Origin of the sequence: Mycobacterium asiaticum (assembly GCF_001673315.1) — a bacterium.
In the GTDB taxonomy this organism is placed as follows: Bacteria; Actinomycetota; Actinomycetes; order Mycobacteriales; family Mycobacteriaceae; genus Mycobacterium; species Mycobacterium asiaticum_B.
In genome coordinates, this window is the sequence record NZ_LZLQ01000010.1 from 1 (window position 1) to 57,671 (window position 57,671).

At 65.6% G+C, this 57,671-nt stretch carries 47 protein-coding genes and 3 pseudogenes; 19 read left to right on the forward strand and 31 right to left on the reverse strand.

Features of this window, described 5'->3' with window-relative positions:
* The 7 genes from A5636_RS00490 to A5636_RS00520 form a co-directional block, all read right to left on the reverse strand.
* Positions 1 to 918, reverse strand: a 918-nt coding sequence (locus A5636_RS00490) for a PE family protein (protein WP_155763476.1), incomplete at its 3' end; no start/stop codon positions are given.
* Positions 919 to 1,240: 322 nt separating this feature from the next.
* A complete protein-coding gene (locus A5636_RS00495; RefSeq protein WP_065156747.1) occupies positions 1,241 to 1,789 on the reverse strand; it encodes a pentapeptide repeat-containing protein in 549 nt (182 codons plus the stop codon).
* 4 nt (positions 1,790 to 1,793) lie between these two features.
* Positions 1,794 to 2,381: a GTP-binding protein gene (locus tag A5636_RS00500; RefSeq protein ID WP_065156748.1), complete on the reverse strand. Its 588-nt coding sequence runs from the start codon at positions 2,379 to 2,381 to the stop codon at positions 1,794 to 1,796.
* A complete protein-coding gene (locus A5636_RS00505) occupies positions 2,362 to 2,742 on the reverse strand; it encodes a DUF742 domain-containing protein (protein ID WP_065156749.1) in 381 nt (126 codons plus the stop codon). Before A5636_RS00505 ends, A5636_RS00500 begins: the two co-directional genes overlap by 20 nt.
* Entirely contained in the window at positions 2,718 to 3,149 is a 432-nt protein-coding gene (locus A5636_RS00510) for a roadblock/LC7 domain-containing protein (protein ID WP_065156750.1), read from the reverse strand. The genes A5636_RS00505 and A5636_RS00510 overlap by 25 nt, the downstream gene beginning before the upstream one ends.
* A complete protein-coding gene (locus tag A5636_RS00515; protein ID WP_065156799.1) occupies positions 3,146 to 5,839 on the reverse strand; it encodes a HAMP domain-containing sensor histidine kinase in 2,694 nt (897 codons plus the stop codon). Before A5636_RS00515 ends, A5636_RS00510 begins: the two co-directional genes overlap by 4 nt.
* Positions 5,840 to 6,070: 231 nt before the next feature.
* Entirely contained in the window at positions 6,071 to 6,676 is a 606-nt protein-coding gene (locus A5636_RS00520) for a class I SAM-dependent methyltransferase (protein ID WP_065156751.1), read from the reverse strand.
* A gap of 65 nt (positions 6,677 to 6,741) precedes the next feature.
* Between A5636_RS00520 and A5636_RS00525 the strand changes: the two genes are divergently transcribed.
* A complete protein-coding gene (locus A5636_RS00525) occupies positions 6,742 to 7,206 on the forward strand; it encodes a tRNA (cytidine(34)-2'-O)-methyltransferase (RefSeq protein ID WP_065156752.1) in 465 nt (154 codons plus the stop codon).
* A gap of 394 nt (positions 7,207 to 7,600) precedes the next feature.
* On the forward strand, positions 7,601 to 9,385 hold the full coding sequence (locus A5636_RS00530; protein WP_065156753.1) for a PE family protein: 1,785 nt from the start codon (positions 7,601 to 7,603) through the stop codon (positions 9,383 to 9,385).
* Here A5636_RS00530 and A5636_RS00535 read toward each other — a convergent pair whose 3' ends face one another.
* The gene (locus A5636_RS00535; protein ID WP_065156754.1) at positions 9,386 to 10,030 is read right to left on the reverse strand and encodes a nitroreductase family protein; all 645 of its coding nucleotides are present in this window, start codon (positions 10,028 to 10,030) and stop codon (positions 9,386 to 9,388) included.
* Positions 10,031 to 10,052: 22 nt separating this feature from the next.
* Here A5636_RS00535 and A5636_RS00540 point away from each other — a divergent pair, with 22 nt between their 5' ends.
* Positions 10,053 to 10,463 carry a TIGR03667 family PPOX class F420-dependent oxidoreductase gene (locus A5636_RS00540; RefSeq protein WP_065156755.1) on the forward strand — a complete coding sequence of 137 codons (411 nt, stop codon included), beginning with the start codon at positions 10,053 to 10,055 and terminating at the stop codon, positions 10,461 to 10,463.
* Here the strand turns inward: A5636_RS00540 and A5636_RS00545 are convergent.
* Positions 10,460 to 11,296 (reverse strand): oxidoreductase, encoded by an 837-nt coding sequence (locus A5636_RS00545; protein ID WP_065156756.1) that lies wholly within the window; start codon positions 11,294 to 11,296, stop codon positions 10,460 to 10,462. The two genes, A5636_RS00540 and A5636_RS00545, sit on opposite strands and share 4 nt — an antisense overlap.
* A 71-nt stretch (positions 11,297 to 11,367) precedes the next feature.
* Positions 11,368 to 14,661: an error-prone DNA polymerase gene (locus tag A5636_RS00550; RefSeq protein WP_065156757.1), complete on the reverse strand. Its 3,294-nt coding sequence runs from the start codon at positions 14,659 to 14,661 to the stop codon at positions 11,368 to 11,370.
* A gap of 250 nt (positions 14,662 to 14,911) precedes the next feature.
* On the opposite strand from A5636_RS00550, the gene A5636_RS00555 reads away from it, so the two are divergent.
* From A5636_RS00555 to A5636_RS00570, 4 genes are all read left to right on the forward strand, one after another.
* On the forward strand, positions 14,912 to 16,171 hold the full coding sequence (locus tag A5636_RS00555) for a wax ester/triacylglycerol synthase domain-containing protein (RefSeq protein WP_155763478.1): 1,260 nt from the start codon (positions 14,912 to 14,914) through the stop codon (positions 16,169 to 16,171).
* Between the two features lie 109 nt (positions 16,172 to 16,280).
* Entirely contained in the window at positions 16,281 to 17,168 is an 888-nt protein-coding gene (locus tag A5636_RS00560) for a hypothetical protein (RefSeq protein ID WP_065156759.1), read from the forward strand.
* A 14-nt stretch (positions 17,169 to 17,182) separates the two neighbouring features.
* Positions 17,183 to 18,292, forward strand: coding sequence for a trehalose-phosphatase (otsB, locus tag A5636_RS00565; RefSeq protein WP_065156760.1), 1,110 nt, complete (start codon positions 17,183 to 17,185; stop codon positions 18,290 to 18,292).
* A 233-nt stretch (positions 18,293 to 18,525) separates the two neighbouring features.
* Positions 18,526 to 19,950: an APC family permease gene (locus tag A5636_RS00570; protein WP_081287515.1), complete on the forward strand. Its 1,425-nt coding sequence runs from the start codon at positions 18,526 to 18,528 to the stop codon at positions 19,948 to 19,950.
* A gap of 66 nt (positions 19,951 to 20,016) precedes the next feature.
* Here A5636_RS00570 and A5636_RS00575 read toward each other — a convergent pair whose 3' ends face one another.
* Positions 20,017 to 20,886 (reverse strand): MaoC/PaaZ C-terminal domain-containing protein, encoded by an 870-nt coding sequence (locus A5636_RS00575; protein WP_065156761.1) that lies wholly within the window; start codon positions 20,884 to 20,886, stop codon positions 20,017 to 20,019.
* 93 nt (positions 20,887 to 20,979) lie between these two features.
* Here A5636_RS00575 and A5636_RS00580 point away from each other — a divergent pair, with 93 nt between their 5' ends.
* Positions 20,980 to 21,687 (forward strand): histidine phosphatase family protein, encoded by a 708-nt coding sequence (locus tag A5636_RS00580; RefSeq protein WP_065156762.1) that lies wholly within the window; start codon positions 20,980 to 20,982, stop codon positions 21,685 to 21,687.
* A 129-nt stretch (positions 21,688 to 21,816) separates the two neighbouring features.
* Positions 21,817 to 23,817: an SDR family oxidoreductase gene (locus tag A5636_RS00585; protein ID WP_065156801.1), complete on the forward strand. Its 2,001-nt coding sequence runs from the start codon at positions 21,817 to 21,819 to the stop codon at positions 23,815 to 23,817.
* Positions 23,818 to 23,850: 33 nt separating this feature from the next.
* On the opposite strand, the gene cmaA1 is transcribed toward A5636_RS00585, so the two are convergent.
* Positions 23,851 to 24,714 (reverse strand): cyclopropane mycolic acid synthase CmaA1, encoded by an 864-nt coding sequence (gene cmaA1 / locus A5636_RS00590; RefSeq protein WP_065156763.1) that lies wholly within the window; start codon positions 24,712 to 24,714, stop codon positions 23,851 to 23,853.
* Between the two features lie 33 nt (positions 24,715 to 24,747).
* Here cmaA1 and A5636_RS00595 point away from each other — a divergent pair, with 33 nt between their 5' ends.
* A complete protein-coding gene (locus tag A5636_RS00595; RefSeq protein WP_065156764.1) occupies positions 24,748 to 25,683 on the forward strand; it encodes a nucleoside hydrolase in 936 nt (311 codons plus the stop codon).
* 236 nt (positions 25,684 to 25,919) lie between these two features.
* Positions 25,920 to 26,267, forward strand: a complete 348-nt coding sequence (locus tag A5636_RS00600) for a WhiB family transcriptional regulator (protein ID WP_065156765.1) — start codon at positions 25,920 to 25,922, stop codon at positions 26,265 to 26,267.
* 103 nt (positions 26,268 to 26,370) lie between these two features.
* On the opposite strand, the gene A5636_RS00605 is transcribed toward A5636_RS00600, so the two are convergent.
* The 4 genes from A5636_RS00605 to guaA all read right to left on the reverse strand — a co-directional run bounded on the left by A5636_RS00605 (position 26,371) and on the right by guaA (position 31,483).
* Positions 26,371 to 27,966 (reverse strand): DNA polymerase Y family protein, encoded by a 1,596-nt coding sequence (locus A5636_RS00605; protein WP_172827124.1) that lies wholly within the window; start codon positions 27,964 to 27,966, stop codon positions 26,371 to 26,373.
* Between the two features lie 5 nt (positions 27,967 to 27,971).
* A complete protein-coding gene (locus A5636_RS00610) occupies positions 27,972 to 28,577 on the reverse strand; it encodes a hypothetical protein (protein ID WP_065156767.1) in 606 nt (201 codons plus the stop codon).
* Between the two features lie 375 nt (positions 28,578 to 28,952).
* Positions 28,953 to 29,864, reverse strand: coding sequence for a phytanoyl-CoA dioxygenase family protein (locus A5636_RS00615; RefSeq protein WP_065156802.1), 912 nt, complete (start codon positions 29,862 to 29,864; stop codon positions 28,953 to 28,955).
* A gap of 53 nt (positions 29,865 to 29,917) precedes the next feature.
* A complete protein-coding gene (gene guaA, locus A5636_RS00620; protein ID WP_172827125.1) occupies positions 29,918 to 31,483 on the reverse strand; it encodes a glutamine-hydrolyzing GMP synthase in 1,566 nt (521 codons plus the stop codon).
* Between the two features lie 209 nt (positions 31,484 to 31,692).
* On the opposite strand from guaA, the gene A5636_RS00625 reads away from it, so the two are divergent.
* From A5636_RS00625 to A5636_RS00645, 5 genes are all read left to right on the forward strand, one after another.
* Positions 31,693 to 32,070, forward strand: coding sequence for a cold-shock protein (locus A5636_RS00625; protein ID WP_253900432.1), 378 nt, complete (start codon positions 31,693 to 31,695; stop codon positions 32,068 to 32,070).
* A 65-nt stretch (positions 32,071 to 32,135) separates the two neighbouring features.
* Complete coding sequence (locus tag A5636_RS00630; protein WP_065156768.1) at positions 32,136 to 32,903, forward strand: beta-phosphoglucomutase family hydrolase; 768 nt, start codon at positions 32,136 to 32,138, stop codon at positions 32,901 to 32,903.
* Positions 32,900 to 35,272 (forward strand): glycoside hydrolase family 65 protein, encoded by a 2,373-nt coding sequence (locus A5636_RS00635; RefSeq protein ID WP_065156769.1) that lies wholly within the window; start codon positions 32,900 to 32,902, stop codon positions 35,270 to 35,272. The genes A5636_RS00630 and A5636_RS00635 overlap by 4 nt, the downstream gene beginning before the upstream one ends.
* A 223-nt stretch (positions 35,273 to 35,495) precedes the next feature.
* Positions 35,496 to 36,686 carry a DegT/DnrJ/EryC1/StrS family aminotransferase gene (locus A5636_RS00640; protein ID WP_065156805.1) on the forward strand — a complete coding sequence of 397 codons (1,191 nt, stop codon included), beginning with the start codon at positions 35,496 to 35,498 and terminating at the stop codon, positions 36,684 to 36,686.
* Positions 36,683 to 37,762 carry a glycosyltransferase gene (locus A5636_RS00645; RefSeq protein ID WP_065156770.1) on the forward strand — a complete coding sequence of 360 codons (1,080 nt, stop codon included), beginning with the start codon at positions 36,683 to 36,685 and terminating at the stop codon, positions 37,760 to 37,762. Before A5636_RS00640 ends, A5636_RS00645 begins: the two co-directional genes overlap by 4 nt.
* Here the strand turns inward: A5636_RS00645 and A5636_RS25145 are convergent.
* From A5636_RS25145 to guaB, 6 genes and pseudogenes are all read right to left on the reverse strand, one after another.
* Entirely contained in the window at positions 37,680 to 38,291 is a 612-nt protein-coding gene (locus A5636_RS25145; protein WP_172827126.1) for a class I SAM-dependent methyltransferase, read from the reverse strand. The genes A5636_RS00645 and A5636_RS25145 overlap by 83 nt on opposite strands.
* A gap of 311 nt (positions 38,292 to 38,602) precedes the next feature.
* Positions 38,603 to 40,159, reverse strand: a pseudogene (locus tag A5636_RS00655) (FAD/NAD(P)-binding protein); the annotation flags it as partial.
* Positions 40,160 to 40,238: 79 nt separating this feature from the next.
* Complete coding sequence (locus tag A5636_RS00660; protein ID WP_065156772.1) at positions 40,239 to 40,934, reverse strand: dTDP-4-amino-4,6-dideoxyglucose formyltransferase; 696 nt, start codon at positions 40,932 to 40,934, stop codon at positions 40,239 to 40,241.
* Positions 40,935 to 41,031: 97 nt separating this feature from the next.
* Positions 41,032 to 42,777, reverse strand: coding sequence for a GMC oxidoreductase (locus tag A5636_RS00665; protein WP_065156773.1), 1,746 nt, complete (start codon positions 42,775 to 42,777; stop codon positions 41,032 to 41,034).
* A gap of 44 nt (positions 42,778 to 42,821) precedes the next feature.
* Positions 42,822 to 43,949 (reverse strand): GuaB3 family IMP dehydrogenase-related protein, encoded by a 1,128-nt coding sequence (locus A5636_RS00670; protein WP_065156774.1) that lies wholly within the window; start codon positions 43,947 to 43,949, stop codon positions 42,822 to 42,824.
* A 17-nt stretch (positions 43,950 to 43,966) separates the two neighbouring features.
* Positions 43,967 to 45,565 carry an IMP dehydrogenase gene (guaB, locus tag A5636_RS00675; protein WP_065156775.1) on the reverse strand — a complete coding sequence of 533 codons (1,599 nt, stop codon included), beginning with the start codon at positions 45,563 to 45,565 and terminating at the stop codon, positions 43,967 to 43,969.
* Between the two features lie 173 nt (positions 45,566 to 45,738).
* Here guaB and A5636_RS00680 point away from each other — a divergent pair, with 173 nt between their 5' ends.
* Complete coding sequence (locus A5636_RS00680) at positions 45,739 to 46,152, forward strand: DUF5319 domain-containing protein (protein ID WP_065156806.1); 414 nt, start codon at positions 45,739 to 45,741, stop codon at positions 46,150 to 46,152.
* Positions 46,153 to 46,696: 544 nt separating this feature from the next.
* Here A5636_RS00680 and A5636_RS27790 read toward each other — a convergent pair.
* The 3 genes and pseudogenes from A5636_RS27790 to A5636_RS00700 form a co-directional block, all read right to left on the reverse strand.
* Positions 46,697 to 47,362: pseudogene (locus A5636_RS27790) on the reverse strand (anti-sigma-D factor RsdA); the annotation flags it as partial.
* Entirely contained in the window at positions 47,355 to 47,930 is a 576-nt protein-coding gene (gene sigD, locus A5636_RS00695) for an ECF RNA polymerase sigma factor SigD (RefSeq protein ID WP_065156807.1), read from the reverse strand. The gene sigD and the pseudogene A5636_RS27790, both read right to left, overlap by 8 nt.
* Positions 47,931 to 48,010: 80 nt before the next feature.
* Complete coding sequence (locus A5636_RS00700) at positions 48,011 to 48,814, reverse strand: hypothetical protein (protein ID WP_155763482.1); 804 nt, start codon at positions 48,812 to 48,814, stop codon at positions 48,011 to 48,013.
* 415 nt (positions 48,815 to 49,229) lie between these two features.
* Here A5636_RS00700 and A5636_RS00705 point away from each other — a divergent pair, with 415 nt between their 5' ends.
* Entirely contained in the window at positions 49,230 to 49,538 is a 309-nt protein-coding gene (locus tag A5636_RS00705; protein ID WP_065156808.1) for a WhiB family transcriptional regulator, read from the forward strand.
* Between the two features lie 54 nt (positions 49,539 to 49,592).
* Here A5636_RS00705 and A5636_RS00710 read toward each other — a convergent pair whose 3' ends face one another.
* Positions 49,593 to 50,648: a DUF4185 domain-containing protein gene (locus A5636_RS00710; protein ID WP_065156779.1), complete on the reverse strand. Its 1,056-nt coding sequence runs from the start codon at positions 50,646 to 50,648 to the stop codon at positions 49,593 to 49,595.
* 21 nt (positions 50,649 to 50,669) lie between these two features.
* Positions 50,670 to 51,593, reverse strand: coding sequence for an LLM class F420-dependent oxidoreductase (locus tag A5636_RS00715; protein ID WP_065156809.1), 924 nt, complete (start codon positions 51,591 to 51,593; stop codon positions 50,670 to 50,672).
* Between the two features lie 129 nt (positions 51,594 to 51,722).
* Here A5636_RS00715 and A5636_RS00720 point away from each other — a divergent pair, with 129 nt between their 5' ends.
* Positions 51,723 to 52,502 carry a superoxide dismutase family protein gene (locus A5636_RS00720; RefSeq protein ID WP_065156780.1) on the forward strand — a complete coding sequence of 260 codons (780 nt, stop codon included), beginning with the start codon at positions 51,723 to 51,725 and terminating at the stop codon, positions 52,500 to 52,502.
* Between the two features lie 20 nt (positions 52,503 to 52,522).
* Here A5636_RS00720 and A5636_RS00725 read toward each other — a convergent pair whose 3' ends face one another.
* The 4 genes and pseudogenes from A5636_RS00725 to groL form a co-directional block, all read right to left on the reverse strand.
* Positions 52,523 to 53,386: an alpha/beta fold hydrolase gene (locus A5636_RS00725; protein WP_065156781.1), complete on the reverse strand. Its 864-nt coding sequence runs from the start codon at positions 53,384 to 53,386 to the stop codon at positions 52,523 to 52,525.
* Positions 53,387 to 53,615: 229 nt separating this feature from the next.
* Positions 53,616 to 55,120 (reverse strand): annotated as a pseudogene (locus A5636_RS00730) (adenylate/guanylate cyclase domain-containing protein).
* Positions 55,121 to 55,268: 148 nt separating this feature from the next.
* Entirely contained in the window at positions 55,269 to 55,910 is a 642-nt protein-coding gene (locus A5636_RS00735) for a class I SAM-dependent methyltransferase (protein ID WP_065156782.1), read from the reverse strand.
* Between the two features lie 114 nt (positions 55,911 to 56,024).
* Positions 56,025 to 57,644 (reverse strand): chaperonin GroEL, encoded by a 1,620-nt coding sequence (gene groL, locus A5636_RS00740; protein WP_065156783.1) that lies wholly within the window; start codon positions 57,642 to 57,644, stop codon positions 56,025 to 56,027.
* Positions 57,645 to 57,671 lie beyond the last annotated feature (27 nt).

The following is a 57,671-nucleotide window of genomic DNA, read 5'->3' on the forward strand; positions in this document are numbered from 1 at the left end:
CCCGCGACCGATCAACAACCCACCGGCTCCGCCGGCAGCACCGGACCCTGCCGCACCATCCACGCCCGGACCTACCAATAACCCGCCGCGACCGCCGTTGCCGCCGGTTCCGCCATCACCGCCGTCACCCCCGTCACCACCGTTGACGCCGGCCGCACCCTGCAGACCGGCCGCACCAGCTCCACCGACACCGCCGTTGCCGAACAGCGTGCCGGCGTTGCCGCCGTTGCCGCCGGTCCCCCCAGCGCCGCCGACCCCGCCGGCGCCGCCGTTCCCGAAGAGCCACCCGCCGGTCCCACCGGTACCACCGTTAGCGCCGACCCCGCCGGGGCCGCCCGCTCCGCCGTTGCCGTTCAACCACCCGCCGGACCCACCGGCACCTCCGTTAGCTCCGGTGCCGCCGGCGCCACCGATCCCGCCATTGCCGAACAACCCGGCCGCACCGCCGGGCCCGCCGGTTTGCCCGGGCGCCCCCGAACCGCCGTTGCCGCCATTACCCCACAGCAGCCCTCCGGCCCCACCGGCCTGCCCCGCCGCGCCATTGACACCATCACCGATCAGCGGACGCCCCAACAACAACTGGGTCGGCGCATTGATCGCGTCCAACACCGCTTGCTCGAAAGTCTGGAACGGCGATGCATTCACCGCCTCTGCGCTCGCGTACGTGCTCGCGCCAGCGGTCAGAGCTCGCACGAACTGCTCATGAAACACCGATGCCTGCGCACTCAACGACCGGTACTCCTGCGCGTGCGTACCGAACAAAGCCGCAATCGCGGCGGACACCTCGTCACTGGCAGCCGCCAACACCCGCGTCGTGGGGCCCGCCGCCGCCGCATTGGCGGCACCGATCGCCGATCCGATGCCAGCTAGGTCCGTTGCCGCAGCAGCCATGATTTCCGGGGCCACCATCAGTGACATGACGTTTTCTCGCCCCGTCCTTTTCCTGAGCAGATCCCGCGATCACGGGCTGTCACGCAGTCGATGCTGCGGCGGCCGTGGGTGGCGCCCTGATCGATAGGTGTCAACCGCGACCCTGACGATTCTGCGTGTCATCTATATGGAATGAGCAGGGCATTATCGCCAACGTTTTCAAATTCTTTCGTGCACGTTGCACAATGCATACGCTGCGGGCACGGAGGACGTGGGCCTCCTCGGAAGCCGAGGACGCAGGGGCGCTATCGAACGACACCTCAGCTGCGACAGGCTGCGCCCTGAGTAACGATCCCGCCGTGCGGCCAAGCTAGGCATCCAACCGCAGCCCGTGCGCCATCGCGAAGGCCATGGCTTGGGGCACGTCGACGCGCGCACCGGTCACCGACGCGCTAGTCCACAGCGTGGCGTCGGCGAGGGCGCCGCGCAGGTCGGCCCCCTCCAGACGGGCACCCGTGGCCCGTGCGCCGCGCAGGTCGGCGTTGCGCAGCACGCTCTTGCGCAGGTCCGCCCCCACCAGGCTGGTCTCGCGCAGCCGACACCCGCTCAGGTCGACTGAACGTAGGTCGTTTCCGCCGAGCACCGCGAGCGTGAAATCCACCTCGTCCAGCGTCACCGGCCGCAGCCGGCAGTCCACGAACACCGATCCGAGCAGGCTGCATTGCGCGAAAGTGCTGTGCCACAAGGTGGTTCGGGTGAACGAGCAATTGCGGAACGCCGATCCGCGGTGCTGGGATTCGGCCAGATTGACCCCGCTGAAGTCGCACTCGGTGAACACGACGCGCTCGGTCCGCAGCCCGCTGAAGTCCTCGTCGCGAAAGTCTTCACCGGTGAATTCGCGGTCCGCCCAGTCCTGCAACGAATCAGGTACTCGCCAGGCCGGCCAGCGCGTACTCGCTCACTGCAATCAGCGCATCGGTGGCAGAGCGGCGGTCGCGCGCGTCGACGCTGATGACGGGGATGTGCTCGGGCAGCGTCAGAGCTTTGCGCACCTCACCCACCGGGTACCGGGGGGCGCCGTCGAACTCGTTCACCGCGACCAGGAACGGCAATCGGCGGTGTTCGAAGAAGTCGACCGCGGCGAAGCTGTCCTGCAGTCGCCGCAGGTCCACCAGGACGATCGCGCCGATCGCGCCGCGCACCAAGTCGTCCCACATGAACCAGAAGCGGCGCTGCCCGGGTGTGCCGAACAGGTAGAGCACCAGATCCTGCGCCAGGGTGATCCGGCCGAAGTCCATCGCGACCGTGGTGGTGCGCTTGTCGGGGGTGGCTTCAAGCATGTCGACGCCCGCCGACGCGTCGGTGACCATCGCCTCGGTACGCAGCGGCATGATCTCCGAGACCGCGCCGACGAACGTGGTCTTGCCGGCGCCGAAGCCGCCTGCGATGACGATCTTCGTCGAGGCGGTGTCGTGCGCTTCAGAGCCATGCTCAGAGGGCGCGTAGGCCACGCAGGGTCCTTCCTATGAGCTCCTGCCGCTCATCGCGGGTCGAACGGTCGGTCAAGGTCCTGTGCACCCGAAGGTAACCGGAGGTGACCAGATCACCGACCAAGACGCGCGCAACACCCACCGGCAAATCCAGCCGGGCCGAGACTTCCGCGACCGACGGGCTGCTCACGCACAATCGGATGATCCGGCCCCGGGCGTCGTCGGCCGGCCACTGGTGAGCCAGCCCCGCCTGCAGCGTTTGCACCGGCGTTTCCAACGGAAGGTCGACGTCGGTGCCGGTCCGCCCGGCCGTCAAAGTGTACGGGCGGACCAGGTTCGGCGCGCGTTCGGCCGGTGTCAGTGCTGGGTCGCGTTGGTCCATCGCGGCTCGGACTCGGCACGGCGGGCGGACTGCACCACATTGCCCACCTGTTCGACAAGAATGGCCATCTCATAACCGATTTGACCGATGTCGCACGACGGCTGGGCCAGGGTGGCCAGATGCGAGCCGTCACCGACCCGCATCAGTAACAGGAAGCCGTTCTGCATCTCGACGACCGACTGCAGCACCTGTCCGCCCTCGAACAGTTGGGCCGCGCCGGTCGCGAGGCTGGCCAGCCCGGATGCCACCGCGGCCAACTGATCCGCCCGTTCCCGCGGCAGGTGCTCACTGGCCGCGACCGGCAGCCCGTCGACCGACACCAACAACGCATGGGCCACGCCGGGGACCTCGCGGACAAACTTCGACACCAGCCAGTCCAGCGGGCTGTACGACGACTGGACCGTCATTGCTGCTCGGCTTCCTGACTGGACCGAGCGTGGGACCGCCCGGATCGCACGCCGTTCAAATGGTTCCCGATCGAGGCGCGCACGGCGTCGGGGTCGCGCCGCTGCTCATGGTGCTCGGCAGGATCGGCCGCGCCCGGCACCAGCCGCGCGCCGGGGGTCCGCATCGGCAGTCCGTGTTCGGTGCGTGCTTCGACGGGTTTCTCCGCGGCCTCGGCGGCCGCCGACCAGCCGCGGTCCCACACCGTCTGCCAGTCCAGGTCCGGACTTTGAGCGAGGTCTCGCGGGTCACCCATCATCTCTGCCAGCATCCGCTGATAGATGACGTCGTCGTCGGCCGGTCCGGACGGTGTGAGATCCGGCGCCTGCGGCTTGACGACGGGTTGCGCGGCGGGTTGGGCGGCGGATTGGGCGCCGGTCGGCCGCCGCGCGAAGAACGCCGAGGTGTCCGACGCGACCTTGCTGGCAGTAGGGCTGGCAGTAGGGGTCGCTGCGGGTTGCTGCGGCGCGGCGGGGGCCTCGTCCGGTGAACGCTTCTCCCACCACGGCGTCGGCAGCGGGCGCTTCTGCTTGGGCGGCTCTTCCGCTGCCGGGCCGGGGAGGCCGGTGATGCCGCTCGATCCGGGGCTGCGTTGCGGCAAGGACGTCACCGGTGTCCCGGCCTGCCGGCCACCGTCGTGCAGGGTCGCTCCCACGACGGCAGGGTCGGGTTCGGGTGGCCGGACGGCGAAGAACTGGCGCTGCGACGCCGCAGCTTGCGCGGCCGCCGCTTGTTCCTGACCCTCGACGAGCAGGCTCAACGGCAGGTAGACCTCTGCCGTCGTACCGGTGCCCGCTTCTCCGGCCGCCGGACCCCGCAGCCCCACCCGCATCCCGTGCCGGGCGGCGAGCCGGCCGACCACGAACAACCCCATGTGCCGGGCATTCTCGGGAGTCGGGTCGGGGGTGCCGTCCCGTTCCGACTGCAGCCGCATGTTCGCCATGCGGCGGTCGGAGTCGGTCATGCCGAGGCCGGCGTCGGTGATGCGCAGCAGCACTCCTCCCTCACTGCCGCGGACAGCCGAAACCTTTACCGGTGTCGTCGGCGGCGAGTACCGCAAGGCGTTGTCGATCAGCTCGGCGAGCAGGTGGATGACGCCGCCGGCAGCCCCGCCGAGCACCGTGCAATCGGCCACGGTCCCGATCTCAACGCGCCGGTAGTCCTCGACTTCGGACACCGCGGCGTTGATCACCGTCGGCAGCGCGACCGGCTCGCGCTGGTCCCGCGAGATCTGGGCACCGGCCAGCACCAATAGGTTGGCGCTGTTGCGGCGCAACCGCGCGGCCAAGTGATCCAAGCGGAACAAGTTGTCCAACCGCTCGGGGTCCTCCTCGTTGCGCTCCAGCCGGTCGATCAGCGACAGCTGCTGGTCCACCAGGGAACGGCTGCGCCGCGACATGGTTTCGAACATGTCGTTGACCAACAGCCGCAGGCGCGCCTCGTCACCGGCCAGTAGCAGCGCCTGGGTGTGCAGTTCGTCGACGGCGTGGGCCACCTGACCGATTTCCTCGGTGGTGTACACCGGCAGCGGCTCGGGGATCGGCTCGGCGCCGGCCCGCACTCGGTCGATCTCATCCGCAAGATCGGTGTGGGCGACCTTGAGCGCGCCGTCGCGGAGCACCCGCAGCGGCTTGACCAGCGCACGCGCTACCAGCAGCACGGTCAGCAGCGCCAATGCGATGGCAGCCAGCGTCAAAACAGCGTCGCGGATGGCCGCGTCGCGCCGCGCAGCGGCCTGGTCGTGCACCGCCTGGGTCACCGATGCGGTGGTGTCGTCGACGATCCGGTCGGCGATGCCCTGGGTGGTGTGTATCGAGCGCAACAGGTCGGGGTTGTCGACGAGCACGCTGTCCGGGTTCGACATGATCGCCATCCGGGTCACCAGCTCTTGTTGCAACGTCTTTGCCTCCGCCGAGCCGGCTCCGAGCACCTCGCTCATGCCGAAGAGGGTGGACGGTTCGGTGCCGGCCAGCGTGATCATCGCGGTGCGCAACTGCGGGTCGGGAAGCTCGGCCCCGCGAGTAACCAGGATCTCTTGCAACGTCATTTGCCCACGGGCACCAACGGCCCGGCTCAGACCCGCTACCTGCGACCGGACCTGCTCGTTGTCGACGTGCACCGAGGCGTTGATCGCGTTCTCGGCGGTCAGCAGCAGCGGGGCATAGGTGGTGGCCCGGTCTCGCAACGGCAGGCCGTTGTCTGCCGACTTGTCCAGGAGTGCCTGGCCGCCATTGAGCAGGGTGTTGACGCCCGACCGGACGTCGGGGATGACGTCAGTGTCCGCAAGCCGCGTCTGCAACTCGTCCTTGCGGGCCGCGAAATTCTTCTTCGCTCCTTCCACGTCGCGCCCCGTCGAATTCGCCAGCAGCGCAACGTCCAGCGCGGACATGTATTTGGTGATCGCTGGGATCACGTCGGCCCGGGACGCGGCCAGTCGCAGGCCGCCAGAATTGGAGAATTCCTGCTCGACGCGCATGGCCCCGAATACCGTCGCCAGCACCAGCGGCACCAAAGCGATCGCGAACACCTTCCAGCGCACCGGCCAATTACGCAGCGACCAGGTGGGCGGACGCGTTGAACGCGGTGCCACCGATGGGGCGCCGGGGTCGTCGGGCGGGACCGCCGCGACCGGATTGGTCGGGCGGGCGAACATGGTCACGTATGCACGGCCGTACCGCCGGCCGCGTGAAACGAGAGGCTCATCAAACTTCCTGCTGCTTTATTTCGCCCGCCCCGGCAGATGGCCGCGAACGTAACTGCCTGGCAATCCGACGAGTATGACACCACGTAGCCGAGGTCTCCATAATTGTTACTGAGTAGATAAGGTCCGCTCTCGCGAGCGGGCCGACCGGCACGGCCTTCGGCAAACTTTCCAGCGGTGCGCCTAGGACGGTCGAAGAATTGCGACGAGGAAGTCGGAGTCGTCAGAGAACGGCCGCACGTCCCAGGTGGACAGCAGCAGATCCGGCGCGAATCGAGCTTGGGCGGCGTGGTCGAGGAACTCGTCGAATCGGTATCCCCGATTGGCGCCGAACCCGATAACCGCCCGGCCGTCGTCGGCCAGGTGGGCACGCAGCCGCCCCAACACCTGAACCCGGGTACTGGGCGCGAGGAACGTCATCACGTTCCCGGCCGAGACGATGACGTCGAATGGTTCGGCGACGCCCCGCGCAGGCAGGTCGAGTTCGGCGAGGTCGCCGACCAGCCAGTGCGCACCGGGATAGTCCTGTTCAGCCGCCTCGATCAGCGCCGGGTCGACGTCCACCCCCACGACGTGATGCCCTGCCGCAACCAGATGCCCGCCCAACCGGCCGGGGCCGCAGCCGGCATCCAGGATCCGGGAGTGGCGCCGTGCCAGCGCGTCGACGAGTCGAGCCTCACCGGCCAGGTCGTCGCCGGCGCGGGCCATCGAACGGAAGCGTTCGATGTACCAGTGCGAATGTCCCGGATCGGCTGCGACCTTTTGCATCCAGAGGCTCTGTTCGACCATAGGGACATTCTCACAAGCGCAGTCGCAAGCGCGAAAGGCCCAGCGACACCGGGAGAATGTCACTTGTGTTCAGGCTGCTGTTTCATTCACCTCGCATCGCGCCCAACACGGGCAATGCCATTCGCACGGCGGCGGCCACCGGATGCGAGTTGCACCTGGTCGAACCGCTGGGCTTCGACCTGTCCGAGCCCAAGCTGCGGCGCGCCGGTCTGGACTATCACGACCTTGCCTCCGTGACCGTGCATGCGTCGCTCGACGACGCGTGGGCGGCATTGGCGCCGGCGCGGGTGTTCGCGTTCACCGCCCAAGCCACCGCACAGTTCGCCGACGTCGAATACCGACCCAGCGACGTGCTGATGTTCGGTCCGGAACCCACCGGACTGGACCCTGTCACCCTCGCCGACCCGCACATCACCCGCCAGGTGCGCATTCCGATGCTGGCGGGCCGGCGCTCGTTGAATCTGTCCAACGCCGCGGCGGTCGCGGTTTACGAAGCTTGGCGGCAGCAAGGTTATTCGGGCTCGGTGTGAATCACGGGTAAATCGCGGTGCAAATGCAGAAGCAGGCTCGCGAGAATCGCGAGCCTGCTTTCTACGGGGCATGTTCGGGGGGCAGGGGGAAAAACATGCCGCAGTCTGTTGTCACGCGCGGGTCAATGAGTCTCCTTCGTAGTGACTTCTTCTCGATCAACCTTGTGTCTCTAGACTGCCCGACGTCACGCCCGAGCGCTGTCCCCCCACGGGGGATACCTCGGATGAATTCTGTGTCCTCCGATCGGGGGACATCCGCGCGGCGACCGCGCGCTAAGAACTTTGCATCAAGATCGTGGCCTATTCCCATTTCTATGGACCGGATTCTCATTACACTGCGAAATTTAAAGCTCCGATATTTACGACGATGTCAATGGTTGCGGGAAGGACGACGATGTCTTTTTTGGTGGCAGTGCCGGGGACCGTGGCGGCGGCAGCGGCAGATATGGCCGGGATCGGTTCGGCGCTGAACGCAGCGACTTCGGCCGCGTCAGCACAAACAACCGGATTGCTTGCTGCCGGCACCGACGAGGTGTCGTCGGCCATCGCGTCGCTCTTTTCTGGTCACGCTCTTGCCTATCAACAGGTCGCCGCGCAGATGTCCACGTTCCATGAACAGTTCGAGCGGACGTTGAATGCCGGCGCTGGCGCCTATGCGAGCGCCGAGGCCGCCAATGCTGCTGTGCTCGACGCGATCAATGCGCCCACCCGGGCATTGCTGGGGCGACCGCTGATTGGCGACGGGGCGGCCGGCACCGCTGCCAACCCGCAGGGGCAGGCCGGCGGCTTGTTATACGGCAACGGCGGTGCCGGTTACACCAGCACGACAGCCGGCATCGCAGGCGGACGCGGCGGAAACGCAGGCTTGTTCGGCAACGGTGGAATCGGTGGCGGCGGCGGAGCAGGCGCGGCTGGTGGAGCCGGCGGTAGCGGTGGGTGGCTTTACGGCAACGGTGGCGGCGGCGGCACCGGTGGCAATGCGGTGGTGGCCGGTGGCAACGGTGGAAACGGGGGCATTGGTGGCGGCGCCGGGCTTTGGGGATCCGGAGGCGCCGGGGGGATCGGCGGCAACGGTCTGGCGGGGGCACACGGAGTCAATCCCACCCCGATCACCGACCCTGCCCTCGACGGGGCTGCCGGCGCGAGCAACGTGCCGGTTTTCCCTGAAAACCCACACGTCGCCGTTATAGGCGAGCCCGGTCACAACGGGTTATCCGGAGCCCCCGGCGTCAATGGCGGAAATGGCGGCGCAGGCGGGAACGCCAATGCTTTCGTAAATGAAACCTCGGGCGGCATTGGTGCCCGCGGCGGAGATGGCGGTGTTGGCGGTTACGGTGGCGCGAATGGCGGCGCAGGTGGGTCGGGCGGCGAGGCCGTGGTTAATTACGGTGGTGCCGGTGGCGGCCACGGCGGCAATGGTGGTGAGGGGGGGATGGGCACCGGCGGCCAAGCCGGCGGTGCCGGTGGCAGCGGCGGCGCAGGGGGACGTGGCGGCTGGCTGATCGGAGACGGCGGCAGCGGCGGTGCAGGCGGCAACGGGAGCTCCGGCGGCAATGGCGACATCGGCGGCAGCGGCGGGGCCGGTGGATTCAACGGTGGCACCGACGGTTACGGCGCCGCCTCCATCTCCTCCAGCGCCATAGCAGGAGCCGGTGGTGACGGCGGCAACGGAGGCCGCGGCGGTACAGGTGGGCACGGCGGCGCCGCCGGGGCCGGTGGTGACGGGGGCGCTAGCGGGTGGCTGATGGGTAATGGCGGCAACGGAGGCCACGGCGGCAGCGGAGGCTCGGGCGGAATCGGCGGTACGGGCGGACTTGGCGCCGACGGTGCCGCGGGCGGAAATGCAACCAGCCAGGCGACCCTGGGCCCCGGGGCCCAGGCTGGTCACGGCGGCGATGGCGGCGACGCCGGTTATGGCGGCACTGGCGGGGACGCTGCTGACGGTGGTCGCGGGGGCGCCGGCGGTCGCGGTGGGTTGCTGAGCGGTCAGCAGGGGACTTCTGGCGCCGGTGGCGGAGGCGGCAGTGGCGGCGACGGCGGCACCCATGGCGTCTTCGGCAGCGGCGGCGCGGGCGGCAAAGCTGTGGGCTCGACGCCGGTGAACGGCACCCAAGGCGACCCCGGCCAAGGGGGCGATGCATTCAATGGCGCTCGCGGTAACGACGGCGCCCCGGGCTAGTTACCAGCTGTTCCAGTGCGTCAGCCTGTCGGCAGGCAGCCGCTTGGCCGGCCGGAAGTCGGTGCCCTTGGTGTAGGCGATCGGAAACAGACCACCCTGGCTGTACTCGTCGTAAGGGATGCCGAGCACGTCGGCCACCTTGCGTTCGCCGTCGCCCAGCAGATGCAGCGTGGTCCAGCAGGAACCCAGCCCGCGAGAACGCAGCGCCAGACAGAAGCTCCACACCGCCGGGAACAACGACGCCCAGAAGGACACCCCGCCCATCGGCGAGTTCTCCGCCCGGCCCAGGAGGCACGGGATCAGTAGCACCGGCGCCTCGTGCATGCGTTCGGCAAGATAGGTCGCCGAGTCGCGGACCTTGCCCATCCGCTCGCCGCGGGCGTCGCCTTCGCGGTAGTCGGGTGTGGGTGAGCTGAGGTAGCCACGGGCATTGGCCAGATAGATATCCCCGATCGCCTTCTTCTTCTCCGCGTCTTCGACGAAAACCCATTGCCAGCCTTGCGCATTGGAACCGGTAGGCGCCTGCAGCGCCAATTCCAGGCATTCCATCAGCACTTCCCGCGGCACTGGTTTGTCGAAGTCGAGACGTTTGCGGACCGACCGCGTGGTGGTCAGGACTTCGTCGACGGTCAGGTTGAGTGTCATGTGTGGAGGCTACCGTTAAACCATGAGCAGCGAACTGACGCAAGAGGTTTCCGGCCGGCTCACCGCCGACCACTACGGCTGGCTGACCACCGTCGCGAAGTCCGGACAACCGGTCCCGCGGTTGATCTGGTTCTACTTCGACGGCACCGATCTGACGGTCTACACCCAGCCCCGCGCCGCCAAGGTCAGACACATCGAAGCGCATCCGCAGGTGAGCCTGAATCTCGATTCCGACGGCAATGGAGGCGGCATCATTGTGGTCGGCGGGACGGCGGTGGTGGACGCCATCGACGTTGACTGCCGCGACGACGAACCCTACTGGGCCAAATACCGGGAAGACGCTGAACGTTTCGGCCTCACCGATGCGATGGCCTCCTACAGCACCCGGCTGCGAATCACCCCGGCCAAGGTGTGGACGACGCCCACCGCCTAGTGGTCCAGATCGGTTGAGACCGAAACGCCGCGCCAGTTGTCGATGTCGGCCTGCAGGTCTTTGATCTTGTTCTCGACGGCCGCAACGCAGTCGGTACCCAACAGCAGATGTAACGGCGGTTCGGCCACTGCCGCGATGTCCACGATCGCCGCGGCGGCCTTGACCGGGTCGCCGGGCTGGGCGTGGTTGGTGTCCACGGCATGCGCGCGCACGGCCCCGGCGGTAGGTGCGTAGTCCTCGATGACGGTTTCCTCCGTTCCGAGACTGGACGCGTCCAGGAAGTCGGTGCGGAAGTAGCCCGGCTCCACGATTGTGACCCGAATGCCCAGCGGTTCAACCTCTTTGGCCAGCGCTTCGCTAAATCCCTCCACCGCGAATTTGGTCGAGCAGTACACACCCCAGCCGGGGCTGCCCATCAGCCCGCCGACGGAGCTCATGTTGATGATGTGACCCGAACGCTGCCGGCGCATCACCGGTAGCACCGCTCGTTGCATGGTCAGGGTGCCGAAGACGTTGACCTCATAGACAGCGCGGGCAGAGGCGTCGGAGGCTTCTTCGACGGCTCCGAGCAGACCGCGGCCGGCGTTGTTCACCAGCGCGTCGATCCGCCCGAATCTCTCGACAGCGGCCGAAACCGCCGCGGCAGCCTGATCCCCGTCGGTCACGTCCAGATCGACGGCGAGCAACGCGTCGCCTGCATCGGGAAACTGTGCCGGGATCTGATCCGCGCGTCGGGCGGTGGCCACCACCCGATCCCCCTGGCTGAGGATCTTGCGTGCGATCTCGAGACCGAAGCCGCGAGAAGCTCCCGTGAGAAACCAGACCTTTGACATCGCGCCTCCTTCTATGAGTGCTCCCAATACTCTGCGACCATTCGCGCGACGCGTCTACTCGGGGGGCACAGTCACCGGAAGTCCCGCGACTTCGATCCGACGGCCAGACTGATGCGGCCTATGCGTTCGGCCACGACAGTGATTGCCCCGCTGGCGTTTTGAACCTGGCCGCGGATCAGCAGGGCCGGTGCCGTGTGCGCCACCTTGCGATGCCGCTCCCAAACTCCCGGCGTGCAGAGCACATTGATCATCCCGGTTTCGTCCTCGAGGTTGACGAACGTCACCCCCTGCGCGGTGCCCGGACGCTGACGATGGGTCACCGCACCGGCGATCAGCACTCGGTCGCCGTCGGGCACCGACGCCAGCGCGTCAGCGGGCACCACCCCCATCGCGTCCAAGTCCGCCCGCAGGAACTGCGTCGGATAACTGTCCGGAGAGACACCGGTGGCCCACACGTCGGCGGCGGCCAGCTCCAATTCACTCATTCCCGGCAGCGCCGGGATATGCGACGACGAGCCCACTCCAGGCAACCGGTCCGGCCGCTGAGTGGCCGCGGCCCCCGCCGCCCACAGGCCCTCCCGTCGGGACATCCCGAAGCAACTCAACGCTCCGGCTGTCGCCAGGGCTTCGGTCTGCGGTACGGAGAGTTGCAGCCGCGACGTCAGATCCAGCAGAGAAGTGAACGGCCCGTTAGCTTTCCGCTCATCAGCCAGCTTTTCGGCGAGGTCCGCACCAATGTGCCGGACCGCCCCCAGCCCGAGCCGGACCTCCGTTCCGATGTTCTCCAGCGTCGCGTGCGCCAAGCTGGCGTTGACACATGGACCGTGCACCAACACCCCGTGCCGGCGCGCATCGGCCACCAGCGACTGCGGCGAGTAGAAACCCATCGGCTGGGCACGCAACAGCGCCGCACAGAACGCCGCCGGATGATGCAGCTTGAACCACGAGGAGTAGAACACCAGCGAGGCGAAGGACAGCGCGTGACTTTCCGGAAAACCGAAGTTGGCGAACGCCTCCAGCTTCTCGTAGATCCGGTCGATCACCTCGTCATCGGCACCGTGCAGTGTGCGCATGCCGTCGTAGAACCGGCTGCGCAGCCGACGCATCCGCTCAGTCGAGCGTTTGGAACCCATGGCGCGCCGCAGTTGGTCGGCCTCGGCGGCGGAGAAACCGGCGCAATCGACTGCAAGCTGCATCAGTTGTTCTTGAAAGAGCGGCACGCCCAATGTCTTTCGCAACGCGGATGCCATGGACGGGTGGTCGTAGACGACTGGGTCGACGCCGTTGCGCCGCTTGATGTAGGGATGCACCGACCCACCCTGGATAGGTCCGGGACGGATCAGTGCCACCTCCACCACCAGGTCGTAGAAGATCCGGGGCCGCAGTCGCGGCAACGTGGCCATCTGCGCCCGCGACTCCACCTGGAACACGCCGACCGAGTCGGCCCGGGACAACATCTCGTACACCGCAGGCTCGGAAAGGTCTAGCCGGGCCAGGTCCACCTCGATGCCTTTGTGCTCGGCCACCAGGTCCCTGGCGTAATGCAGCGCCGAGAGCATGCCCAGCCCCAGCAGGTCGAACTTCACCAGACCGATTGCCGCACAGTCGTCTTTGTCCCACTGCAGGACACTGCGGTTCTCCATCCGCGCCCATTCCACCGGGCACACGTCGGCGATCGGCCGGTCGCAGATCACCATGCCGCCGGAATGGATGCCCATGTGCCGGGGCAGGTTGCGGATCTGGTTGGCCAGATCGACCACCTGCTCGGGAATACCTTCGATATCGGCCGGCTGTCCCGACCAGTGGCTGATCTGCTTACTCCACGCGTCCTGCTGTCCCTGTGAGAAACCCAGCGCACGGGCCATGTCACGCACCGCGCTGCGCGCTCGGTAGGTGATGACGTTGGCTACCTGGGCGGCATAGTCACGGCCGTATTTGTCGTAGACGTACTGGATGACTTTTTCCCGCTGATCCGACTCGATGTCGATGTCGATGTCGGGCGGCCCGTCCCGGGCGGGTGACAGGAATCGTTCGAACAGCAGATCGTTGGCCACCGGGTCGACGGCGGTGACACCAAGGGCATAACAGACCGCGGAATTGGCCGCCGACCCCCGCCCCTGGCACAGGATGTCGTGGTCTCGACAGAACCGGGTGATGTCGTCCACCACCAGGAAGTAACCCGGAAATTGCAGTTGGGCAATGATTTTCAGCTCATGCTCGATCTGAGCGTAGGCACGTGGTGCAGCGTCGGGAGGCCCGTAGCGATCGGCGGCACCCACCATGGTCAACGAGCGCAACCAGCTGTCCTCGGTATGCCCGGCAGGTACGTCGAACGGCGGTAGCTGCGGCGCGATCAGCGCCAGACCGAACGCGCACTGCTCCCCGAGTTCAGCGGCCGCCGTCACCGCCTCGGGACACTGCGCGAACAACCGGGCCATCTCAGCACCGGACCGCAGGTGTGAGCCACCCAGCGGCGCCAGCCACCCGGCAGCCGCATCCAGGGACTGCCGGGCCCGGATCGCGCCCATCGCCATGGCCAGTCGGCGACGGGACGGATGGGCGAAATGTGCTCCTGTGGTGGCGACGACGCCGACGCCGAAACGGGACGCCAGCCCGGCCAGTAGCGCGTTGCGTTCGTCGTCGAGCGGTTGGCCGTGATGGGTCAATTCGACGCTGACCCGTTCGGCGGTGAACCGGTCCACCAGGTCGGCCAGGGCACGCTCCGCCGCTTCCGGTCCGCCTTCGGAAAGGGCTTGACGCACAGCACCTTTCCGGCATCCGGTAAGGATGTGCCAGTGTCCGCCAGCCACCTCGGTCAGCGAGTCGATGTCGTAACGCAGCTTGCCCTTCTCACCCCCTGCCAGGTGCGCGGCGGCTAACGACCGGGACAACCGCCGGTATCCTTCCGGCCCACGGGCCAGCACCAGCAGATGGGGCCCGGGCGGATCCGGTTGTTCCGTGCGGGCCTCCGATACAGACGATGCTCCCAATGACAGCTCGGCGCCGAAAACCGTGCGCACGTCGAGTTCGGCGGCGGCCTCGGCGAACCGCACCGCGCCATACAGACCGTTGTGGTCGGTCAGCGCGAGGGCGCGCAGACCCAGTCGGGCAGCCTCTTCGACCAACTCCTCGGGTGTGCTGGCCCCGTCGAGAAAGCTGTACGCCGAATGTGCATGCAACTCGGCATACGCGACCGACGACCGGGTCCGTTGCCCGACCGGCTTTGCCGTGTAAGTCCCGCGCTTGGTCGACAAGGGAGCGTCGTCGGCCGGCCGCACTGGAACAGGCGCCCCGGCATGGCGTGGTTTGCCGTCGAGAACCCGTTCCATTTCGGACCAACTAGGTGGTCCGTTGTGCCAACCCATCCTGCCATCTTATCGAACACCTGTTCGATGGGAGAAATCTTCCCGAACAGACCAAAGCCGACACCCAAAGGGCTTCCAAACGGGTGAGAAACAAATTGCCAGGTGCACCTCCGGGCGGCGCATCACCGCAGTTAGACGCAACTTCCATGGGGACACACGTTCTTAACCTGGGGCGCTACCGCCGTACACACCTCATCCGGATACTGGTACAAGTTGAAGAAACAGCGTCGGGGGCGTTATGACACAGCAGATGGCAGCGGACACGGGTTTCTTCGGCTGTTCGGCACCAGGTCAACACTCGAGCATGGCGGTGGCCGCAGTTGCCATCGTCGAAGGTCGTGCTCCGGACCGCGAGTCGGTCGAAGATTTGCTGGCAGAACGAATCGCGCCGGGCCTCCGAGTGGCCGCGGACCTTTCCCGGCACGTGCAGCGAATGGCCCTCCCCCAGCCCGGCGACGATCGCGAACTGTTCCACGCCATCACCCACGCACTGGAACATCCCCTCGAATTCGACGGTCCGCGATGGGAATGCTGGATCATCGAAGGCCTCCGCCACGACCGGTGGGCGATCTTGATCAGGGTCCACCACAGCCTCACCAGCCTCACCGCGTTATCGCCTGCCCACCTTCTCATCCGGCTCTGCGCCGATGCGCCAAACGATGCGTTCCGTGAAGATGTTGCTCCGCAGCACATTTCGCCCCCGCAAACCGTCTCGCAAGGCTGGACCGATGCTCTCCTGCAGGTACCCGCGACGTTGGGGAAGGCCGTGGCGCGCGTCGCCACGCTGCCCATCTCGTGGCTGTTGCCGACGGATGCCGCCACCACCAGACGGCACTACCGCACGGTGTGGATACCGCGTGCCACGGTCGAAAGCGTGTCCCGCAAGTTCGGCGTGCAGCCCGACGACGTCGCGCTGGCGGCAGTCACCGAGGGCTTCCGCACGGTCCTGAAGCGGCGCGGCGAAAAGCCGCGGGCGGACATGTTGCGCACCGTGGGCTCAGCGCTGTCGGGCCTGCCCGTCCAGCACAACGACCCTGTCCAGCAACTCCGCGCCGTGCACCTCATGTCGGACCACACCGGCCAGGGGCCGAACCCGATTTCGCCATTTGCTTTGTGTGCCAAAGCAATGCAGGCGGTGACCAGACCCCTCGGACAAACCCGAGTAACGGTGGCCGGCACCGCCACCGGGCCGCGACGACAGTTGCATCTGCTGGGCCGACGGGTGGAGCGCCTTCTGCCCATCCCGCCGACCGCGCCGGGCCTCAGCACCGGGGTTGCGGTTTTCGGCTACGGAGACGAACTGGTTTTCGGCATCACGGCCGGCTACGACGACGCAGCGGAAATGCAGCACCTGGCCGGCGGCATCGAACTGGGCATGGCGCGATTGGCGGCGCTCAACGACGACTCGGTCGTACTGTTCGACCGGCGTCGCAAGCGCCCGGCCCGGGGACTGCCCATCAACGCCACCCGTCGGGCCCCGTCGACGTCGCGGGCCCGGGTGCGCCACTGACCGACGCACTCCTGTCGGTCCGCAGCCGATGTGGCTGGGCGGGACGGTGCTGGCTAATGTTCTGGCCCATGAGTGAGCGGATCACGGCCGATTCGGTTTCGCGGTCTCGATGAATCCCGACGCCTTCTGCACGTCCGATGAATGGAGCGGGATCGCAGCGGCATCGTCGACGTCGCAACTTGCCGGTGTGCTCGGCGGGTTCCTGATTACGGCGATCGCCCTGCTGTTCGACCGCAGCGGTCGCGAAGGCGCGCACACCATGGCACTGTTCTCCTCGGCGGTGCTGATTCTGATGCTGGACAGCTACCTGTTCAGCCTCCTCTCGGGCACTCACCCGTCCGAGAGCGGGGACCGCCAAGGTATCTGTGCGATCGCCTGGACGCAGGGAAACCTGGCGACCGGGATGCTCGCGGCCGGCACCACCGGACTGTTCGGCGGGCTGGGCTGGATGCTCGCCAGTCACGCGGTGAACAAGGCACCGACGGAAGATCCCTCAGACATCCGCGCGTACAGCTTCCTGGCCGAACTCGGCGGGTGGCTGACGTTCGGCGCCGCCATGACTACAACGTTGATCATGAGCGAGACGAGTATCGATTACCTGCATTTGGTCCTCGGCCACCGGCCCGCCCTCTGGCTCACCGGAACGATCGTCACCTTCTGCGCCCTGGCCATTCTGCTCGATTTCGTGCTGGTGTACATCCGCACCAGGGCCTTGAATCGGTCGCTGAAGACCGCCGAGCCAACACAATTGGAGTTGAGGTCGATCAAAGTCGCCACGGTGGGAACCCTGTTCCTCACGGTCGCCGCTTCGTGGCTCGCCGTCAGCCTGGCACGCCTTCCGGTTGCCTGGCTGTCCACACCCAACCGGGCATTGGTGCTACTCGTGTTCGTGCTCTCGCTTCTGGTGCCGACGGTTATCTCGACCGCGATCTGCTATTCCGTCGCCAGCACCGACGAGAATCCCCTGCGGCGCCTCCGGTTCGAGTCCCACCACTGACCTATGGTGAGTCAATGTCGGTGATCATCGACCCCCGCCGCCATGATGCGGTCCTCTTCGACGCAGCGCTATCTCAAACGCAGCCGCTGATCGACAAATTGCACGGCGTCGGTCTCGGCACTGGTGTCTTCTCGCCGGACGGCGCTTCGCTGCATACCGCCGTCGACAAGCTGGCCGTCCGGGCGGGCAGATGCGCCGTGCTCGCCGCCGAGGAACCCGGCGTCACGGCTGCGCGTGCAGCCGGGTTCGCCCTGGTGATCGGCGTGACTGTGGCCGGGGGTGACGTCGAGATCAGTGCCGTCGAGGAGGTCGGCGTACGCACCGGGGACCGGCGGATGTCTGAACTTCCGGACGCAACGCAGGCCATCGGGCAGGACCTCACCATCCGGAAGCCGGCCGTGTTCTTCGACTTCGACGGCACGCTGTCCGACATCGTGAACAATCCCGACGAAGCCAGGCTCGTCGCTGGTGCGGCCGAGGCGCTCACATCGTTGGCGGTCCAGTGCCCGGTTGCGATATTGAGCGGTCGCGATCTGGCGGACGTGACCGAACGCGTGGGTTTGTCCGGCATTTGGTACGCCGGCAGTCACGGGTTTGAACTGACCGCGCCTGATGGCACCCATCATCAGAACGAAGAAGCGGCGCAGGCTATCCCGGTACTGGAGGGGGCCGCAGCTCAGTTGCGTGAAAAGCTGGCCGCCATTCCGGGAGTTGTGGTGGAGCACAAACGTTTTGGGGTCGCGGTGCACTATCGCAATGCTGACCGCGACCGCGCCGGCGAGGTGGCCGCGGCGGTGCGCACCGCAGGGCAACGCGATGCGTTGCGGGTGACCACCGGACGCGAAGTCATCGAGCTGCGGCCCGATCTGGACTGGGACAAGGGCAAGACCCTGCGCTGGGTGATCGATCATTTGCACGACGCGGGATCCGGACCGCTGCTCCCGATGTATCTCGGTGACGACATCACCGACGAGGATGCCTTCGACGCAGTGCGCAATGACGGTATTCCGATTGTGGTGCGGCACAACGATGACGGCGATCGGGCCACCGCTGCACAGTTCGCTTTGGACAGTCCCGCACGCGTCGCCGAGTTCACCGAGCAATTGGCGCAGCGAATCCGCTGACGTCGGCTGCGGATCCGAATGCGTGGCCACGGTGACACACGGTCTGGTTCACCGACCGGTACCGGCAGAGGAGCACGCCTGACCTGCGGAGATCCGTGGGTTCACGGCATCGGTGACGGCAATAGGGTGCCGCACGGGTCGCCTGGCCGCTGATCCCCGCGGGCGGGGTATCAAGGTTTGCGGTTGCCCGCCCGTGGTACGAACTGTACTAACCAGCCCTGATCCTGGGCCGGATGCGGCTAGGAGGGCGTGCGATCAGCAAGCTCGGCTTCTGGAGCATTGTCATGCTCGGGATCAACGCCGTCATCGGCGCGGGCATCTTTCTCACCCCCGGGGCGGTCATCAAGCTCGCCGGCCCCCTGGCACCGGTCGCCTACATCATGGCCGGCCTGTTCGCCGGGATCATGGCTGTCGTCTTCGCCACCGCTGCGAGGTACGTCAAGACCAATGGCGCCTCGTACGCCTACACAACGGCCGCGTTCGGGCAGCGCATCGGCATCTACGTCGGCGTCACGCATGCCATCGTGGCATCGATCGCGTGGGGCGTGCTGGCGTCACTGTTTATCACCACTCTATTGAAAGTTGCTTTTCCACAGCGTGATTGGGCCAATGATAGCGGGCTGTTCAGCGCCAAGACGTTGACATTCCTTGTCTTCATAGCAGTGTTGTTGGCTATCAACATGTTCGGCAACCGGGTGATCGAGTGGGCCAACGGAATCTCCACCGTGGGAAAGATATCCGCCCTCTCGGTGTTTATCGTCGGCGGGTTCGGGCTCATCGTCATCAAGGGCATCAACAACTACGCCGTGTCCAGTTCGCCGGAGGTCTTTCAGCCCGCACGCTACGCACTGTTCGGTTTCGTCGAGCTTGGGCAGCGCGGCGTCCTGGCTGGTCTGCTACTTGCCACCATGGCTGCGTTGTACGCATTCACCGGCTTCGAATCGATCGCCAACGCCGCCGAGGAGATGCAGGACCCGGAACGCAATCTCCCCCGCGCCATACCTCTGGCAATCCTGTCGGTCGGTGCGGTGTACGTGCTCGCAGTCACCGTGGCCATGTTCCTCGGTTCGAACGAGGTCGTCCGTTCCAGCGATACGGTGAAGTTGGCGGCGGCCATCGAGAACGACGCGTTTCGCACGATCGTGGTCTTGGGTGCGCTGCTATCGATGTTCGGCATCAATGTCGCCGCCTCGTTCGGCGCCCCGCGGCTCTGGACGGCTCTGTCGGACACCAGAACCCTGCCGGCCCGGTTGTCGCGCAAGAACCGGTTCGGCGTGCCCATGTTCGCGTTCGCTATCACAGCGGCCCTCGCGCTGGCCTTCCCGCTGGCCCTACGTTTCGACCTGCAGAACCTGACCGGTCTGGCCGTCATCGCGCGGTTCGTCCAGTTCATCATCGTCCCGATCGCGCTGATCGTGCTCGCGCGCGACCGCTCCGAACAACACGCGGACATCAAGCGAAATCGGTTCACCGACAAGGTGTTACCGGTAGCCGCGGTGGTGATCTCGGTGGCTTTGGCGGTGTCATTCGATTACCGGACGCTCGTGCTCAGGCCAGACGGCGGTGCCAACTACTTCTCGATCGCACTGATCGTTGCCACGTTCGTGGTGGTGCCGGCCGCGGCCTACGTGCACTACTACCGGACCGTCAAGCATTAGGCCGCGTTCGGCCGCGCAAGTCCGCGTTCGGCCGCGTTAGGCCACGCAAGTCCGCGCTAGGCCGCGTTAGGCCAGGTACTCTACCTCGCCATCGTCGAGCACCACCCGAGGACCCAGACCCTCCGCCCCGGAGGCCTCGGTGCGAAACAACGCCTTGCCCGGCTCGGTCTTCCAAATCGACGTGGACAGTGTCTCGCCCGGAAAAACCGGCTTGGTGAATCGGGCGGCGATCGAGGTGATGTTGGCGGCGACGCCACCACCCAATTCGGCGACCAGCGCGCGCCCCGACACCCCGTAGGTGCACAGCCCGTGCAGGATCGGCCGCGGGAACCCGGCCAGGTTGGTGGCGAACCACGGGTCGCTGTGCAACGGGTTGCGGTCACCGGAGAGCCGGTAGATCAGCGCTTGATCCTCGCGAGTGGGCAGGTCGATTCGGGCGTCGGGCTCGCGGTCCGGAAACTCAGGTGCCGCCGGCCGTTCGCCCTTCTCTCCTCCGAACCCGCCTTCGCCCCGGATTACCAGAGTGGTCAGCGTCTCGGCGATCAAATCGCCGGAGTCCGGATCTTTGCCCTGGCCGCGCAACATCAGAATGGCGTTCTTGCCCTCGCCCTTGTCCTGGATGTCGGCCACTTCGGTGACCACGGACAACTTCCCGGCCGGCGGCAGCGGCGCATGCAACCGAACCGTCTGAGACCCGTGCAGCAGCATGGCCCAGTTGAACGTGCCGACCTTGCCGGCCGCCCCGAACGCCGGGCAACAGATCACCGCGTAGGTGGGTAATACCTGTTGCGGGATGTCGTGACTGTTCTCGGTGGTGAATGCCAGATCGTCAAGTCCGGCGCCGACACCGAGCGCGTAAAGCAGTGTGTCCCGGTCGGTCCACTCGAACAACTGAGGCTCGGTTACCGCACCTACGGCACTCGGGTCAATCGCCATGCGAGTCTCCTCTCGATTGAAAATTCACGCCTTTTCGGCACTAACCATCGCAAACACTTCCCTTCGACGGTGTCGGCAGGGCAGGCTATCGCCATGGTGAAGCGCACACTGATCTGTACTGCCTCCAAAGTCGTTGCCGTGCTCGCCGCGGCAATGCTGGTTGGTGCCTGCGGCGGCGGTGGCCCGCAGGTACGCAGCATCACGCTGACCTTCATCCGCAATGCCCAATCCCAGGCGAACGCCGACGGGATCATCGAGACCGGAATACCGGGCCCCAGCCTCACCGAGGACGGCAAAGGACAAGCCCAGCAACTGACGCACCAGCACAACGACTTCGACGCCATCTACTCCTCGCCGATGGCCGCGGACCAGCAGACCGCCTCGCCGCTGGCCAGCCAACTGGGTAAGCAGGTGCAGGTCCTGGAGGGATTGCAAGCCATCAATGCCGGCTGGTACAACGGCAAACCCGAATCGATGGCCAGCTCGACCTATCTGCTGGCGCCGAACCTCTGGGTGAGCGGTGACGTGGGAACAAGCATCCCCGGTTCACTGAGCGGCGCAGATTTCAATTCGCAGTTCACCGGCGCAATCCGCAAGATCTACGACAGCGGCCACAACAAACCCGTGGTGTTCTCGCAGGGCACCGCAATCATGGTGTGGACCTTGATGAACGCCAAGAACCCCAAACTCAGCCTGCTGAACAACCATCCCCTGCCCAACCTCGGCCGGGTGGTGATCACGGGCAACCCCACTACCGGTTGGAAGCTAACGGACTGGGACGGCGTCCGTAGCTTCACCTAGTTTCCGTAGCTTCAGCTAGTTTTCCGTAGCTTCAGCTAGTTTTCCGTAGCTTCAGCTAGTTTTCTGTAGCTTCAGTTAGTTACAGCCGCCTGGTTGACGCGGCGCTCGTCCGCGGTCACGATGGGCTGCATGCGGTATGTCGTTACCGGCGGTACCGGGTTTATTGGGCGACGCGTCGTGCGCCGTCTGCTGGACTCCGACGCGGACGCTCAAGTGTGGGTGCTGGTTCGGCGCCAGTCGCTGGGACGCTTCGAGCGGCTCGCCCAGGAGTGGGGTGAGCGGGCGAAGCCGCTGGTCGGCGAGCTGCCCGAGTTGGATCTGAGCGACGGCGTGATCGACGAACTCGGTGCGGTCGACCATCTGGTGCACTGCGCGGCGATATATGACATCACCGTCGGCGAGACCGAACAACGGGCAGCCAATGTCGAAGGCACCCGCGCCGTTATCGCCCTCGCACAGCGGTTGGAGGCGACGCTGCACCACGTTTCGTCAATCGCCGTGGCCGGTGACTTCCGCGGCGAGTACACCGAGGACGATTTCGACGTCGGCCAACAACTGCCGTCCGCCTATCACCGCACGAAATTCGAAGCCGAGGCACTGGTACGGCAGGCTCCCGGCTTGCGGTACCGCATCTACCGCCCGGGGGTCGTGGTAGGCGACTCGCGCACCGGCGAAATGGACAAGATCGACGGCCCCTATTACTTCTTCGGCGTGCTGACCAAGCTCGCCCTACTGCCGTCGTTCACCCCGGTATTGCTGCCCGATACCGGGCGAACCAACATTGTCCCGGTCGACTTCGTGGCCGACGCGCTCGTCGCACTCATGCACAGCGAAGGCAGGGACGGCGAGACCTTCCATCTGACGGCCGACAAAACCGTTGGCCTGCGCGGGATTTACCGCGGGATCTCCCGTGCTGCCGGATTACCCGCCCTGCGCGGGTCGCTGCCACGCTCGGTGGGCACCTCAGTGTTGAAGGTGAGTGGACGCGCCAAGGTGGTGCGCAACATGGCGGCAACCCAACTGGGAATTCCCGCCGAGGTGCTCGACGTCGTCGACCTGGCCCCGACCTTCGTACCCGGCATGACGCGGGAAGCACTGCGCGACAAGGGCATTGATGTGCCCGATTTCGCCATGTACGCGCCGCAGCTGTGGCGGTACTGGGCCGAGCACCTCGATCCCGACCGCGCCCGCCGTGACGATTCCAGGGGGCCACTGGTCGGTCGGCACGTCATCATCACCGGCGCGTCCAGCGGAATCGGCCGGGCTTCGGCGCTGGCGGTGGCCGAGCGCGGCGCGACCGTCTTCGCGCTGGCCCGCAACGGGGAGGCTCTCGACCAACTGGTTGCCGACATCCGCGCCAACGGTGGGCAGGCTTACGCTTTCACCTGCGACGTCACCGATTCCGCGTCGGTCGACGCGACGGTGAAGGACATTCTGGGCCGCTTCGACCACGTCGACTATCTGGTCAACAACGCCGGCAGGTCTATCCGCCGCTCGGTGGTCAATTCCACCGACCGCCTGCACGACTACGAGCGGGTGATGGCGGTCAATTACTTCGGCGCAGTACGGATGGTGTTGGCATTGCTGCCGCACTGGCGCGAGCGCCGCCTCGGTCATGTCGTCAACGTGTCCAGCGCCGGCGTGCTGGCCCGCAATCCCAAGTACAGCTCGTATCTGCCCACGAAGGCGGCGCTGGACGCCTTCTCTGATGTCGTCGCGTCCGAAACGCTGTCTGACCACATCACTTTCACCAACATCCATATGCCCCTGGTGGCTACGCCGATGATCACGCCGTCCAACCGGCTCAACCCGGTTCCGGCCATCAGCGCCGGACACGCAGCCGCGATGGTGGTGCGCGGCCTCATCGACAAACCGGCCCGCATCGATACCCCGCTCGGGACACTGGCCGAAGTCGGCAACCATTTCGCGCCCGCGCTCTCCCGCCGAATTCTGCACCAGATCTATCTCGGCTATCCGGACTCCCCCGCCGCACGCGGCATCACCGAATCCCCTACGCCGGCACAAGTTCGCCGGCGGCCCACGCGTCCGGTCCGGGCCGCCGCCCGGGTGGTGGGAGTGCCACGACCGGTCCGGCGGCTAGTGCGTCGGGTGCCCGGCGTGCACTGGTAGACAGCGGCGCCTACCCGCGCGACCTGTTCAGAGTCACTTCTGGCAGGTGAATTGGTTGACGTCGATGTAGCCGATGCGGAACATCTCCGCGCATCCGGTGAGGTATTTCATGTACCGCTCGTACACCTCCTCCGATTGCAGCGCGATGGCCTGGTCTTTGTGCGCCTCCAGCGCGGCTGACCAGATGTCGAGCGTCCTGGCGTAGTGCGGCTGCAGCGACTGCACGCGGGCGACCTGAAAGCCGTTGGCGGTGGCCCGCTCTTGCACCATCGGTATAGACGGCAGACGTCCGCCCGGAAAGATCTCGGTGACAATGAATTTGACGAAGCGAGCGAACGTGAACGACAACGGCATGCCGCGTTCCTTCATCTCCAGCGGATGCAGTCCGGTGATGGTGTGCAGCAGCATGATTCCGTCGGCCGGCATCAGGCGATGGGCCAACGTGAAGAACGCATCGTAGCGCTCGTGTCCGAAATGCTCGAACGCGCCGATACTGACGATTCGGTCGACCGGTTCGTCGAACTGCTCCCAGCCCTGCAGCAGCACCCGGCGAGTGCGCGTGGTGTCCAGTTCGTCGAATGTCTGCTGGACGTGCGCGGCCTGGTTCTTGGATAGCGTCAAACCCACGACGTTGACGTCGTAGGTTTCGATCGCCCGGCGCATGGTGGCGCCCCAACCACATCCGACGTCGAGCAATGTCATACCCGCCTGCAGCCCGAGCTTGCCCAGAGCGAGATCGATCTTGGCGATCTGCGCCTCTTCCAGCGTCATGTCCTCGCGCTCGAAGTAGGCGCAACTGTAGGTCTGGGTGGGATCGAGGAACAAACGGAAGAACTCGTCGGAGAGGTCGTAATGCGCTTGCACATCGTCGAAATGCGGCTTCAGGTCGTCCGGCATCCCGCCAGCGTAATCCCGGCGTAGGGTGGCGCCGTGAGTGCGGTGTTCGCGGACGTCGACACCGGGATTGACGATGCGATCGCGCTGATCTATCTGTTGGCCAGCGGCGCCGATCTGATCGGCGTCGCCTCGACCGGTGGCAACCTGGCAGTGGATCAGGTGTGCGCGAACAATCTCGACCTGCTGCAGTTGTGCGGCGCGACGCATGTTCCGGTGTCACGGGGCGCTGATCAGCCGCTGGCCGGGCCGGGCCCGCGGCGCGGAAACTTCCACGGGCGCAGCGGTTTAGGCTACGCCGAGCTGCCCGCCAGCGATCGGACGCTCACAGCTCACGACGCCGCGACGGCCTGGGTGCGCGCTGCGCACCGCTATCCCGGCGAACTGATCGGCGTGGCGACGGGGCCGTTGACCAATCTGGCACTCGCGCTGCGAGTCGAGCCCGCGCTCCCTCAACTGCTGCACCGGTTGGTGATCATGGGCGGGATGTACGGCGACGGGACAAACACTGACCGGGAAGCCGAGTGGAACGTGAAGGTGGATCCGGAAGCGACAGCTGAGGTGCTTGCGGCCTGGGCAGGCCAGCGGCGCCAACCGGTGGTGTGCGGCCTGGACCTGACCCGTACCGTGGCGATGACCCCGGACCTGCTCGCCCGGCTGTCCGGGCCGAATCCGGTGAGCCGGTTCATTCAAGATGCCATGCGCTTCTATTTCGAGGTGCACCGCGACCGTGGCCTGGGCTATCTCGCTCACCTGCACGATCCCCTTGCCGCGGCGGTCGCGTTGGACCCGCAGCTGGTGGTGACCCGGGCAGCGAACGTGACCGTCGATCTGGCCGATGACCGAGGTATCACGACCGCCGCATGGGAAAGCAAAAGCCCTAACGCACACATCGGTATTCGTGTCGATACTGCATCGTTTATGGATCGACTCATCACTCGGATTGCCGCGTTTGCAGAGTCGGCCGGCTGAGTCGCCCGGGAGGGGCTAACCGAGCCGACTGCCGGGCACGCCGCAGGAACCAAGGGCGGAATCCGAGGTCAAACAACTCAGGATGGCACGCTGGTGCCAAAAATTTCTGCGCCAGGTATTGCAAAATGGGACCGCAGTACCTATTTTAGAAGCACAGTGAGATTCAGATCACGCACCGGAGCTGGTCTGGCACAGGGGAGCGGTCGCAATCGCGGCCGGGAGAAAGGGAACAGCAGGTGTCAGGAACCAGGCCGATCGCGCGGCGGACCAATCTCGTCGTGGTAAACAACTCTCCCGACGCACAGGATTCCGGCGAACGGGCGTGGGTCTCGAAAGCCTTGTGCAGGAACACCGATCCGGACCAGCTGTTCGTACGCGGCGCCGCGCAGCGCCAAGCCGCGGCCCTCTGCCGCCACTGCCCCGTACTGCAGGAATGTGGCGCGGATGCGCTCGACAACAAGGTCGAGTTCGGCGTGTGGGGCGGCATGACCGAGCGGCAGCGACGGGCGCTGCTCAAGGAGCACCCCGAGGTCGTTTCCTGGTCAGACTTCCTGAACAAGCGCAAGGCGCGCTCCGCCGGGTAACCGCTCCACCGCGGCTTCATCATTACGTAAATGTTACAGATTACGGGTGCATCACGCCGTTCGGCCGAATTTCGCTCTGCCACAAGCAGATCGATTCAATGAGTTATTCGTAGATCCCCTCCAGATACCACCTCCTCTGTCGATAGCACAGCAGCAGAGCCCGCTCGCTTTCCAGCAACACCTGGGCACGAGCGACCCGGGTGCCCCCTTGGCCGGCCTCGGGCCGGTCGTCCCACCACCGCTCGTCGACCGGCCAAGGCCCGCCCCACCAGCGCAGCTGGTCGTTCTGCCCGCGGACCGTCAGTCGGGCAGGATCGGCGGAGAACAGCCCGCGACTGGTGACTCGTATCGGGTTTCCTTGTGCATCAAGCAATTCCACTGGATCATCAACCAGTACCGACGGTGACGGCTCAGGTAGTTGGCCGGGCCACGGTTGCCCCGGATCGGTCCGTGGCACCACCTCGTCACCCAACGGAGTGAATGTGATGCGCTCCGTCGGCCCGCGACCCCCGGACAACACCGGCACCTGCACCGCCTCCGGCCCCAGCAGACCCTGAACCCGCACCAACGCCCGTCGGGCTCGAAGCCTGTCCTCCTCCCCCAGTCCACCCCACAGCGGCAGCTGCAACGCCTCGGCCGAGACCACCTCGACTGCCTGCAGCCGTAACAGTGTCAGCGGTGCGTCCAGGGGCCGGCCTCGACTCAGCCGATGGCTCAACCAGCCGTCCAGTTGCCAGCGCACCCGGTCGGCGGTGGCGTCCTCGGTCAACGGCTCAGCACATCGCCATATCCGGCTCAGCTCGTCGCCGTTTGCGGTGACGGCGTGGATGGCCAGCCGCGTGCATCCCACCCCGGCGGCCAGCAGCGCTTGGTGCAGCGTGGCGGCCAGCGAACGGCCGGCGAACGCCGCGGCGTCGACCCGGTCGATGGGTGGATCGCAGTCCAGCACGGCCCCCCACTCCGGCGGTGGCTCCCGCCCGGATGGCCCTCGCTCCGGTTCACCGCGGGCGAACCGGTGAGCGGTCACCGCGTCGGCCCCGAACCGCGAAGCGACGTCGGTGCGGGACAACGCGGCGAATTGCCCCACGGTGCGAATTCCCATCCGCCACAACAGGTCCGTCAGCTCATTGCGTCCCGGACCGGACAGGCTCGGCTCGGTGGCGAGCTGGCGGATCGACAGGAGTGACAAGAACCGTGCGTCGCCGCCCGGCTCCACGACACGACCTGCCCGCGCAGCGAAGACCGCAGTGGACAACCCGTCGGCGACGCCGACCTGACACTCGGCGCCGGCCGCCGCGACGGCGTCGATCAGCCGTTCGGCCACCTGCTGTTCGGACCCGAAGAACCGGGCGGCACCCCGCACCGGCAGCACCAAGAGCCCGGGCCGCAGCACCTCGGCGCGGGGCACCAGATCTTCCACGGCGGCGACCACTCCCTCGAAGAAGCGGGCGTCGCGATCGGCGTCGGCGGCCGCGATGTGCAGTTCCGGACACCGAGCGGCCGCTTCCCGGCGCCGCAACCCGCGTCGCACCCCGGCCGCACGCGCTGTGGCCGAACATGCAATCACCCGGTTTGCCAAGGTGACAGCTACCGGGGCCGTTGCGGACTGGCCGGCGGCCGCGGCCGCCGCCACCGCGGGCCAGTCCATGCACCAGATCGCCAAAGTGCGGGAATCAGCGGGGCCAGAGGAAGAAACCATCAGGGTCACCCGGTACGGCCCCGGCCGATTGCCCGTCCGCAACCACTGATCTGCAGCCGCACCGCACTGATGCGCCCGAACCCGGGACGGCTGCCGGCACTGAGTTCATAGCCGCAGACCCGGGCTTCCAGTCGCGTTGAAGCCCCTTCCCAGTCACCGTCGGTAACCAGCACCGTGCATCCTTTATGCCAGGCCCTGGCCACCACTGCCCGCGCCCGTGTCCGCGTGACCCGGCGCCCGCCCAGACCGAGTACCACCAGATCCATGCCGTCGACGAGCACCGCGGCCACTTCCACCGGGTCGTTTCCCGGATCCGGTATCACCGCGAGCCGACTCAGGTCCGCACCCATTTCCACGGCCGCCAGCAACCCGATGTCCGGTTGGCCGACGATCGCGGCGTTGCCTCCGTCCGCTGTCACCGTAGCCACCATGCGCAGCAACAGGGACCGCGCTCCCGACAGCACCGCCACCGTGCCCCGGGGTAACCGCGCTGGCCCTGTCGGCAGCAACCCCGCCGTTTGAGCGAAATCCTTCCCGGAGATCGCCGCCATTCTTCGACGCAGCGATTCGAGCTGGTGAGCCCGATTTTCGGAGGCAAAAGCCGCGGTCACACCAGCCTCCTGATCAGATTTTTTCGAAAGTATGTTCGATCTGATTCGAAGTAAACACCTGCCCTCCGACAAGCGTCAAGCAACGCGAGAGGCTGTTTAGGCGTTCGATGCTGGTGTGGCTGCTGGTTGTAGTGGGGTCTACTTTGCTGTCACAGGAGTCCCACCTGTCACGCAGGGCAAGCCGGCACCCGGCTGCTGTCATAAGTGTCGCTGCAAGCCGGGCAAAGAACCCATGTCCTTCTCCGGCATGGCACGGCCGAGATCTCCGCACGGCTGAAATCTCCGCACTCCGCACGGCGGAAATCTCCGTACTCCGCACGGACGAGATCTCCGGACATGTCCGGGACGATATCCCCGCACACGGCAGGGACGAGATCAACGGGTCGCAGCGGCACCCATCGGGGCCACGGTTCCGGGCATGAACCGCTGGAACAGCGACGTGGCGATTTCCGCGACGTCGTCGGTAAGTGGATACATGTGGCGATACTGCAGAACCTGTTTGCCGATGAGCCCCAGCCGCTCGGTGAACGTCGGCATCCGACCCGGATCCAGCAGCGGGTTGTTGAACGGGAGCCGGTCGGCCCGCTGGAACTCGAACGCAGCGCTGATCCGCGCCGCCGTCCCCAGCCGGCTGCCACGCCCACCCCAATGCAGAACCGCCTGATTCCAGGCGAGCATGGAGCCTGCCGTCGCGGGCAGCGCTCTGATGTCCTGGGGGTTGTGGACGACGGTGTTGTCCTTCCCGTCCCACCGACGTTGCCGGAATCGGTCGTCGAGGTGGGCGGGCAGCATGTACATGCAGCCGTTGAGCGGGGTGGCATCGGTGAAAGGCAGCCACACGGTAAGCGTCTGCGGTGAGTTGTCAGCGTCGATCGTCGGTATCAACCGGTCGCGGTGCGGGCCCCAGCCCAGAGCGTTCTCGTTGGGGTTGACATGCCAGACCCAGAAGTCGGGCAGCGCCAAGTACCCCTCCCCGAGCACGGATGTCAGGAACTGCGAAAGTCCTTGGAACGCAAGCCATAACTCGTCATAGACGAAAGCGAACGCCAGCGGGATCCCGCGCTGGAAAAGCGTCGATACGGCGTAGCGGATCGGCGCGATAGCCGACTCGGCAAGGGCGCCCGGGACCTGCACGTAACCCTCACGCTTCAGGTTGGCGAACAACGCATCGAGGTCCCCGACTGTCGCGGACGTCGCGACGCGGCCGCACTCGATCGACATTCCCGGACACAGCTCACCCCAAAATTCGCGACGCTCCGCTTGAGCTGCCGACAGGCCCGGAATCACCGCGACATCGTATCCCAGCGTGGAGGCCGTCGTAGGCCAATCAGCCGGGCGGGCTACTCCCACTCGATGGTGCCGGGCGGTTTGCTGGTGACGTCCAGCACCACCCGATTGACCTCGCGCACCTCGTTGGTGATGCGGGTCGAGATGCGCTCGAGCACCTCGTAGGGGACTCGGGTCCAGTCAGCGGTCATGGCGTCTTCACTGGACACCGGTCGCAGCACGATCGGGTGCCCATAGGTTCGCCCGTCACCCTGCACACCCACCGAGCGGACGTCGGCCAGCAACACCACCGGGCACTGCCAGATCTGGTTGTCCAGCCCGGCCGCGGTGAGCTCTTCCCGGGCGATCGAATCTGCGCGCCGCAGTGTCTCCAGCCGCGCCGCGGTAACCTCGCCGACGATCCGGATACCCAGTCCAGGACCTGGAAACGGCTGGCGCGCAACGATTTCTTCCGGCAGACCCAACTCCCGTCCAACCGCGCGCACTTCATCCTTGAACAACAGGCGCAACGGCTCGACAAGGACGAAAGTCAAGTCGTCGGGCAGGCCGCCGACGTTGTGGTGGCTCTTGATGTTCGCCGTGCCGGTGCCGCCACCGGACTCCACCACGTCGGGATACAGCGTGCCCTGCACCAAAAACTCGACCTCAGATCCACTGTCTCCCACGATGTCTCGGACCGCACCCTCGAAAGCCCGAATGAACTGGCGGCCGATGATCTTGCGCTTGCCCTCGGGATTGGTCACACACGACAGCGCATCCAGAAAGGTCTGGGCGGCGTCGACGGTAACCAGATTCGCCCCGGTGGCGGCGACGAAATCCCGCTCCACCTGGGCGCGCTCCCCGGCCCGCAACAATCCGTGATCAACGAAAACACAGGTCAACCGGTCACCGATGGCACGCTGCACCAACGCCGCGGCCACCGCGGAATCCACCCCACCGGACAGTCCGCAGATGGCGTGGCCGTCCCCGATCTGTTCGCGTACCTGATCGATCAGCGCATTGGCGATGTTGGCGGGCGTCCACTCCGCACCGATCCCGGCGAATTCATGCAGGAACCGGCTGAGGACCTGTTGCCCGTGCGGTGTGTGCATCACCTCCGGGTGGTACTGCACACCGGCCAGACCACGTTCGCGCGCCTCGAACGCGGCCACCGCCGACCCTGCGCTGCTGGCGACCACCTGGAATCCGTCCGGCGCCGCCGTGACCGCGTCGCCGTGGCTCATCCACACCGGCTGGACTCCAGGAAGATCCGAATGCAGTTCACCGCCAAGCACTTTCAGCTCGGTACGGCCGTATTCGCTGGTGCCCGTGCGGGCGACGGTGCCCCCGAGTGCCTGCGCCATGGCCTGGAACCCGTAGCAGATGCCGAACACGGGCAGGCCGAGGTCGAACAGGGCGGGGTCCAGTTGCGGGGCACCCTCGGCGTAGACGCTCGCCGGCCCGCCGGACAACACCACCGCCAGCGGATCGCGGGCTTGGATTTCTTCGACCGAGGCGGTATGCGGAATGACCTCGGAGAACACCCGGGCCTCGCGGATCCGGCGAGCGATCAACTGGGCATACTGTGCACCGAAGTCGACCACCAACACGGGCCGCGGCGAGGCTGATTCCACGGGCACTCAGTGTAGTGGCTCTGGCCAAGCGGTCCCGCATCGCTCAATCCATTTCATCAGCAATTACGATTCCGCCACTGCCGCAAAGCTATTCAACAAATGCTGGCGCCCCGGCATTGAATCGGCCGCCCTGACGATTTGGGCGCGACGGTATACTTGCCGTCACTGACGGGCGAGTGGTGAAGGGTCGAAAAGTGCGAGTCACGGGAAGAATAGTGCGTTTCGACGGCGTGCGCGGTTATGGCTTCATCACACCTGATATCGGTGGTGAGGACGTTTTCCTGCACGTCAACGACCTTGAAATGGAAAAACAACGGGCAGTACGGGGCGCGCAGGTCTCCTTTGAAATCGATGAAGGAGATCGGGGAAAGTTCGCCCGTGGGGTGCGCCCGGCGAACGATAACGGTGCCGCGTTCGATGACGCATCATCGGCCGGTGACGAATATTTCGACGTCCTTTCCGCCGACGAATTCCGCCACATGATCACCGAAAAGCTATTGCACATAACGCCGGCTTTGAACGCCGAACAGATACTCGCCGTGCGCAGTAGCTTCGAAGAGGTCGCTCGTAAACATGGCTTGATTGATTCATAGTTTCCGCCGCCGCAGCATTGGGCATGGGAGTGAGATAGCCGACAACGGAAAGCGAGGTTCCACCCGTGGCTTCAGCGCTGGGTCTGCCGGAAAAGGTGCGTGCCTGTTTGTTCGACCTCGACGGTGTGCTCACCGACACCGCCAGTGTGCACACCAAAGCCTGGAAGGACATGTTCGACTCCTTCCTGTCCCAGCGGGCCGAAAGCACGGGAGAAGAATTCGTGCCTTTCGATCCCAACAGCGATTACCGCCAGTACGTGGACGGCAAGAAACGTGAAGACGGCGTTCGGTCCTTCCTGGAGAGCCGCGACATCGACTTGCCCGACGGCGATGCCGACGATTCCAGCGACGAGGAGACCATTCACGGTTTGGGGAATCGGAAGAACGACATGTTCCAGAAGGTGTTGCGCGAAGACGGCGTCAAGGTCTTCGACGGGTCGCGACGCTACCTGGAGGCCGTCGCCGAGGCCGGTCTGGCCGTAGCCGTGGTGTCGTCGAGCGCCAACACCCGCGATGTACTCGAGATCACCGGCCTGGACCGGTTCGTGCAGAAACGCGTCGACGGCGTCACCCTGCGCGAGGAGAACATCGAGGGCAAACCCGCGCCGGACTCCTATCTGCGCGGTGCGGAGTTGCTCGATGTCGAACCCGACGCCGCAGCGGTGTTCGAGGACGCGATATCCGGGGTGCAGGCCGGCCGGGCCGGTAATTTCGGTTACGTGGTGGGTGTCGACAGGGTGGGACAGGCTGACGAATTGCGAGACAACGGCGCCGACGTCGTGGTGACCGATCTCGCCGATCTGCTCGGTGACGAGAGCGGGCAAACCTCGTGATTTCCGAAGAAGCCTTCCCGGTGGAACCGTGGCAGGTTCGCGAGACGGTACTGAATCTGAATCTGCTGGCCCAATCGGAATCCGTGTTCGCGCTGTCCAACGGGCATATCGGATTGCGCGGCAACCTCGACGAGGGCGAACCCTATGGTCTGCCGGGCACGTATCTGAACTCGTTCTACGAGATCCGGCCACTGCCCTATGCCGAGGCGGGATACAGCTATCCCGAGGCCGGCCAGACCGTGGTCGACGTCACCAACGGCAAGATCATCCGATTGATGGTCGACGACGAGCCGTTCGACGTCCGCTACGGCGAATTGCTGGACCACGAACGGATTCTGGACCTGCGCGCCGGGACGATGATTCGCCGGGCGCACTGGCGCTCGCCGACCGGCAAGCAGGTGAAAGTGACCTCGACCAGGCTGGTGTCACTGGTCCACCGCAGCGTTGCCGCCATCGAGTATGTGGTGGAGGCGATCGACGACTTCGCCCGTGTCACAGTGCAATCCGAACTGGTCACCAACGAGGACCAGCCGGAGACCTCCGACGACCCGCGGGTGGCTGCCATCCTGGAGAATCCGCTGGAGGCCGTCGACCACGAAAGCGACGGGGGCAAAGCACTTCTCATGCACCGGACGCGCAGCAGCGCCCTGATGATGGCTGCTGCCATGGACCACGAGGTCGAGGTCGAGGGACGCGTCGAGGTCAACACCGACGCCCGGGCCGACTTGGCGCGAACGACGGTGATCTGCGGCTTGCGCCCGGGCCAAAAGCTGCGCATCGTCAAATACCTGGCGTACGGCTGGTCCAGCCTGCGCTCCCGCCCGGCGTTGCGCGACCAGGCTTCGGCCGCCCTGACCAGTGCGCGGTACAGCGGTTGGCAAGGCTTGCTCGACGGCCAGCGCGCTTACCTCGACCTCTTCTGGGATACAGCTGACGTCGAGATCGAGGGAGACCCGGAGAGCCAGCAAGCGGTCCGGTTCGGCTTGTTCCATCTGCTGCAGTCCAGCGCCCGGGCCGAACGCCGGGCGATCCCCAGCAAAGGCCTCACCGGGACCGGTTACGACGGTCACGCCTTCTGGGACACCGAGGGCTTCGTACTGCCGGTACTCACTTACACGGTGCCGCATGCGGTTGCGGATGCATTGCGTTGGCGCGCTTCGACATTGGACCTCGCGAAGGAGCGTGCCGCGGAGTTGGGCCTGGACGGCGCGGCCTTTCCGTGGCGCACCATCCGGGGTCAGGAATGCTCCGCTTACTGGCCGGCCGGCACGGCCGCTTGGCACATCAATGCCGACATCGCGATGGCCTTCGAGCGCTACCGCATCGTCACCGGCGACGACTCCCTGGAAGAGGAGTGTGGGCTTCCGGTATTGGTCGAGACGGCGCGGTTGTGGGCTTCGCTGGGACACCACGACCGCAACGGGGTGTGGCATCTCGACGGAGTCACCGGCCCCGACGAGTACACGGCCATCGTCCGCGACAACGTGTTCACCAATCTGATGGCGGCACACAACTTGCGCACCGCCGCCGACGCCGCCAAGCGCCATCCCGACAAGGCCGGCGCGCTGGGTGTCACGACCGAGGAGATGGCCGTGTGGCGAGATGCCGCCGATGCCGTCAACATTCCCTACGACGAGGAGTTGGGCGTACACCAGCAGTGCGAAGGGTTCACCACCTTCGCCGAGTGGGACTTCAAGACGAACACCACTTACCCGCTGTTGATGCACGAGGCCTACGTGAAGCTGTACCCCTCCCAAGTGATCAAGCAGGCGGACCTGGTGTTGGCCATGCAGTGGCAGAGCCACGCGTTCACGCCCGAACAGAAAGCCCGCAACGTCGACTACTACGAACGCCGGACGGTGCGCGACTCCTCATTGTCGGCGTGCAGCCAAGCCGTGATGTGTGCCGAAGTCGGTCACCTCGAACTCGCCCACGACTACGCCTACGAAGCCGGTCTGATCGACCTGCGCGACCTGCACCACAACACCCGCGACGGACTGCACATGGCTTCGCTGGCCGGGGCGTGGATAGCGTTTGTCGCCGGTTTCGGCGGCCTGCGCGACGATCAGGGCATCTTGTCGATGGATCCTCAACTGCCCGATGGGATTTCACGCCTCCGGTTCCGGGTGCGCTGGCGTGATTGTCGGGTCACGGTGGACACCGATCATGAGAACGTCACCTACACATTGCGTGACGGCTCCGATAGCGAGCTCACCATCCTGCATGCCGGGGAAGAGGTCACCCTGAGCACTGAAGAGCCGGTGACCATCCCGGTGAAGCGGCGCGAGGCGCTACTGCCCCCGCCACCTCAGCCCCCTGACCGCGAGCCGCTGCATCGCCGCAGCCTGACGAAAATGGCACAGCCCTAGCGCCGGCGACCCCAACCGCTGCGAACCCCGCGGAGCTCATTCGAAAAGTATGAGTTAGCCCTGAATATGCTTACTCACCGTTGGACAGCGTGTGGAAACCTAGGCTAGGCTAACCTCGCTTCAGAGTTGGTATCGTCCGCGATCATCCGTGCTCACCTAGTAGACCGAGTTGACTCCTTCATATAACAAGATCGGGACCCATCACGGCTCGTCGCTGGAGCGGGTGGCCAGGCTGCACGCATCTCGGACCGCCCCCCGGTCGCGGTCCACACCCGCCTCGACGGTCGCTGAAATCCCGTTCATCCGTCCGAGCTTTCCCGGGCCGGCCGAACTCGCCGAGGATTTCGGGCAGATCGCCGATGCCAACTGGTACACCAATTTCGGGCCCAAAGAGCGGCAGTTCGCTCGTGCCATGGGTGACTATCTGGGCCCGGATTTGCACGTTGCCACGACGGCGAACGGCACTATGGCACTGATCGCCGCCCTGCACCTCACGTTGGGGGCGGGCAATCGCGACCGCTACATCCTGATGCCATCATTCACCTTTGTCGGCGTAGCGCAGGCGGCCCTGTGGACGGGGTACCGGCCGTGGTTCATCGATATCGACGCGGAGGCCTGGCAACCGTCGGTCCACTCGGCCCGGTCGGTCCTGGAACGTTCCCGCGACCAGATCGCCGGCATTGTCCTGGCCAATATCTTCGGCGTCGGGAACCCGCAGATCGACGCCTGGGAGGCACTCTCCGCCGAGTGGGATCTGCCGATGGTCGTAGACTCCGCGGCCGCATTCGGTTCGAAGTACGCGGACGGCACCCGCGTCGGCGGACGGGGTGACTGTGAGATCTTCTCCCTGCATGCGACCAAGCCGTTCGCTGTCGGCGAGGGTGGCGCCTTGGCGTCCCGCAATCCCCAAATCATCAAGCAGGCATACACGTTTCAAAACTTCGGCTTTGCGGACTCCCGCGAATCCGCGCATTTCGGGACGAACGCGAAGCTACAGGAGATCAACGCCGCAATCGGGCTGCGCCAACTCCGCAACCTCAATAACCGTCTCGCCAGTCGCCGCAACGTGTTCGAGAGCTATCGTGCCGGTCTGGCCGACGCGGGAGTGCGCTTCCAGCAGAATGCCGAAACGTCGTCGCTCTGCTTTGCCAGCGCCTGCTTCACGTCCCCCGAACATAAGGCCGCGGTCATGGCCAGCCTGCATGGCGACAGGATCCGGGCTCGTGATTACTACAACCCGCCCCAACACCGGCATCCGTACTTCAGCAGCAATAGCGAGCTGCTCAAGTCCACCGAAATGCCTGTCACCGAAGACATTTGCTCGCGGATAGTGTCGTTGCCTGTGCACGATCACATGGCCGACGCCGACGTTGCGCGCGTCGTCGCCGCGGTTCGGGAAGGACAGGGCCGGTGACGAAGACGCTTGGTTCCACATCGCCGCCAGCGCGCCCGAAGGTCAGCATCGTTTCGGTCACCTACAACCACGAGTCCTACATTCGCGATGCTCTCGACAGCTTCGTAGCCCAGCAGACCGACTTTCCGGTTGAGGTCGTCATCGCCGATGATGCCTCCACGGACTCCACACCCAAGATCATCCAGGAATACGCCGACCGTCATCCGGACCTGTTTCGGCCGATCCTTCGGTCCGAAAACATCGGCGTCCTAGCCAATTTCACAGACGCCTTGTCAGCTGCGCGCGGCGAATACCTCGCGCTCTGTGAAGGAGATGATTACTGGACCGACCCATTGAAACTGGCCAAACAGGTGGCGTATCTCGACCAGCATCCCGAGACGACGGTCTGCTTCCACCCTGTCCGTGTGTCCCATGAGGACGGCCGAGTCGGCGACGTCGAGTTCCCGCCGAAGGCCTGGTGGCACGACTTCAGTGTAAATGCTTTAATCGCACGGAATTTCATTCAGACCAACTCGGTCGTTTATCGGCGCCTGGCGCGCTACGACGACATACCGGCCGGCATCATGCCTTTGGACTGGTACTTGCATGTGCGGCACGCGATCGGCGGTGGGATCGCCATGCTGCCCGAGACAATGGCGGTTTATCGTCGTCACCCGCAAGGCATTTGGTACTTGGCCGATACCGACCGTTCAAAGTTCTGGGCGGTGCAAGGCCGAAGTGTGATTGGCACGCTCGACGCTATGCTCGGGCTTTTTCCCGGCGACGACGTCCGTGAGCAGATTGTCGGCGAAGTGTGCGCATGGGCCTTGCGCGAGATCGCCAGGGTGCCAGGGCCGGAGGCCCGAACCGTCCTGCTGGAGGCCATCACGAACTATCCGCGGGTTGCGATGCTGGCGCTTCAGCACCACTGGACCGAGACGCCGTTGCGGCTGGCTAAGCGTCGGTTCTTCGCCCACACGTCCAGCGTCAAGGGCCTTGTGCGTGCCGCCCGCGTCAAACGCCAGATGCAACCGGGGCCGGTCGTCGCTCCGCCACAGGCTTCTGCACGACATACAGCACGGAGCCGGGCGCGATAGCGTGCCGGGCGAACATCTCTTCGCCGAAGGTGTGGCTGTCAAGGGCGGAAAGTTCGAACCCGCTCTGACGGATCCGTGAGCAGAGGGTGGCGCGGTCGTAGAGACGTAGATGGTCGCCCTGAGCGAAGCGCCGCCACCGCTCACCTTCGTCGGTCACCGCGGGATCTTCGTCGAAGCTGCCCTCCGGAGTCACCGGCGTCATGATGATGCCGCGTCCGCCAGGTGTGAGTATTCGGTAGAGCTCGTCCAGTGCGCGGGCATCGTCAGAGACGTGCTCCAGAACGTGGGAGCACAGGAAGAAGTCGACGGAGGCGTCGGAATAAGTTGGCATGTCGACGATGTCGACGATGTCGTCTACGCCGTCCATCATCAGATCCGCGGTCCGGTAATGAAGATCGTCCCGGCTCTGCAGGAAAGCCGCGAGCGGCGTCGACGGCGCGAACTCAACCACGCGCCGTCTCGGACCGGGCGGCAGGAAGCTGTCGATGTAGAGCTTGTAGAGCCGGTCCCGGTCAGTGGAACCACACATCGGGCAAAGGTACCGGCGATGGTTCAGTGCCTCGAAATCATCTAAGCCATAGGGGAACCCGTACCTGGCGAGGGTGCGGCCGAGCATGCGAGTAATGCTCCTGAACCGAACCCGGTGTCGGCAGATGTTGCACTGACCTCGGCCGGTGAAGTACAGGCTGCGCAGGAAGCTACGGGTGTCTACGGGCAGCATTGGTGTCAATCCCTAACCATCGAGGTCGAGCGGATGCCCGCTCGCCCCAGGCCTCGCTGCAGCGGCCGGTGCGGCCGTCGTTGACGCGCCGCCTCCCCGCTGCTCGAATCCGAACCGTCCCGAATCGAGGCAACCAGGCGAACGGCCAGGGATTTTGCCAGCGCACGGATGCGAGGAGCGTTCTCCGCGTGCCAGAAGCGGATTGTGGAATTGAAGTTTCCACCGATCAGCGGTCCGATCACCCACAGTCCCGGGCTTGCCTCGAAATCGGCGTTCACCAGCAGACCGCGGTTAGTGCGATTCGGACGGCACAAGCCGTTCTGCATCATGCTGGTCAGCAGCGGCGACGAACATGCGTCCACTTCCTCGAATCCGCCGCAATTTACCACCGCTGCAAACGATTCGGGGTGGGTCTGCGGGCCCTGCCGGGTGCGGTAACGCACCGTGGCGAGTGGCTGGCCGGACGCGCACGCAGCTACGCTCAGCACTTCACCCGCCAGCATATTGAGCTTGCCTTCGGCGGCCAGCTCGTCTGCTGCCTGACGACAATCCCGGCCCGCGCGCCGCACCAGTTTGGTGAAGTTCATCCCGTGCACGCAGTAAAACTCCTCCTGCTGCGCGGAATCCATCTGCCCCAGCGCCCGTCCCAATAGGGCGCCGATGCCGTCGTACAGGTCAGCGAGGTTGAGGCAACGTTGTTCGGCGGTTCCGAGGTCAGCACGAACGGCCGCCATAAGATCCGCCGCCGCAATGGTTTTCGAGGACAGCAATGAATTCAGTCGCGGGAAATCGAACTCCGGCGGCTGCTCGCAGATTTCGTAGGGAAGCATGCCGGAGCGAGAGATGACGGTGATGGAGTCAACGCGGTCGCGGATGCGCGTGTCGTGACGCAGGAGGTAGAGCGCTTCCAGCGATGTGGCGTTCGAACCCACAATCAACACGTTGCACTTTTCACCCGGCTCGACACGCTCCAAAGACTCGCGCAGCCGATCGATGTTGTTGTCCCCGTTGGGAAAATACAGATCATTGATGTAGGTGAAGGTGGGTTCGACATTGCCGGCCAGGATTGTCTTGGGCGGCGGGCTGCCGATAGCCAGCACCACCCCGCGCGCGTCGATCTGGGTCGGGGCGTCGCCAGGCGGCTGCAGACCGATGATGTAGCGTCCGGCCGCGCTTCGGGCGTTGACGGCTTCGGCGCGGATGGGCACTATCTCGGCCAGGTTCAGCTCGTTGAGAGTGGCGATTGCGGCACTCACCTCTTCTGTGATGAACATGCCAAAAACATTGCGAGGCAGGTAAAGTCCACCCCAACGATTGGCGTCCAACGCTTCGCGGTTGTCGTTGATCCAGCGCTTTGCGGCCTCACCGCCTTCGGCACTGAAACGGGCTAACCACCGCTGCTTGTTGTGCTGCAGCCAGGCGGTGTACGCGGACTTCTCGGCTCCGTAGACGAAGTCATCGAACTTCTGGATGGCCAGCGAACGGACGCTGGACCGTTGACCGTAGGCGATTCCGCACCAGAATTGCGCATCACGCTCGACGACGGCGATCCGCAACTTCTCCCGCGGCGGGTTGCTCAGCAGACCCGAAGCCAACTCCAGCAACGTCATCGAACTGGCGATGCCGCTTCCGATGAAGACGAGGTCGAATGACGATGGAGCGGTCGTCGACAGCACGCGCTCCACCTTCCGATCACCTTGCTGATTTAGGGCAGGCTAACATAACTCCTAACGGGGTGGGCTGCTACCCCAGGCTTCAGCTCTCGTCGGGTTCAAGGACGATGCGGACGAACACCTTGCGTCCTGAGTCGTCGACGAACCACGCGTTGCGGAATTCGTCGTGGGTCAACGCGCGCAGGCGGTTGAGGAACTGGCCGAACGTTCCTTGTTCGTCGAGATCCAGCTGCCGGAGTCGGGCGAAGTCCTTCTTCAGGTTGAGGTTTCCCTCGCCCGGCATCGGCGTAGCGGTGTAGTTGCCGTCGCGGATAGCCGCGAAGTGTTCAAGCACCAGTTCACGCTCGGCCTGCATCAGCCGGGCATAGACAGTCCCCGACGTATCCCAGGATTCAATCGCGCACTCCCGCTGGGCAATGATCGGCCCGTGGTCGAGTTGCTCGTCCATCTCGTGGATGGTCACCCCGACCTTCTGCCCGTCGAGGATCGAGAAGACCTGCGGAAACCAGCCGCGGTTATAGGGATTCAGTCCGGGATGGACGTTCACGCACCGCACCCCGTCGAGGAGCGCGTCGGGGAACTTCTGCTTGCAGTGCAGCGAGAAGACGAGACCATAGGTGTCCACGATGTCCTCGACGCGTTCTTTGACGTCGAGTCGCGCAACGTCCGGCAATTGGCCGATTGGAGTTTGATAGACGTCGACATCGTCGTAGGTGGCCTGCAACTCTACCGCGAGGGCGTGGGCCTGGATGTTGTCGGTCAGGATCAGGGTTCTCATGTCCCGCGCACCCTACGACACGTTGGTGCGGTCCGATGAACCGCACCGCTGCGGCAACTGCGCCCGCCCGAGGGCCAACCCGGTGGGCTGAGAACAGTTAGCTCGCGTCGGCCGTCGGGGCGATTTCCTCCATCGACAACCGACGCAACGCGCCGGGCGCGTCGGCGGGCACCGCGGGATGCTCGGGCTCAATCGGGTCCAGCCGCCGGTAGGCCTCGCCCTGCGCGGGCCGCAGGTCGTCCTGCCCCTTGTTGGGCCACAGCGCGGCCGCCCGTTCGGCCTGGGCGGTGATCGAAAGTGACGGGTTCACGCCGAGGTTCGCCGAGATCGCCGCACCGTCCACCACATAGAGGTTCGGGTAGCCGTAGACGCGGTGATACGGGTCGATGACACCGTTGTCCGAACTGTCCCCAATGGCCGCGCCGCCGAGAAAGTGCGCGGTCAGCGGGATGTTGAACAGCTCACCCCAGGTGCCGCCGGCGACACCGTCGATCTTCTTGGCGATGCGGCGGGTGACTTCGTTGCCGACCGGAATCCAGGACGGGTTGGGCTCCCCATGGCCTTGTTTGCTGGTGTACCACCGGACGCCGAGCTTGCCCCGTTTGGTGAAGGTGGTGATCGAGTTGTCCAGGTTCTGCATGACGAGCGCGATCATGGTGCGCTCGCTCCACTGTTTGGTGTTGAGCAACCGGATGATCGCCTTGGGATCCTCGCGGGCCAGCCGGATCAGCTGCCGCCACCGCGGCTCGTCGGTGCCTTCGGGTCCGGAGCCGTCGGTCATCAACGTCTGCAGCAGGCCCATGGCGTTGGAACCCTTGCCGTAGCGGACCGGTTCGACGTGGGTGTCCGAGGTCGGGTGGATCGATGACGTGATGGCCACGCCGTGCGTCAGGTCCAGGTCCGGCGATACCTTCAGCCGTGCGGCGCCGACGATCGACTCGGAGTTGGTGCGAGTCAGCACCCCGAGTCGGTTGGATAGCCGCGGCAGCTTGCCTTTGTCGCGCATGTTGAACAGCAGGTGCTGGGTGCCCCAGGTGCCCGCGGCGAGGATGAGGTGGTTGGCGGTGAAGGTGCGGCGGTCGCGACGCAGCCAGCTTCCGGTGCGCACGGTCTGCACCTCCCACACGCCGTCGGAGCGCTGCTCGAAATTTTTCACCGTCGTCATCGGGATAACTTCTGCCCCACCGGCTTCCGCGAGGTAAAGGTAGTTCTTCAGCAACGTGTTCTTGGCGCCGAAGCGGCAGCCCGTCATGCAGCAACCGCATTCCAGGCAGCCGGTGCGCTCCGGTCCGGCACCGCCGAAGTAGGGGTCCGGCACCTTCTCACCCGGCGTCTTGGTGCCATTCGGACCAAAAAACACCCCGACCGGGGTCGGCACAAAGGTATCGCCGCAACCCATTTCGTCGGCCACTTCTTTGACGATCCGGTCGGCGTCGGTGAACGTCGGGTTGTAAACCACCCCCAGCATGCGTTGCGCCTGCTCGTAATGCGGCATCAATTCCGAGCGCCAGTCGGTGATGTCGCGCCACTGCGGGTCGTTGAAGAAGGGGTCGTTCGGGATGTACAGCGTGTTCGCGTAATTCAGCGATCCGCCGCCGACTCCCGCACCGGCCAGGATCATCACGTTCTTCAGCGGATGGATCCGCTGGATTCCGTAGCAACCCAGCCTGGGCGCCCACAGGAATTTGCGCAGCTCCCATGAGGTTTTGGCGAAGTCGTCGTCGGCGTAGCGCTTGCCGGCCTCCAGCACGCCGACCCGGTAACCCTTCTCGGTGAGTCGCAGCGCACTCACGCTGCCACCGAATCCCGAACCGATAATCAGGACGTCATAATCAGGCTGCATTGCAGCAGTATGACCGGCTTTACATCGGGGTCGAACAGCAACCCCTAGGTGCTCACTGTCAAGCCGACCTTCTGGAATTCCTTGAGGTCACAGTACCCGGCCTTGGCCATCGAACGCCGCAGGCCCCCAACAAGATTCAGCGCACCGAATGGGTCGTCGGAGGGCCCGTTGAGGACGCGTTCCAACGGCGGCCGTTCACCGACGGCGATCTGGAGCAACGCGCCCCGCGGCAGCGAGGGATGGGCGGCCGCAGCCGGCCAGAACCAGCCGTCGCCGAGCGCCTCGGCGGATTCGGCCAGCGGCGTACCCAGCACCACCGCGTCAGCGCCGCAGGCGATCGCCTTGGCCAGTTCACCAGAGGTGTGGATGTCCCCGTCGGCCAGCACATGGACGTAGCGTCCGCCGGTTTCGTCGAGGTACTCGCGGCGTGCGGCGGCGGCGTCGGCGATGGCGGTGGCCATCGGGACGCTGATGCCCAGCACCTCGTCGGTGGTGGTCACGCCGCGCGTGGAGCCGTAGCCGACGATGACACCGGCTGCGCCGGTCCGCATCAGATGCAGGGCGGTGCGATGGTCCTGCACGCCGCCGGCGACGACGGGGATGTCGAGTTCGGAGATGAAGGTCTTCAAGTTCAGCGGCTCGCCGTTGCTGGCCACCCGCTCGGCGGAGACGATGGTGCCCTGGATGACCAGCAGGTCGATCCCGGCTTGCAGCAACATGGGCGTCAGCGTCTGAACGGTTTGCGGGCTGAGCCGCACCGCGGTGGTGACGCCGGCCTCGCGAATGCGCGCCACCGCGGCGCCGAGCAGGTCGGGGTTCAGCGGAGCCGCGTGCAGTTCCTGCAGTAGCCGGATCGCCGCCGACGGTTCGGGCTCCTTGGTGGCGGCCTCGACAAGCTGGGCGATCTTGGACTCCACGTCGGAGTGCCGGCCGATCAGCCCCTCCCCGTTGAGCACCGCCAGCCCCCCGAGCCGACCGAGTTCGATGGCGAACTCCGGAGAGACCAGGGCGTCGGTGGGGTGCGCCAAAACCGGGATTTCGAATCGGTAGGCGTCCAACTGCCAGGCCGTGGACACGTCCTGCGACGAACGGGTGCGCCGTGACGGCACGATGTTGATATCGCTGAGTTCATACGTGCGACGGGCGCTGCGGCCCATGCCGATCTCGACCATGTGGATGTCCGTGGGCTCTACCGTGAGTAGTAGTTGGGCGCTTCGACAGTCATGGCGACGTCGTGTGGATGGCTCTCTTTCAGCCCCGCCGGCGTGATCCGGACGAACTGCGCCTGTTGCAACACTTCGATGGTGGGCGCGCCGGTGTACCCCATGGCAGCCCGCAAGCCGCCGGTCAACTGGTGGATCACCGATCCGAGTGGGCCGCGGAACGGCACCCGGCCCTCGATGCCCTCGGGCACCAGCTTGTCCTCGGAGAGCGCGTCGTCGGCGAAGTAGCGGTCCTTGGAGAAGGACTTCGTGCCGTTGCGGCCTTGCATCGCCCCCAGCGACCCCATGCCGCGGTAGCTCTTGTACTGCTTGCCGTTGACGAAGATCAGCTCGCCGGGCGCCTCGGCAGTCCCGGCCAGCAGCGAACCGAGCATCGCCGTCGACGCGCCGGCGGCCAGCGCCTTGGCGATGTCGCCGGAGTACTGCAGTCCCCCGTCGGCGATCACCGGCACACCCGCTGGCCGGCACACCGCGACGGCTTCCAGGATCGCCGTGATTTGTGGCGCGCCGACCCCGGCGACCACCCGGGTGGTGCAGATGGAACCGGGACCCACACCCACCTTCACCGCGTCCGCGCCCGCGTCGACCAGTGCCGCGGCCGCCGACCGAGTGGCCACGTTGCCGCCCACCACCTGGACGCGGTCTCCGACCTCGAGCTTGAGCTTGCTCACCATGTCGAGCACCAACCGGTTGTGGGCGTGCGCGGTGTCGACCACCAGCACGTCGACTCCCGCATCCACCAGCATCATGGCGCGCACCCAGGCGTCGCCGCCGACGCCCACCGCGGCGCCCACCAGCAAGCGCCCGTCGCTGTCCTTGGTGGCCAACGGGTGTTGCTCGGTCTTCACGAAATCCTTGACCGTGATCAGCCCGGTGAGCCGGCCGCGGCCATCCACGATCGGCAACTTCTCGATCTTGTTGCGGCGCAGCAGGCCCAGCGCCGCCGACGCGCTCACCCCTTCCTGGGCGGTGATTAGCGGCGCTTTCGTCATCACCTCGGCGACCTGCCTGGACTGGTCCACCTCGAACCGCATATCGCGGTTGGTGATGATGCCGACCAGCGCGCCGTCGTCATCGACGACCGGCAGGCCGGAGATACGGAACCGGGCGCACAGCGCGTCGACCTGGGCCAGCGTGTTGTCCGGACGGCAGGTGACCGGATCGGTGACCATGCCGGCCTCGGACCGCTTCACCATCTCCACCTGTCCGGCCTGTTCGGCAACGGGCAGGTTGCGGTGCAGCACGCCCATGCCGCCGGCACGGGCCATCGCGATCGCCATGCGGGACTCGGTGACTGTGTCCATCGCCGAGCTGACCAGCGGCACCTTCAACCGGATCCGCTTGGTGAGCTGACTGGACGTGTCCGCGGTGGCCGGCACCACGTCCGAGGCGGCCGGCAGCAGCAGCACGTCATCGAAGGTCAGCCCCAACATCGCGATCTTGTGCGGGTCGTCACCACCGGTGGGCACGGGGTCGCCCGCGAGGTCGCCCAGCGGGGCGTCGCGCACGTACGGACTGCCGACCAGGTCGGAGCTGTCTTCGAGGTGAGACATGCCACGGGACATCGGTGAGGCCCTCCAGATGCATGTTTGGGTGAGAGAGTTCATCCTATCGGCTTCCGGTGACACTCTTACCCGCAAGCTCTGCGTGGCGCGTCACTGTCTCGAAGTGCCCCCGGCGGAGGGCACGCGCGGACTATTTCTGGCGTTATCGCGGCCCGGCTGCGTAGGCTATGGGGGTGCGTGACCACCTCCCGCCGGGTTTGCCGCCTGACCCTTTCGCCGACGACCCCTGTGACCCGTCGGCCGCATTGGAGGCCGTCGACCCGGGCCAGCCGCTCGATCAGCAAGAACGGTTAGCTGTCGAAGCCGATCTCGCCGACTTAGCGGTTTACGAAGCGCTGTTGGCGCACAGGGGAATTCGCGGGCTCGTGGTGTGCTGTGACGAATGCCAGCAGGACCACTACCACGATTGGGACATGCTGCGCGCGAACCTGCTACAGCTGCTCATCGACGGCACCGTCCGCCCGCACGAACCGGCGTACGACCCGGAACCCGATGCGTACGTCACGTGGGATTACTGCCGCGGATACGCCGACGCCTCGCTCAACGAAGCGACCTCAGACGCGGACGGCTTCCGGCGCCACCTGTAAGCCTGCTTTGAGCTGAATTCGCTCAGGGCGTAGGGCTGGCCGGGAACGGTGTTCTCGGCGTAGCCGGCCCCGATGCCCTGTCCCACAGTTGGCCCGACGGTGTCGGCACGGTAGTTGCACCCGCCGCGGGCGAGGTGACCGTCGCTCCAGGTGTCGCCGACGTGCTCGGCTTGGGCGCTCCCTGCGACGCCGGCGCCGAAGTGGTGGGCGCCGAAGTGGTGGGCGCCGAAGTGGTGGGCGCGGCGGGCGCCGAAGTCGCCGGCGCGGTGGGCGCCGACGTCGCCGGCGCGGTGGGCGCCGACGTCGCGGGCGCGGTGGTCGCTGACGTCGCGGGCGGGGCGGGCGTCGAAGTCGCGGACGTCGATTCCTGCCGGGTTGTGGTGGTCGTGGTCGTGGTCGTGGTCGAAGTCGTCGTCGTCGCGGACTGCGAGGGAGCCGGTTGCGTGGTCGCGGGGGTCGACTCGGCCGGGACCGTGGTGGTCGCGGGTGCCGACTCCGACGGGACCGTGGTGGTCGGATCGGTCGCCTCGGCGGGCGCACCGGGCGGCGTCCACGAATTTGTCGGGCCCTCCGGAGCCGACTGGGTGCTGGGCGGGGACGCGGGCCGCACGGTCGCGTTGGGATCGCGCTTTTCCACCTTGGTGTTCAGTTGGGTGACCTCGTCCAGCAGTCCCTGCCGTCGGCTGCCGTCGTTGACTCCCTGCAGAGTGCTGCTCACTTCGGCCAGCTGCGTTTGGGCCTGATCCCACTGCCCCTGGTCGATCATCTGCTGAACCTTGGCCAGATCGGCCTTGGCGGACAACATGATCTGATCGTCGCTGACCCTCGGCTCGTTGAACATCATGGCGTGCAGCCCGTACAACAGGTCGCCCGGACGGGCATCAGCCACCACGGCGCCGAATCCGCTGAGCATGAGCAGGGTCGCGGCCACCGACCCGACCGCCGCCAAGCCGCGACGGCCCCGCCCGCGGTCCATCATTCCGGCCCGCAGCGCGTCCTCGGCTTCGTCTTGGGACACCAGCGCACTGGCCGGTGGCCACCTGAGATCGTCGCGCCAATCGCCCAGCAGCGCGGTCAAGGCATCGCGCTCGGGATCGCCGAGGGCGACTTCGCTACGGGCTGCCAGCGCATCGAGCAGCAAATCGGTGTGAGCCACGCTGTCCAGCCCCGGGCGCTCGCCCCAGGACTTGCCGAAATCTGAATTACGCATATTCACCTGCCGCGACGATCTCGTCTCTCAACCGCTGAAGGGCGCGATGCTGGGCCACCCGAACCGCTCCCGTAGTGCTGCCGACCGCGGCCGCGGTCTCCTCGGCGCTCAGACCCACCACCACACGCAGGACCAGGATCTCGCGTTGTTTGGCGGGCAGGATCTCGAGCAGCTCATTCATTCGAGTCACCGAATCGGCTTCGATGGCCCGCTGTTCGGGTCCGGCGTCCACCGAACGGCGCTCGGGCACTTCTTCGGCGGGATAAGCCAGATTGCGGCCTGCGGCGCGGTGGGCATCGGCAACCTTGTGTGCCGCAATGCCGTAGAGGAAAGCCAGGAACGGGCGTCCTCGGTCCCGGTAGCGCGGCAGCGCGGTAATGGTGGCCAAGCAGACCTCCTGAGCCACGTCATCTGCTGACAGGCCACTCCGCTCGACCGTGCCGACTCGCGCTCGGCAATATCGGACGACGATCGGACGAATGGTCTCCAGCACCTCCCGAAGGGCATTCCGGTCCCCTGCAGCGGCCTCCGCGACCACAGCGTCGAGACGTTCCCCTTGCATTGTCATCGACGCTGGTTTCTCCAAAGTCACAAACGGGACTCATCCCGGGCTAACTCGCTGATCGACAATAACGGGCGGACAGAGTGTCAGGCGGTACGCCAAGTTCCGCCAGCGCGTTGCACCTCACCTGCGCAAATATCCCGGATTTCAAGGAGTTCGCGCAGCCCCTGTGCTTCAACCGTGACGCTTCCGGTATCGATCAGCAAGCAAGCCAAGGCCCACCGCAGAGGCCGCAATCCCAGGGGGGCGGTGTCTTGGAGCGCGCGCTGCGCCACACTGCGGGCTCGCTCGATCGCCCCGGCGCTGCACAAAGCGGCCGCCAGGACGACCTCGCTCTTGAGCCGGTGGCGCGCCGAGGCACCGGTCATGACCTGCGCCAGCTTGACGGCCTCCTCGGCCCGGATGACGGCGGTTTCACCGTCACCGGAGGCCATCGCAAGTTCCGCGCCCACCCAACACCGACGCACCGCCAGCCGGTCGGCGGTGGCTGCTGGGAGCCGGGCGCCGTCGAGCAACTCGTCGGAACGGATCAACAACGTCTCCGCAGCCGCGAAGCGCCCGACGCCCAGCGCGTCTGCGGCCAGCCCCACTAGCGCGTCGGCGCTCGCTTCGGGATCGTCACCCGCCAAGGCGAACGCCCGGCCGTCCCAGCGGCGCGCCAGGGTGTGCCAGCCGAGCTGACGCAGGAACGACCCCTGCGTGCTGTGCGCCAGCGAGGCCAGCGGTCCCGCCTTGGCCTGTGCGCGCAACAGCGCGAGGTCGGCATAGCCGCTGCCGTACCGACCCTGACCGCCGGCGGCGACCGCACGTAGCCACAGCTGCTCCGGGGTGGTCGCCGTCGGCAACGGCCAGGTGCCTGGTTCGCGGCCGAAAGCGGCTTCGGCCAGCACCTCCGTCGACCCTGAAGCCGCAGAACTGTAACGGGTTTCAATCACCGTGATAGCAGCTCCGGGATTGGTAAAAAGTTTGTGGGTTCTGCGTTACCGGAATATTAATCACAACCCTTCGTGTGCTAATTGCAACCCACCTACAGTAGCCCGCTGAGCAGGAGTTTTCCGATCATCCGCCGATCCTTTTAGCACACCTAGCGGTCAGTTAAAGCAGCACAGATGAACGCGACGTTAATTCTCCTACAACGCCCGTCTATTGCACCACAACATGCCCCTATTGACGCGAATTCGTTAGCACCCCTAGCGTCTAGGAGTGTTCGGTGTAGTCATCGGTGACGCCACTGCCAATTCAGTTGCACTCACCCGGGTCGCGAGCCTGTCCGCGCCAGGTGTGCCGTGCAGAAGGGAATCAGCAATGCCACAACCGGAACAGCTGCCTGGACCCAACGCGGACATCTGGAACTGGCAGTTGCAGGGGCTGTGTCGCGGTGTCGACTCGTCGATGTTCTTCCATCCCGACGGGGAGCGTGGCCGCGCACGCATGCAACGTGAGCAGCGCGCCAAAGAGATGTGCCGCCGCTGCCCGGTGATCGAAGCGTGCCGGACGCACGCGCTTGAAGTCGGCGAGCCCTACGGAGTGTGGGGTGGCCTGTCGGAAGCCGAGCGCGACATCCTGCTGAAGGGTTCGATCGGCCGCGGCCGCGGTATACGTCGCTCGGCCTGATCATCCTAAAGGCGACGCGGCCCGGGGTGCTGAACCCTCTGCGGTCGCAGGCCCCTAACGGTGCGGGTGCACCACAATGTGTTGGGTGTTGTAGATCTGGGGCCCATCTTTCGGCGTGTGCCACTGACTGCCGAAGATGTGCAGGTTGTCCAGGGTGCAACCGGGCAGGATGAACCCGCCGTAATTCTGTGGGACGAAATTGGCCGCGTCCGGATCGTGCTGTTGCATTACCAGCGTCGCCGCGCCGTTGCTGAAGATCTCGTTGGGGGCGCCCCGGCCCACCTGCACCCGGACTGCGCCGAATCCGATCGAGGCGTCGAAGCCCACGAGCACCGGTCTGCCGTCGATTTCCCGGAAACTGAGTTCACCGTAGTTGCCCGGGCTGATCGCTTCGCCGTTTACGTCCCCTGCCCGGCCCCATCCGGCGCCAGTCCAGGGTCGCCAGGCGCTGCGGTCGCTCACCTGAGCGGGGTCCACGCAATACATGGTGACTGGCCGAGTCCGGTCGAACGAGTCCGCAGCGATGTAGACGTTGCCATCGGAGCTCTGGTACCCGCTGATCTGAGTGGGATGGCCAGCATCAGGCAATGGCGTCCACGGCCGCCATGACCGGTCGACGGGTCGCCAACCGGCGGCGGGGTCGTCCGTCACCTTCGCCAACCAGGAACCACCGTCGGGAACAAGGTCCCTGGTGCCGGTGACCATCATGTAGGTCGTCCCGTCGCGCAGCTCAATGCTGCCCGCGGGCAATGTGTTTCGTCCGTGCGCCTGCGGCGGCGGCGGGAAGAGTACGGTGCGACTGCCACTGGGCCCCGTCAGCGGGCGGCCAAAACGCAGCCGACCCGCGGCGTCCACAGACACCGGCACCGCGACCGACGGGTAATGCGGGTCCGCGCCCACATGGTCGCCCCGAAACGCGTCCCCGAAAACCGCGACTTGCTTCCCGTTCGGCAACCGGACCACCTCACCGAGATCGGCAGCGCCGATACCGCGGATACCACGGCGCGCCCCAGTGCCGGCAACCGCGCCAAGATTGCGCGCCTGACCGGGGGCCAGCACCGAGCTCGAGAAGGCAAGCGCTCCCGGCACATTGGACCGGGAACGCTTCATGCCACCCGAATCTAGCGCTAGCTAAGCGTCGACCAAAGGCCGCAGTGCCTCACCTACCTTCGTGATGACGCCTGGGGTGTGACGATGGGTCGGAAGGTTCACGATGACACCGTCGATGCCGACATCGAGGACTCGCCGTTTGATCTCATCGGCAATCTGGTCGATGGTGCCGGTGACCGCTCGACCACCACGCGCTTCACCGATATCGACGCTGGCACCGTACCCGTCCACCACCAACGTCAGCAATGCGCTGGTCTCCAAAGTAGCTGGATCGCGGTCGATTTCGGCACAGCGTTGGCGCAGCACCGCCAGTTTGGCTGGCAGCTGGTCGATGTCGGCGATGAGGTTGAGATGATCGGCGTAGCGAGCGGCCAAGCGAAATGTCTTCTTCTCACCGCTGCCGCCGAGCATGATCGGGATGTGGTCGCGAAAGCGCGGCTCGTTGATCGCGCTCTCCGTGCGGTACCACTTGCCGGAGAAGGTTGGCCGCTCGCCGTGCAGCATTCCGACGATGATCTGCAATGCCTCTTCGAGCTTTTCGAACCGCTCGGTGAAGCTGTCGAATTCGAAACCCAGCTGTTGGTGCTCCAGTTCGAACCAGCCGGCTCCTATCCCCAGGATTGCCCGGCCGGCGCTGATGACGTCCAACGTGGTGATCACCTTGGCCAACAAGGCCGGGTTGCGGTAGGTATTCCCGCTGACGAGTGTGGACAATTGGACCCGCTCAACGGCCGTGGCCAGGCCGCCCAGCGCCGTGTAAGCCTCCAGCATGGGCTCGTCGGGGTCACCCAATCCCGGCAATTGATAGAAGTGGTCCATCAGCAGGACCGTGTCGAAACCGGCAGCCTCTGCCTCTTGTGCCTGGGCCTTGACGGCCGGGAACAGCTCGGCGACGGGCGTGCCGTAGGAGAAGTTGGGAATCTGTAATCCGAGGCGAATAGTCACGCCTTCGTACAAGGCGGCAGTCGCGGGTTTCATTCCACTTCAAGCGCCGCGATCTTCTGGAGAACATGCGGTGCGGTCCTGTGGGTCGATTCCGGTTTCGATCACGACAAATCGGGGTAGGTCCGGGCCATGAATAAGGGCGTATCCGTTGCGGCCGCAGTGCTCACTGCAGCCATCGCACCGTTAGCAGCTTGCGGCAACCAGCAGGGTGGGCAGTCCAACACGTCCACGTCGGGGACTTCGTCCGGATCAGAACGGATGACCACCCAGCTGAAGGGCGTGGACGGAAATCAGGTTGCCACCGCCACGATCGAGTTCACGAACGGCTATGCCACGGTCACGGTGGAGGCCGGACCGAACCAGGTTCTCAGCCCCGGATTCCACGGGCTCCAAATCCACTCAGTGGGCAGATGCGAGCCGAATTCGACATCTGCGGACGGCAATTCGAGCGGACCTTTCAGCTCCGCCGGTGACGTCTATCAAGCCGCGAACCACTCCGGCTACCCTGCCAGCGGTGAGCTGACTGCACTGCAAGTCCGCTCGGACGGCTCCGCGAAATTGGTCACCACAAGCAATCTGTTCACAGCCGCAGACCTTCGGAGCAGTTCCGGTACCGCCCTGGTCATCCATGAGACCGCGGATAATCTGACCGGCAGTCCCAGCGGGGAATCAGGCAAGCGACTGGCGTGCGGCGTGATCGCCGCTGCCTCGACCACGACATCGTCGACGACCACCACGACGACGACGACACCCAGTGTCAGTACGGTCACCACGACCGTCGTTGTGCCGCCCCCGGAGACAAGCACGAGTACCAGCACCAGCACGGTCACCGGTACGAGTACCACCACCAGCATCCCGACCGTCACATCTACGGCGCCGAAGACCCCGACCACGGGTGCCGGGGGCTGACGCTGCGGTCCACCGCAGCGTCATTTCGCGTCTGGTCGACCGCCTGCGGTTAAGTGCCGCAAGATCGCCGGAAACACCACGTCCTGGTGGTCCAAGTGTGGGGCGTGCTTTGCGCCTTCGACCGTGAGCAACTCCGAACGCGGAAATAACCGGGAAACGGGACCGCTGTTTGCATACGGCGCGGCGGAGTCACGGGTGCCCCACACCACCAGCACCGGACGCAGATGCCGTCCCACGCCAGCCCAGCGGTCCCCCGCGTTGACCGGGAAGTTGATCACCGTCGACGCGAATGATTCTGCTATTCCAGGGAATTGGAGCTGTTCACGGGCACGCTGATTATAATCGGGGAACTGCTCGGGCCGACTCAAGTGCTCTCTGTCGAGGCGGTCGACCACATAGCCGATACGTCCCGCCAGAAGTTTGGCTGCACCCGGCAGGCGCAACAGCAGTTTCCCAAGATGCGTCAGCGCTCCGCCCACGTACAGTGCCGGTGCGATCAGCGCGATACTGGCGACCCGTTCGGGTTCCTCGGCAGCAAAGCGGGTGACGATGACCCCGCCCATCGACCAACCGATCAAATGCATGGTCTCGATGCCAAGGTGGTCGACAAGTTCCCGAAGCTGCGCCACGTACAGGTCGAGGTCGTATCGAATGGGCGGCCGGTCGGACAATCCTCGGCCGAGGTGGTCGTAGCGCAGCACCCGGAAACCATGGCCGGCAAGCACTTCGGCGAGCGACTCCCAGGCGTAGCTGGGCGTGACAAGACCGTGCACCAACACCACCCACGGGCCATGATCCCCCACAACGTGGTACGCCGTCACGCCCTGCGATAACGCCGCCGACTCGGCGCCGGCTTGTAACCGCGCCTCCGCGAGTGTGTGCATGCCCCGCAGCCTATTCCTGCCCCACCGGCGCTCAGGGTGCTGCACGCGCCAGCCGCGGCGCGTCCGCTGCCGCAGCGTCGGCTGCCGCGGCGTCCGCTGCCGCAGCCGCGGCGCGTCCGCTGCCGCAGCGCGTCCGCCGGCCGGGTCGCCGCGACACTGCACTCACGCACGCGACACGCCGCGACGAGTGTGCGTGGCTTCAGTCTCGAAGAGAAACCAACGCAGTGCGTCAGGCCGCGGGATGCAAGGCGAAGATTCGTACCTCGACTGACTTACCTTTCACCGGATGCGATCCCCGTTCGACGAGCCCGGGCGGTCGATCAATGAGCGCATCAACGGTCTGATAGGTGAGAAGGATTGCATCACCGGTGGTCTTCGTGAGCTGTTCGACCCGGGCCGCAACATTGACGGCGTCGCCGATCAGGGTGAACTCCAACTTGCCTCCACCACCGATGGTGCCGGCGATCACCACACCGGTGTTGATCCCGATACCGATCCGGAGGGCACCGCCAAACCGTTCACCGACCAGGCGTTGGATCCGCAACGCCGCGTTCACCGCCGCGTCGGCATGGTCGGCACGGTCGTTTGGGGCGTTGAAAGCAGCCAGCGCGCCGTCGCCGAGGAACTTGTTGACATGCCCCCCTGCGTCGACGACCGCGGGCACGACTATGTCGAAGAGTGTGTTCAGGCGGCCAACTGTGTCCTCAGGGGTGTTGGCCTCGGCGAACGTCGTGAAGTCACGAACATCGACGAACATCACGGTCACCTCGCGATATTCGCCGGCGAAGACGTCGTCTCCTTGCTCGAGCAGCCGCGCCGCCAAAGCCGGGTCGACGTAGGTCCCGAACGCGGCCTGAAGTCGTTGCCGCTCAGCCAAACCCGCCTGCATGCGGTTGAACGACGCGGCTAACGCACCAAGGTCGTCATCCTGAATCACCGGCAGGCGTCGCGAATAGTCGCCGACCGCAACACGTTTGGTGCCTTCGGTGAGATGACGTATCGGCTGCAGGGACGGCGCGAAGATGCTGCCGACGGTTATCGGCAGGGCTAGAAAGAGGGTCGCCAGGGAGCCGACGGTTATCCAGAAGACGGTGTCTGATTTCGATCGAACACCGCCGCCGTGATTGCGCCGAACATGGAGAACGCGAACGCCATCGCGAGCATTGAGATGTTCGACCACGCCGCGAACGTGGGTCGCGAGCGCGGCAGCTCGTCACCCATGCCGGTATCGCCCACAATGGCGATCCGTACCGGACGCATCGGCGTTTCCGGCAGACCATGCACCCCGATCAGGTGCGATCCAGTCCCAAAGATGCAAGCCATCACGGCATACTCGACCAGTCGCAGTTCCGTCGCACCGACTAGGACGCCGACAACGAGCGACAAGACGACGGAGCACACGGCAGTGATCGGTAACCCTCGCGCGGTAACGGCGCGGGCCCACGTGTAGGTGGCTTCCAGCGCCCTCGCTGAATCCGCCTCGTCACCCGCGGCCCATCGCTCGACCAGCCGCAGCGGGCCGAGACCCGGCAGGACAATCCCGAGGGCTAACAACAACATCGCAACTCCGGTGGCGCCGACGCCTGCGAGGTAGCAACCGGAGTGTTCGGAAGCAACGATGGCACACGACATGAACAGGTAGACCGGTAAGGCCACCGCGAAACAGGATGCGGTGACGATCCACGAATACCGCGCTCCGTATCGGTCCCATGCCCACTGCAACAAGCGGTCCATTGCGCGAGACTAGATGCTCGTCACTCGCTATAGCACGACACCCCGGCCACCGGGACCGGGGTGTCGGGGAAGCCTTGTCGACAATTGCGGTCCCGCCGGTGCGCGATGTACCACTGCTGCCGAGTCGTAACGCCGGCGCCGCCGCGGTCTAGCCTGCGATGCGGGCAACGATCAAGTGGTGTGGGATCGCCACGTCGGCAAGGCGGCGCTGCTCGACATCCTCGAAGCCCGCTTTCTTCAACGCGGCAACAACGTCCGCGACCGGGCGGAGCGTGAACCCATACGCCGTGAAAGGCAAGCGGGCCATCGCGTCAGGATCACCAATTCCCAATACTGCCCGGCCCCCGGGGCGCAGGACGCGCGCCAGTTCGGTGCAGGCTGCCTGAAGGTCGGCAACGAAGTACAGGGTGTTGACCGAAATCGCCGCGTCCAGCGAGTTATCGTCGAGCGGCAACGCTGTCAGTGACCCATTGACGAGCCTTACCTGTCCGGCAGCGATCTGGGTGGCCAAGCGCGCCCGGGCGCGCGTGAGCATGTCCTCAGCGACTTCCACACCGTAGACCGTGCCCTGCGAACCAACCCGCCCCAGAAACAGATCGAGCCCTAGTCCGCCACCAAAACCGATGTCGGCCACCGTGTTTCCGGCGGTTGCTGCCGTCGCATCGACGGCACCGGCCACCGCCTGACGATTGCCGCGGTTGAGCAGTACCGCTACGCCGCGGCCCACCAGGCCATGCGGCCGGCCGAGTTGCCCGGCGACAATCGCCAACACCCGCCGGCGTAAACCCATGACCGTTACCTCAGAACTGGATCACTTGAGACGTCCGGCCCCAATAGTGCCTGATGCGCCATCCCACGCAAAAGCCCTCGCACGCCGGGCGCGCGAGGGCTTTTGCGTAAGGGACTAGTGCGCGTGGCCGTGATGGTGCCCGGCGTCGTCCGCCGCCTCGGCCGGCTTGTCGACAACCGCGGTCTCCGTGGTGAGCACCATCCGGGCTACCGACGACGCATTGAGCACCGCGGAGCGGGTCACCTTGACCGGGTCGACGACGCCGTCAGCCGTCAGGTCCCCGTAATTACGAGTGGCGGCGTTGAACCCCTGCCCGCTGGGCAGCTGGGCGACCTTGCTGACCACGACCGCGCCGTCGAGTCCGGCATTGGAGGCGATCCAGTACAGCGGGGCCGCCAGCGCCTCGGAGAACACGTCGACACCGAGCTTCTCGTCACCGCTGAGTTCCTCGCGCAGCGACGCGAGCACGTGCCGGGCCTGGATCAGCGCCGAGCCCCCGCCGGCAACGATGCCCTCTTCGACGGCCGCCTTGGCTGCCGCAACCGCGTCGTCGACGCTCTCCTTGCGCTCTTTCAGTGCCGTCTCAGTGGCCGCGCCGACTTTGATCACAGCCACCCCACCGGCCAACTTGGCGACCCGTTCCTGAAGCTTCTCGCGGTCCCAGTCGGAGTCGCTGGCTTCGATCTCAGCGCGCAGTTGCTTGACCCGGTTGGCGACCGCGTCTTCGGCCCCGCCGCCGTCGACGATGATCGTCTCGTCCTTGCTGACCACGACGCGCCGTGCCGACCCCAATACCTCGAGGCCCACCTCGCGCAGCACCAGGCCGGTGTCGGGGTTGACCACCTCACCGCCGGTCACGATGGCAAGGTCCTGCATGAAAGCCTTACGACGGTCGCCGAAGAACGGCGACTTCACCGCGACGGCCTTCAGCGTCTTGCGGATCGAGTTGACCACCAACGTGGCCAGCGCCTCACCCTCGACGTCCTCGGCGACGATCAGCAGCGGCTTGCCGGATTCGGCGACCTTCTCCAGCAACGGCAACAGGTCTGGCAGCGAGGTGACCTTGTCCTGGTGCAGCAGGATCAGCGGGTCGTCAAGCACCGCCTCCTGGGAGTCGAAATCTGTCACGAAGTACGCCGACAGGAAGCCCTTGTCGAAGCCGACCCCCTCGGTGAACTCCAGCTCGGTGTTCAGCGTCGAAGACTCCTCCACGCTGACGACACCGTCGTGGCCGACCTTGCTCATGGCCTCGCCCACCAACTCGCCGATCTGCTCGTCGCGCGAGGACACGGTGGCCACCTGGGCGATGGCTTCCTTGCCGGACACCGGGGTGGCCGCGGACAGCAGCGCCTCGGATACCGCGTCGGCGGCCTTGCTGATTCCCGAGCCCAGCGCCATCGGATTCACCCCGGCTGCGACCAGGCGGAGCCCGCCCTTCACCAGCGCCTGGGCCAGCACGGTTGCGGTGGTGGTGCCGTCACCGGCCACGTCGTTGGTCTTGGTTGCCACCGACTTCACCAGCTGAGCGCCCAGGTTTTCGAACGGGTCTTCGAGATCGATCTCGCGAGCCACGGTGACACCGTCGTTGGTTACCTGCGGGCCGCCGAACGCTTTGGCCAGCACCACGTGCCGGCCGCCGGGCCCGAGGGTCACCTTGACCGCGTCCGCAAGCTTGTTGACGCCCGCTTCCATCGCGCGACGCGCGGTTACGTCGTACTCAATGAGTTTGCTCATCAGGCTCCTTCCGCCCGGCGAGGTGGC

Coding starts and splice junctions, on each gene's coding strand:
- A5636_RS00505 (WP_065156749.1), bottom strand. CDS start 2,742: ATGGACCAACGCGACCCAGCACTGACACCGGCCGAACGCGCGCCGAAC.
- A5636_RS00510 (WP_065156750.1), bottom strand. CDS start 3,149: ATGACGGTCCAGTCGTCGTACAGCCCGCTGGACTGGCTGGTGTCGAAG.
- A5636_RS00515 (WP_065156799.1), bottom strand. CDS start 5,839: ATGTTCGCCCGCCCGACCAATCCGGTCGCGGCGGTCCCGCCCGACGAC.
- A5636_RS00520 (WP_065156751.1), bottom strand. CDS start 6,676: ATGGTCGAACAGAGCCTCTGGATGCAAAAGGTCGCAGCCGATCCGGGA.
- A5636_RS00530 (WP_065156753.1), top strand. CDS start 7,601: ATGTCTTTTTTGGTGGCAGTGCCGGGGACCGTGGCGGCGGCAGCGGCA.
- A5636_RS00535 (WP_065156754.1), bottom strand. CDS start 10,030: ATGACACTCAACCTGACCGTCGACGAAGTCCTGACCACCACGCGGTCG.
- A5636_RS00540 (WP_065156755.1), top strand. CDS start 10,053: ATGAGCAGCGAACTGACGCAAGAGGTTTCCGGCCGGCTCACCGCCGAC.
- A5636_RS00545 (WP_065156756.1), bottom strand. CDS start 11,296: ATGTCAAAGGTCTGGTTTCTCACGGGAGCTTCTCGCGGCTTCGGTCTC.
- A5636_RS00550 (WP_065156757.1), bottom strand. CDS start 14,661: ATGGGTTGGCACAACGGACCACCTAGTTGGTCCGAAATGGAACGGGTT.
- A5636_RS00555 (WP_155763478.1), top strand. CDS start 14,912: ATGGCAGCGGACACGGGTTTCTTCGGCTGTTCGGCACCAGGTCAACAC.
- A5636_RS00560 (WP_065156759.1), top strand. CDS start 16,281: ATGAATCCCGACGCCTTCTGCACGTCCGATGAATGGAGCGGGATCGCA.
- otsB (WP_065156760.1), top strand. CDS start 17,183: ATGTCGGTGATCATCGACCCCCGCCGCCATGATGCGGTCCTCTTCGAC.
- A5636_RS00570 (WP_081287515.1), top strand. CDS start 18,526: ATGCGGCTAGGAGGGCGTGCGATCAGCAAGCTCGGCTTCTGGAGCATT.
- A5636_RS00575 (WP_065156761.1), bottom strand. CDS start 20,886: ATGGCGATTGACCCGAGTGCCGTAGGTGCGGTAACCGAGCCTCAGTTG.
- A5636_RS00580 (WP_065156762.1), top strand. CDS start 20,980: ATGGTGAAGCGCACACTGATCTGTACTGCCTCCAAAGTCGTTGCCGTG.
- A5636_RS00585 (WP_065156801.1), top strand. CDS start 21,817: ATGCGGTATGTCGTTACCGGCGGTACCGGGTTTATTGGGCGACGCGTC.
- cmaA1 (WP_065156763.1), bottom strand. CDS start 24,714: ATGCCGGACGACCTGAAGCCGCATTTCGACGATGTGCAAGCGCATTAC.
- A5636_RS00605 (WP_172827124.1), bottom strand. CDS start 27,966: ATGGTTTCTTCCTCTGGCCCCGCTGATTCCCGCACTTTGGCGATCTGG.
- A5636_RS25145 (WP_172827126.1), bottom strand. CDS start 38,291: ATGTGTGGTTCCACTGACCGGGACCGGCTCTACAAGCTCTACATCGAC.
- A5636_RS00660 (WP_065156772.1), bottom strand. CDS start 40,934: ATGAGAACCCTGATCCTGACCGACAACATCCAGGCCCACGCCCTCGCG.
- A5636_RS00665 (WP_065156773.1), bottom strand. CDS start 42,777: ATGCAGCCTGATTATGACGTCCTGATTATCGGTTCGGGATTCGGTGGC.
- A5636_RS00670 (WP_065156774.1), bottom strand. CDS start 43,949: ATGGTCGAGATCGGCATGGGCCGCAGCGCCCGTCGCACGTATGAACTC.
- guaB (WP_065156775.1), bottom strand. CDS start 45,565: ATGTCCCGTGGCATGTCTCACCTCGAAGACAGCTCCGACCTGGTCGGC.
- sigD (WP_065156807.1), bottom strand. CDS start 47,930: ATGACAATGCAAGGGGAACGTCTCGACGCTGTGGTCGCGGAGGCCGCT.
- A5636_RS00705 (WP_065156808.1), top strand. CDS start 49,230: ATGCCACAACCGGAACAGCTGCCTGGACCCAACGCGGACATCTGGAAC.
- A5636_RS00710 (WP_065156779.1), bottom strand. CDS start 50,648: ATGAAGCGTTCCCGGTCCAATGTGCCGGGAGCGCTTGCCTTCTCGAGC.
- A5636_RS00720 (WP_065156780.1), top strand. CDS start 51,723: ATGAATAAGGGCGTATCCGTTGCGGCCGCAGTGCTCACTGCAGCCATC.
- A5636_RS00725 (WP_065156781.1), bottom strand. CDS start 53,386: ATGCACACACTCGCGGAGGCGCGGTTACAAGCCGGCGCCGAGTCGGCG.
- A5636_RS00735 (WP_065156782.1), bottom strand. CDS start 55,910: ATGGGTTTACGCCGGCGGGTGTTGGCGATTGTCGCCGGGCAACTCGGC.
- groL (WP_065156783.1), bottom strand. CDS start 57,644: ATGAGCAAACTCATTGAGTACGACGTAACCGCGCGTCGCGCGATGGAA.